The following is a 57671-nucleotide window of genomic DNA, read 5'->3' as shown; positions in this document are numbered from 1 at the left end:
CTGTATTTAAGAAATATCACGAAACTGGGATCTTTGATGAGAATGAAATTTATTCTTATGTAACTGAAGGAATTGGAGAAGACATTCTTCCAGAAAATGTAGATTTTTCACTGATAGATGGTTTTACAAAGGTAACAGATAAAGATGCTGCAATTTATACACGTAGACTTGCAAAGGAAGAAGGAATGTTTCTTGGCAATAGCGCTGGAGCGGCTGTAAAAGGTTTACTTCAGTTAAAAGAGCACTTTAAAAAGGACGATGTAGTGGTAGTGTTATTCCATGATCATGGAAGTAGATATGTAGGTAAAATGTTTAATGATGAATGGATGAAAAAAATGGGCTATATAGATTAGACCAGTTTTCACATATTATAAAAGAGCCTGAAAAATTTAAACTTTTCAGGCTCTTTTATTTTTGTTGTTATTCTGCTCCCCACGGAGCTCCAGGAGTTTTAATTGGTTTTTTGAGATCAAAGGTAACGGTGAATTGAGGTCTTTCGCTTCCTAGCCTTTTTAGATTATAAGAAAAGCTGTTTTCATTTAATGTGATCCACCAAACATTAGAAGCTGCCGCAGGAATGAGGCTGGCGGTTTCCTCGTCTGCAGGGAAAAACTGAAGATTATCCAGACCAGAATTCGTGCTTTCGCCACCATACTGTGTAATAGCATCTTCACTTCCATCTTCATGTCTATGATCATGCTTTAATTTTATATGATCGTCTTCAAGTGTTAGAACCCAAGTACGTGATTTATCTGCTCCTACGTAGAAAGGGATCTTAATGGTTTTATCATCACAATCCCAGATATACATTATTAGTTCCTTACCAGAAAAACTATCATTTTCCACCGATTCAGCTAGTTTACCTTCAAATGCTTTGCCGCAGTGTTCCTTTAAATTTTCCCAAAATACTTGGGTAGGAGTTTTATCCTGCGCAATACTGTTTTCAGTAAAAATAATAAGCAATAGAAAGAAAACGTATTTCATAATTTAAATTTTCATAAATATAATAATTTGAACTCTTATAAGTTTATTAAAATGGATTGCTTGCATTCAGAATTAAATTACTTTTCAATTATAAATTAGTAGCTAATGAGATCAGTTTTAATTGTTTTAGGCTTGCTCATATTTATGATGAGTTGTAGTAGCTCTTCGGAAGCTTTGAAGCCTGAAGAAAGTGAGGTCCCAGATAGTCCAGATAACTTGAGTTACTTGGCACTTGGCGATTCTTATACCATTGGAGAAAGCGTTTCTGAAGATGTGAGATGGCCTGTTCAGCTTGTTAAAAAACTGCGGGAGAAAGATTTAAAAATAAATTCTCCTAAGATAATTGCGAAAACTGGTTGGACCACAGATAATTTACTTAATGCAATGGATGCCAATCTTGGTAACGAGAAATATGATCTCGTTTCTGTTTTAATTGGAGTGAATAATCAATATCAAAATAAGTCTATTGTAGATTATGAAGGAGATCTTAATACTATTTTTACGGAAGCAATAGAACAGTCTAAAAATGGAAAGGAGGGTGTTTTTATAGTTAGTATTCCAGATTATGGAGCTACTCCATTTGGTGCATCGAATGCTGAAGAAATAGGACGGGAAATAGCGGAATTTAATGCTATTCTAAAAAAAGTATCTGCTCAGTTTGATCTTAAGTATTATAATATTACGCCAATTTCTAAAATGGCAAAGTCAGATAGATCTTTAGTGGCAAATGACGGTCTTCATCCAAGCGGCAAAATGTATTCACTTTGGGTAGATCTGTTTGTGGAGGACATTTTTAAAAAGCTATAAAAATTATATTTTAACGTATTAAGCTTCAATAAGATAAATGTAAAAGCTTTACATTTATTTTATGCAAGAAGACTTTCTACATTATCTCTGGAAATTCAAAAAATTCGATTTTAGAAAAGCTAAAACTTCTAATAATTCGGATTTATCCATATTAGATGTTGGTATTCACAATCATAACTCCGGTCCAGATTTTTTCAACGCAAAAATTAAAATTAACGATCAGCTTTGGGCGGGAAATGTGGAGATTCATTTAAGATCTTCAGACTGGTATCTACATCGGCATGAAATTGACTCAAATTATGATAATGTTGTTTTGCATGTAGTATGGGAAGATGATGTGGAGGTTTTTAGAAAGGACAATTCTGCAATCCCAACCTTAGAGTTAAAAGACCTAGTGCATCCAGAGTCTCTAGATAGATATAAATCTTTGTTGCTAAATGGAACAAAAAAATGGATAAACTGTGAAAAGGATTTTCATCTTTTTGATGATTTCACACTTGATAATTGGTTAGAGCGGGTTTATTTTGAAAGATTAGAAAAGAAGTCCGTTAAGATCCTCGAAATGCTGAAGTCTACAGAGAATAACTGGGAAGAAGTCCTTTTTAAATTGCTCTTTCGGAATTTTGGATTAAAAGTTAATGCCGATTCTTTTGAGAGTATCGCAAATAATATAGATTTTAAAGTGATCCAAAAACTTGGGCAATCTGCGTTTACAATGGAAGCTTTATTTTTGGGGCAAGCTGGTTTACTTAATGAAAATGTAGAGAATTCCTATTTCGCTTCCTTAAAATTAGAACATCAATTTTTACAACAAAAATTCAAACTAGATACTTATTCTGTTTTAAAACCTCACTATTTTAGATTGCGCCCAGATAATTTTCCTACTATCCGTTTGTCGCAATTAGCACAACTTTATAGTAAAATTCCACATTTATTTTCAGAAGTGATTAATTGTAACAGTAAGGAAGATATTTATGAGCTTTTTAATGCTTGCACCTCAGAATTCTGGGAAACTCATTATACATTCAAAAAAGATCATAAAGTAAGAAAGAAGAAACTCACGAATAATTTTATTGATCTTTTAATAATAAATACCATCGTTCCCTTCAAGTATTGTTATCAAAAGGAAACTGGAGATAAAGATGTCACTGCAAGTCTTCAAATTATAGAACAGATCTTGCCTGAAAAGAATGGGATAGTAGATAATTTTAATACGTTAAGATCTAAAACCGCTACTAATTCTTATCGTTCACAAGCTTTAATTCAGTTAAAGAATGAATACTGCGATAAAAATGCATGTTTACAATGCGGGCTTGGTGTAAAACTTATTCAAGGAATGGTCTAGAATAATGATTATATTTGAATTGTGTTAAAACTTGTATATTCCATAAGACATTACTTTGAGCGAAACGGTTTTTATGTTTCCTCAAGATTAGCAGATAAGCTTGGTATACGCGCAAAAACCATCAGGCTTTTTTTTATTTATCTTTCATTTGCAACCCTAGGACTGGGTTTTGCTTTTTATCTCACCTTTGCTTTTTGGCTTAAATTGAAAGACTTGGTTTATACTAAACGCACTTCAGTATTCGATTTATGAGATTTCTAATAAGTTCTAAAATTTACGGTGCGATAATTCTTGTATTTATAGTCTTTCTTACCGGAGTACTTGGCTTTAGATTTCTTTCAGAGTATACTTGGATAGACGCAATATACATGACCGTTATTACAGTTGCTACAGTGGGTTATGGTGAGGTTAGACCATTAGACCCTGCTGAAAAAATGTTTACATCTGCACTTATCTTATCAAGTGTTTTTATTTTGGGATATGCGTTTTCGGTTATCACAGAACATGTTTTTAGCAAAAATAATATTGGTAACTTAAGGGAGAAACGAGTTCAGAAAAAAGTAAAGACAATGAAAAATCATGTTGTAGTTTGTGGTTACGGAAGAAATGGAAAACAAGCTGTTCAAAAATTAATGGCCTACAAACAGCCTTTTGTAATTATAGAACTTAACGAAGAAATTGTTGATAGATATTCTGAAGACCATTTGTTATTCATTCATGGAAATGCAAGTGAAGATGAGGTTCTTATAAGAGCAGGAATTAGAAATGCAAGCACATTAATTTGTGCCTTACCGAGTGATGCCGATAATCTTTTTATAGTGCTTTCTGCTAGACAAATAAATCCGAAACTTAAAATTATTAGTCGGGCTACCGAAGAATCTAGTTATCAGAAACTGAAACTAGCAGGGGCAGACAATGTGATTATGCCAGATAAAATAGGAGGAGACCATATGGCGTCTTTAGTCGTGGTTCCAGATTTAGTAGAATTTTTAGATAATTTATCGGTATCAGGAGAGCATGACAGTATAAATGTTGAGCAGGTGCCTTTCGAGAAAATTTGTACCGATGGAGTTGAGTTAGCTATTATGGACTTAGATCTTAGGAAAAAAACGGGATGTTCCATTATTGGTTATAAATCTGCAGATGGAGAATATATAGTTAATCCAGAACCCTCAATGGTGCTAAAAAAAGATTCTAAATTAATATTGATAGGAAGACCGAATCAGATAGATAAGTTGAAGCAACTGTATCACGTTTAGTAATTATTTAACATTTTAACGAGTAAAAATTTGAAATACTGAAATTTTTATTCATCTTGCCATCTCAATTTTTTTAACCTTTTAACTTAATAAACTCTAAGTAATAATGAAGAAAATTTTATTTTCCTTATTTGCAATAATTACTCCATTACTAACATTCGCACAGGAACAAACCACTTCAGAAGTAATAGACGAGACTTTTCGCGCATATACAAGCTGGTTTGTAGATCTAATTTTTTACGAAATTCCTTTTTCGGAAACCTTTCAAATTCCGTGGGTGCTTATAGTATTGGTTGGTGGTGCATTGTATCTTACTGTTTATTTTAAATTCATTAATGTCACCGGATTTATCACTGCATTTAGAGTTGTTAAGGGTCAATATGAAGACATAGAAAAACATGGTGCAAGTACCTTATACGGTGATGCTACACCAAATGAAGGTGAAAATATTATTGAAACAATAAGGGATGATGGTGCAGATGGAGAGGTTTCTCACTTTCAGGCATTAACTGCTGCTTTATCTGCAACAGTTGGATTAGGTAACATTGCAGGGGTTGCCGTAGCTCTTTCTATTGGAGGACCAGGAGCAACTTTCTGGATGATCTTAGCTGGATTTTTAGGAATGGCTTCAAAATTTGCGGAGTGTACTCTTGGTGTTAAATATAGAGATGTTGGAGAAGATGGTACTGTATATGGAGGACCAATGTACTACCTAAGTAAAGGACTTAAAGAAAAAGGATTTGGAAAAATAGGAAAAGTTTTAGCCGTTGTATTCGCTGTTTTTGTTATTGGTGGATCATTTGGTGGTGGAAATATGTTTCAGGCCAATCCAGCTGCTGCACAATTTGTTCAGCTTTTTGAATTGACTGGTGGAAATGCAGGCTTTTATTTTGGTTTAGTGATGGCAGGTTTAGTAGCTGTGGTTATTATAGGGGGAATTAAAAGAATTGCTAGTGTTACAGAGAAAGTAGTTCCTTTTATGGCTGGGATATACGTTCTAGCTTCTCTTATAATTTTAGGGGCTAACTGGCATTTAATAGATAATGCTTTTGCATTAATATATGAAGGTGCGTTTTCTGGATTAGGAATAGCAGGTGGATTAGTAGGTGTTATGATACAAGGAATTCGTCGTGGAGCTTTCTCTAACGAAGCAGGTGTTGGATCTGCTGCAATTGCTCACTCGGCAGTTCGAACTAAATATCCGGCAAGTGAAGGGATTGTTGCGTTACTAGAACCATTTGTGGATACCGTAATTATATGTACAATGACTGCTTTGGTAATTATTATTACGAACCTAGAAGGTGGATTCATGACTTACGGAGTGCCAATTACAGAAGGGGTAGAGCTAACTGCAATTGCATTTGATAGTGTAATTCCACATTTCTCTATTATACTTACTATAGCAGTAATCTTATTTGCTTTTTCTACTATGATCTCTTGGTCTTATTATGGAATGCAAGGTTGGGTATATCTTTTTGGTAAAGGAAAAGTTACAGATCTAGTTTATAAAGCATTGTTCCTAGTATTTGTTGTTATAGGAGCTTCTATAAGTCTAGGTGCGGTAATTGATTTTTCTGATGCAATGATCTTTGCGATGGTTGTACCAAATATTATTGGAGTCTTGTTTTTAACTCCGGTGATAAAGAAAGAACTTACAAAGTATCTAAAAGCTATAAGTATTAAAGAAGAGGCTATAGAAGATGGAGCAGATGATCTTCAAAAGAAAATGTAAATAAGTAAAGATTAATATATAAATCCCACATTACCTCTATTGGTAATGTGGGATTTTTCGTTTCCATTATTCAATTCGTTGATAGTTCAAAAAAATGACTTAATTTAATACTAGATTTAATTCCGAAGTATTAATTATGAGCAATTTAGGATCGCATTTTATCTTCAGTAAGAGTCAGCAAAACGGGATCTTTTTATTGGTGTTGATCATTATTATTTTTCAGCTAGTTTATTTCTTCGTGGATTTTAATTCTGAAATGGATATTAATAAAGAAGATACTGCAAGAATTGCCCAGTATCAAATACAGATAGATTCTTTAAAGCAAGTTGCGCTGGCAGATTCAGAAGTAAAGATATATCCTTTTAATCCTAATTTAATTACAGATTATAAAGGCTATACTCTGGGAATGTCTGTAGATGAAATAGATAGATTACTTCTTTTTAGAAAATCTAATAAGTGGGTGAATTCCTCCGAAGAATTTCAAAAAGTCACTTTGGTTTCAGATAGTCTTTTAAATAAAATTTCTCCTTATTTTAAATTTCCAGATTGGGTTAAAAAATCTAAACAAGGAGAGAATAAAACACTTTTTTCCATAGCTAGTTCTGCTAAAAGTGCCGGACTAGATCTAAATTCAGCAACTTTGGAAGAACTAATTAGTGTAAAGGGAATTGGTGAGGTGTTAGCAACAAGAATTATAAAGTATAGATTAAAAATTGGAGGGTTTATTTCAGATCTTCAGTTAAAAGATATTTATGGATTAAACTTTGAAACAAGAAATGAACTACTAAATAATTTCTCAGTATTTAAACCGACAGATTTGGTTATTTACAGTATTAATAAGGCTTCTGTGCTAGAAATCGCCTCCGTTCCCTATCTGGATTACGAGTTGGCTAGAGAGATCATCAATTATAGAATACTCCATGAAAGAATAAGCTCGTTTGAAGAATTGGCAAAAATTAAGGGGTTTCCTTCAGAAAAAATAGATAGAATAGCGTTATATTTGACCTTAGAATAGGAATTCGGAATTAGGTAAGAACTTAATTTGTGTAAATTCTGTTTTCCTATGAATTTGTTGAGATATATTTCCAAAGAAAAATACTAGTATTACCTGATCTTTAGTTTTATATCTACCCTAATATTATAGAATTATACTTTATGAATAGCATGTATTTTACCGAGGAACACGAACTTTTTAGAAAGAGTTTTCAAGAATTTTTAAAAAAAGAAGTTGTTCCACATATAGAGAAATGGGAGAAAACTGGAACCATAGAGCGTTTTATCTGGGAGAAGTTTGGAGAGATGGGATATTTTGGGTTAACATACCCTGAAAAATATGGTGGCTTAGAATTAGACTTGTTCTATACGGTGATCTTCTTAGAAGAGCTTCAGAAAATTAATTCTGGAGGTTTTGCTGCTGCAATGTGGGCGCATTCTTATTTAGCAATGACGCATTTAAACGTTGAAGGTAGTGAGGAAATTAAAAAGAATTATTTGGCTCCGAGTATTGCAGGGGAAAAAATAGGATGTTTGTGTATTACAGAACCTTTTGGAGGATCTGATGTGGCAGCAATGAGAACTACTGCAGTTAAAAAAGGAGATAAATATGTAATTAATGGTTCAAAAACCTTTATTACGAACGGTGTTTACTCAGACTATTTAGTTGTTGCAGCCAAAACCAGCCCAGATAAGGGTGGAAAAGGAATGAGCATCTTTCTTATGGATAGAGATACTCCTGGAATATCATCTACTAAGTTAGATAAGCTAGGATGGAGAGCTTCAGATACAGCAGAAATTGCTTTTGATAATGTAGAGATTCCGGCATCAAACTTAATGGGAGATGAAGACAAAGGTTTTAACTACATAATGCAGCATTTTGCTTTTGAAAGGTTGATCATGGGAGTGAACGCTCATGCAAGAGCAGAATTTGCTCTAGATTACGCTATCAATTACATGGGTGAACGTATGGCATTTGGAAAAACCATAGATAAATTTCAGGCATTAAGACATAATGTTGCGGAAATGGCAAGTGAAGTTGAAATGTGTAAGGAGTTTAATTATTCTATCGTTAAGAGAATGATAGATGGTGTGTATGTGGTTAAAGAAGCAAGTATGTCTAAATTGCTTTCAACAAAAATGGCGGACAAGGTTATTTATGACTGTTTGCAATTATTAGGAGGTTATGGCTATATGGAAGAATATCCTATGGCAAGATTGCTTAGAGATAGTAGGTTAGGACCAATTGGAGGTGGAACTTCAGAGATCCTAAGAGAGATTATCGCTAAAATGGTGATAGATAAAAAAGAGTATAAGCCAGCTGCTCACTAGGTTTAGCAATTAGATACTATATAAAATAAAATTATTTAAATAAAGGTTGCGAGGTTAATGAAATCAATTATCTTTGCGCTTTAATTTCTAACGAAAGGAGGTGATACTATGTTAATTATACCAGTTAAAGACGGAGAGAATATCGATAGAGCGCTAAAGCGTTTCAAACGTAAATTTGATAGAACAGGAACTATGCGTCAGCTAAGAAGCAGACAAGCATTTTCGAAGCCTTCTGTTGTGAATAGAGCCCAGTTACAAAAAGCTCAATACATTCAGAACTTAAGAGATAAGGAAGAGATCTAGAGATTTGATTTAGGGGTAACCCTGTTAAAATCTAGTTTCGATAAGTCTTCTTTCTATTGAATAGAAAACTAAATCGAACCCGTTAAAGGGTATCCAAGATAAACTACTGTTGGTGAGTCAAAGTTTTATAACTTTGTTTACCAACAGTTTTTTTTATGCCCATATCTCACTTTTTAGAATATCTTCAATTAGAGAAAAAATACTCAGCGCATACGGTAAAAGCGTATAAGGCCGATCTGGACTCATTTAGAGATTTTATATATAAAGAGTTCGATCAAGAAGACTTGATCCTTGTAAATTACCCTCAAATTAGAAACTGGATAGTAAGTTTAGTTAATTCTGGTATTGCTAATAGTAGTGTGAACCGTAAAGTAGCTTCTTTAAAGGCTTATTATAAATATTTGGTAAGAACGAACCAGTTATTTGCAACTCCTTTAGCCAGCCATAAATCACTTAAAACAAAAAAGAGCGTGCAGATTCCTTTTTCTGAAAAGGAAATTGAAGATGTAGTTTCTTCTATTGTTCCAAATTCTTTTAAAACCTCCCGAGATCTTACTATAGTTACCATGTTTTATGCTACAGGCATTCGGCGTTCGGAGCTTGTAGGTGTAAAACTGCAAGATCTTGATCTTCAGAATAGATTGATCAAAGTACTGGGGAAAAGAAATAAGGAGCGATATATCCCTTTATTACCAGAGCTTTGTAAACAGCTTCAATTTTATTTGGGTTTCCGAGATAAAATAACTTCTGAAAATAATACTGAATTATTTCTAACGGAAAAGGGCGATAAAATATATGAAACTCTTGTTTATAGGATTATAAATAATTACTTTAGTGAAGCATCTAACAAGCTAAAAAAGAGTCCTCATATTTTAAGGCACTCCTTTGCAACACACTTGTTAAATCATGGAGCAAATTTAAACTCTGTTAAAGAGTTATTAGGTCATTCCAGTTTAGCGTCAACACAGGTCTATACCCACAGCAACATTGCAGAACTAAGCAAAGTGTATAGGAAATCCCATCCTCGTGAAAACAAGGATTGATAGTAAAATTATTGTTTAATTAAATTTTATAGGAGATGAAAGTAAATGTGCAATCAGTAAATTTTAACGCAGATCAGAAATTGATCGATTTCATTCAAAACAGATTAGATAAATTAGAACACTTCTATGATAAGATTATTTATGCCGATGTGTTTTTAAAAGTTCAGAAGACGAGCGAAAAAGAAAATAAGATTACAGAAATATTATTAAGTATTCCAGGTGGAGATGTAATTGTGAAAAAGAAGTGTAAGAAGTTTGAAGAGTGTGTAGATGAATCGATTAGCGCATTACAACGTCAATTATTAAAAAAGAAAGAAAAAATGAGCGCTCATGTTTAGTAAATTATTTCCCAAATAATTTTTGTGAAATAAATAAAATGTATACATTTGCAGTCCGTTAGAAATAGCGGACTTTTTTATGCTGAAAAAGTATAAAAATGCCGATGTAGCTCAGCTGGCTAGAGCAGCTGATTTGTAATCAGCAGGTCGTGGGTTCGAGTCCCTCCATCGGCTCTTTGAAAAATTGAAATCGCATTAAAAAAATAAAGATTTACAGTGTAGTGAATGTTTATTTTTTAGGATAAATAATTTATTCTGAGACGAGTAGGGCGCAAGTTTTATTTTATTTCAGAAAATCTTGAAAAATGTTTTGATTTAAGGAGTAAATTTCATTAAATTTGCACCTTCAAAAAAAGCAGACCATTTAAGTGTAGATTTCAATGGTTCTATGAAATTTTGAAAAGGTAATATTGGGGAGATACTCAAGCGGCCAACGAGGGCAGACTGTAAATCTGCTGACTACGTCTTCGCAGGTTCGAATCCTGCTCTCCCCACAAATCACTTATAAGTGATGTATCCAACAGAAATATCTTTTTAGATGTTTCTATCTTGCGAAAGTAGCTCAGTTGGTAGAGCGTCAGCCTTCCAAGCTGAATGTCGCCGGTTCGAACCCGGTCTTTCGCTCTAAGAAAAAGCGATCTTGCAGTTGCGTGATCTCTAGCTCTAAGGACAACAACGGTTTTAAATAACTGTTCTTTATCTCCAACAGGTGTAAGCTTGTGGGGGATAGCCTTTTTTGCCGACGTAGCTCAGGGGTAGAGCGTTTCCTTGGTAAGGAAGAGGTCACGAGTTCAATTCTCGTCGTTGGCTCTTAATTTTGTTTAAAATTGAACACTAATATATAACTAAGAATAAATAATCATTAATTATGGCAAAGGAAACTTTTGATCGTTCCAAACCGCACTTAAACATAGGTACGATAGGACACGTAGATCACGGAAAAACTACCTTAACTGCAGCGATTACTAAAGTAATGGCTGACGCTGGATATTCAGCAGCTATGTCTTTTGATCAGATTGACAACGCTCCAGAAGAAAAAGAAAGAGGTATTACAATTAACTCTTCACACGTAGAATACTCTACTAAAGAGCGTCACTACGCACACGTAGATTGTCCTGGTCACGCCGATTACGTGAAGAACATGGTTACTGGTGCTGCTCAAATGGACGGTGCTATCTTGGTAGTTGCGGCTACTGATGGGCCAATGCCACAAACTCGTGAGCACATCCTTTTAGGACGCCAGGTTGGTATTCCTAGAATCGTTGTATTCATGAACAAAGTGGATATGGTTGATGATGAAGAATTATTAGAATTAGTTGAAATGGAAGTAAGAGATTTACTTTCTTTCTACGAATATGATGGAGATAATGGACCTGTAATCGCTGGATCTGCTTTAGGAGCACTTAACGGTGAAGAAAAATGGGTAAATACAGTTCTAGAATTAATGGAAGCTGTGGATTCTTGGATCGAACTTCCAGTTCGTGATGTTGAGAAGCCTTTCTTAATGCCTATTGAAGATGTATTCTCTATTACTGGTCGTGGTACTGTTGCAACTGGTAGAATTGAAACTGGAATAGCAAATACAGGAGATCCTGTTGAGATTATTGGTATGGGTGCTCAGAAATTGACATCTACTATTACTGGTATTGAAATGTTCCGTCAAATCCTTAACAGAGGTGAAGCTGGAGATAACGCAGGTATTCTTTTAAGAGGTATTGAGAAGTCAATGATCTCAAGAGGAATGGTAATCGTTAAGCCAGGATCTGTAACTCCTCACGCTAAGTTTAAAGCAGAGGTTTATATCTTGAAAAAAGAAGAAGGTGGACGTCACACTCCATTCCATAATAACTACCGTCCTCAGTTTTACGTACGTACTACTGATGTTACAGGAACTATCAACTTGCCAGAAGGTGTTGAAATGGTTATGCCTGGAGATAACTTAACTATACATGTTGAGTTGCTACAAACTATCGCGATGAACGTAGGTTTACGTTTTGCAATTCGTGAAGGTGGTAGAACTGTAGGTGCTGGTCAAGTTACTGAAATTTTAGACTAAGAATTATACATAAGTTTATAGGTATCCTGCTTTTAAGTAGGATACCTAAACTTATATTTACGGGTTTAGCTCAGTTGGTAGAGCACTGGTCTCCAAAACCAGGTGTCGTGAGTTCGAGTCTCTCAACCCGTGCTTGATAATTAAGATTCCTAAATAGGAAGCTTTTTTTTAAGAATATATAATCACAGGATTGTAATTTAAGTTCTTTCTTTTTGAATTTTCTCTGAAGAGAGTATTATTAGAATTTGTGTAAATAGATAAAACCATGGCAGGAATCGTCAATTATATTTCAGAGTCTTATAACGAATTGAGAAATCACGTTACATGGCCAAGTTGGGCAGAAGCTCAAAAATTAACAGTAGTTGTAGCTGTTTTTTCAATCATTTTTTCATTAGCTATTTGGGGCGTAGATACCGTATTTAGTTCGGCTATTGAACAATATTTTGAATGGATTAAATCTTAAATTTTAAGGCTATGGCAGAGGTTAAGGATAAGAAATGGTACGTGGTTCGCGCCGTAAGTGGTCAAGAAAATAAGGTTAAGGAATATATTGAGAGAGAAATTTCGCATCATGGTTTAGAAGATTTTATTGGTGAAGTGCTTGTTCCTACAGAGAAAGTTATTCAAATTAGAAATGGTAAGAAAGTTTCTAAAGAACGTGTTTACTTTCCTGGATATATTATGGTATTAGCAAACTTAGGAGGAGAGATTCCTCACATTATTAAAACTATTAACGGTGTTATTGGTTTTCTTGGTGAGACAAAAGGAGGAGATCCTGTGCCATTAAGAAGATCTGAAGTAAATAGAATGTTAGGTAAAGTGGATGAGTTATCGGTTAAAGCAGATAATGTCGCAATACCATTTACTATTGGAGAAACTATAAAAGTAATTGATGGTCCATTCAATGGTTTCAACGGAACTGTAGAAAAGATCAACGAAGAGAAGCGTAAACTTGAAGTAATGGTTAAAATTTTCGGAAGAAAAACACCATTAGAATTAAGTTATATGCAAGTAGAAAAGGTATAAAGAATTACTGTTACATATATTTTTGATAGTTTTTAAAGCTTCCACTCTAAAACTATCATCTAAAAACAATAATAATGGCAAAAGAAATAAGTAAAGTTGTTAAGCTACAAGTTCGCGGAGGTGCTGCTAACCCATCACCACCAGTTGGACCTGCTTTAGGTGCTGCCGGAGTTAATATCATGGAGTTTTGTAAGCAGTTTAATGCTAGAACTCAAGATAAGCCAGGTAAAGTATTACCTGTTGTAATTACAGTATTCAAAGATAAGTCTTTTGATTTTGTAATTAAAACTCCACCAGCTGCTGTGCAGATATTAGAAGCGGCAAAATCAAAAAAAGGATCGGGTGAGCCTAATCGTAAAAAAATTGCTAGTGTATCTTGGGATCAAGTAAGAGCAATTGCTGAAGATAAAATGCAAGATTTAAATGCATTTAACATCAATTCAGCTATGAAAATGATAGCAGGAACTGCTCGTTCTATGGGTGTAACTGTAAAAGGGCAAGCGCCGTTTTAATCCAAAATAGATATTAAAAATGGCAAAAGTAACTAAAAAGCAAAAAGAAGCTCAATCTAAAATCGAAAACGGGAAACAGTATTCGGTAGCAGAAGCTTCAGCTTTGATAAAAGAAATTACCAACGCAAATTTTGATCCTTCTGTAGATTTAGCTATTCGTTTGAATGTAGATCCACGTAAAGCAAATCAAATGGTGAGAGGAGTTGTAACTCTTCCTCATGGTACAGGTAAAGACGTAAAGGTTTTAGCATTAGTAACTCCAGATAAGGAAGCTGAAGCTAAAGAAGCCGGTGCAGATTTCGTAGGTTTAGATGAATACCTAGAAAAGATCAAAGGTGGTTGGACAGATGTTGATGTAATTATCACCATGCCAAGTGTTATGGGGAAATTAGGACCTTTAGGTAGAGTTTTAGGACCAAGAGGATTGATGCCTAACCCAAAAACTGGTACAGTAACAATGGATGTTGCGAAAGCGATCTCTGAAGTTAAAGCTGGTAAAATTGACTTTAAAGTTGATAAAACTGGAATTGTACATGCAGGTATTGGAAAAGCATCTTTTGATGCTGATAAGATTGCTGGAAACGCAAGAGAATTATTAACTACGTTGGTTAAATTGAAACCGGTGGCTTCTAAGGGTGTATATATAAAGAGTATATATATGTCTTCTACAATGAGCCCAAGTGTTGAAGTTGATACTAAAAGGTTCACTGAGCAATAATATTATAGATTATGACAAGAGAAGAAAAATCATTAGTAATTGAAGATTTAACTGCGCAGTTAACAAATAATTCTATTATTTACCTTGCAGATATCTCAGGTTTAAACGCCTTGAGTACTACAAATTTACGTAGAGCTTGTTACAAAGCGAACGTACAACTTGCAGTAGTTAAAAATACGTTACTTGCTAAAGCTATGGAAGCTTCCGATAAAGACTTCGGTGATCTTCCTACAGTTTTAAAAGGTAACACCTCAATAATGCTTTCGGAAACTGGAAATGCTCCAGCGAAAGTAATAAAAGAATTCAGAAAGAAAACTCAAACACCTTTACTTAAAGGAGCTTTTATAGCAGAAGCTATTTATGTTGGTGATGACTACTTAGAGACATTGGTTAATATCAAGTCTAAAGAAGAAGTTATTGGGGATATTATCGGATTGTTACAATCACCTGCTAAGAATGTTATTTCAGCATTAAAGTCAAGTGGTGGTAAATTAGCCGGAATTCTTAAAACTCTTTCTGAGAAGGAAGATTAAGCACGTACGCACTTTTTAACAATTATAAATTAAAGAACATTTTAAAACGATAGAAAATGGCAGATTTAAAAGATTTCGCAGAACAATTGGTTAACCTTACTGTAAAAGAAGTAAATGAGTTGGCTACTATATTAAAAGATGAGTATGGTATCGAGCCTGCAGCTGCTGCTGTAGCTATGGCTGGTCCAGCTGGTGGTGGTGATGATGCTGCCGATGAGCAAACAGAATTCGACGTAATTCTTAAAGCTGCAGGTGGGTCTAAATTAGCAGTAGTTAAATTAGTAAAAGAACTTACTGGATTAGGTCTTAAAGATGCTAAGGAATTAGTTGATGGAGCACCAAAAGCAGTAAAAGAAGCGGTTTCTAAAGATGAAGCTGAAGCATTAAAAGCGCAATTAGAAGAAGCAGGAGCCGAGGTTGAGCTTAAATAAGCTTACCACAAGCAATATATTTAGGTTTAGACCTCGGGACTAGCTCCCGAAGGTCTAAACCCTTTTGCGTATATGAAGCTTATGCCTTATAACGCACACATATTTTATATAAATTATAATTCCGTCCATTGATGTTAGCAACGCAAACTGAAAGATTGAATTTCTCTTCTGTAAAGAACAAGCCTGATTATCCAGACTTTTTGGATGTCCAAATTAAGTCGTTTCAGGACTTCTTTCAATTAGAAACAAAATCAGAAGAAAGAGGAGATGAAGGTCTCTATAACACTTTCCTGGAAAACTTTCCTATTACAGATACCCGCAATCAATTCGTATTAGAATTCCTGGATTATTTTGTGGATCCACCAAGATATTCCATTCAGGAATGTATAGAGCGTGGTTTGACTTATAGCGTGCCGTTAAAAGCTCGTTTAAAATTATATTGTACAGATCCAGAACACGAAGATTTCGAAACTATTGTACAGGATGTATATTTAGGGACTATCCCTTATATGACTCCTAGTGGGACATTTTGTATTAATGGAGCAGAGCGAGTGGTTGTTTCTCAATTGCACCGTTCACCTGGTGTTTTCTTTGGACAGTCTTTCCATGCGAATGGAACAAAATTATATTCTGCGCGAGTTATTCCTTTTAAAGGATCTTGGATAGAATTTGCTACCGATATTAATAACGTGATGTACGCGTATATCGATAGAAAGAAAAAATTACCTGTTACTACACTTTTCCGTGCAATTGGTTTTGAAAGAGATAAGGATATCCTTGAGATCTTTGACCTTGCAGAAGAAGTAAAAGTTTCTAAAACAGGATTAAAAAAATATCTTGGTCGTAAGTTAGCGGCAAGAGTGTTAAATACATGGTATGAAGATTTCGTAGATGAAGATACTGGTGAGGTTGTATCTATTGAGCGAAATGAGATCGTTTTAGATCGTGATACAGAATTAGATAAAGACCATATTGAGGAGATCCTTGAAACTGGTAATAAAACTATTTTGCTTCATAAGGAAGATAACTCAACTGGAGATTACGCAATTATTCATAATACATTGCAAAAAGATCCAACAAACTCTGAAAAAGAAGCTGTTGAGCATATCTACCGTCAATTACGTAATGCAGAACCGCCAGATGAGGAAACTGCACGTGGTATTATAGATAAATTGTTCTTCTCAGACCAACGTTACTCTTTAGGGGAAGTAGGTCGTTATAGAATGAATAAGAAATTACAGTTGGATATCGGAATGGATAAGCAAGTGCTTACTAAAGAAGATATTATTACCATTGTAAAATATTTAATAGAGTTAATTAACTCTAAAGCAGAGATAGATGATATCGATCACTTATCTAACCGTCGTGTTAGAACAGTAGGAGAGCAACTTTCTCAGCAATTTGGTGTTGGTCTAGCACGTATGGCACGTACTATTCGTGAGCGTATGAACGTTCGTGATAATGAAGTGTTTACGCCTATAGATTTAATTAATGCAAAGACATTGTCTTCTGTAATTAATTCCTTCTTTGGAACTAACCAATTATCTCAATTCATGGATCAAACAAATCCATTGGCAGAGATCACCCACAAACGTAGATTATCTGCATTAGGACCAGGTGGACTCTCAAGAGAAAGAGCAGGATTTGAGGTACGTGATGTTCACTATACACACTACGGAAGACTTTGTCCTATTGAAACTCCAGAGGGACCAAACATTGGACTTATTTCTTCACTTTCTGTATTTGCAAAAGTGAATGGAATGGGATTCATTGAAACTCCTTACCGAAAAGTTGATAATGCTAAGATCGATTTTTCTGAAGACCCTATTTATTTAAGTGCTGAAGAAGAAGAGAACAAAAAGATAGCACAGGCCAACATTCCTTTAACAGATGATGGTACTATAAATACAGATAAGGTTATTGCACGTATGGAAGGTGACTTCCCGGTAGTAGATCCTAAAGAGATTCACTATATAGATGTTGCACCAAACCAAATTTCTTCGATCTCGGCTTCATTAATTCCATTTTTGGAACATGATGATGCCAACAGAGCATTGATGGGATCTAACATGATGCGTCAGGCGGTTCCTTTATTAAGAGCTGAATCTCCTATTGTTGGTACTGGTCTGGAAAGACAAGTAGCTACAGATTCTCGTGTATTGATTAATGCTGAAGGACCAGGTGAAGTTGAGTATGTAGATGCTGAAAAAATTACCATTAAATACGACCGATCAGAGGAAGAAAGAATGGTGAGTTTTGAAAGTGATTCTAAAACTTACAACCTTATCAAGTTTAGAAAAACAAACCAAGGTACTTCTATTAACTTAAGACCAATCGTAAGTGTTGGGGATAGAGTTTCTAAAGGTCAAGTACTTTGTCAAGGTTATGCTACAGAAGCAGGAGAACTTGCTTTAGGTAGAAATATGAAGGTTGCCTTCATGCCTTGGAAAGGATATAACTTTGAGGATGCAATTGTAATTTCTGAAAGAGTTGTTAGAGAAGATGTATTTACCTCTATTCATATAGATGAATATTCATTAGAAGTTAGAGATACCAAATTAGGTAACGAAGAATTAACTAATGATATTCCAAACGTTTCTGAAGAAGCCACTAAGGACTTGGATGAAAATGGTATGATTAGAATTGGAGCTGAAGTAAAGCCTGGTGATATTCTTATTGGTAAGATCACTCCTAAAGGAGAAAGTGATCCTACTCCAGAAGAAAAATTATTACGTGCTATCTTCGGGGATAAAGCAGGAGATGTAAAAGATGCTTCGTTAAAAGCACACCCATCTTTAAGAGGGGTTGTAATTAACAAGAAACTTTTTGCTAGAGCTGTAAAAGATAAACGTAAAAGAGTTCAGGATAAGGAAGATGTTTCTGCATTAGAGAAAAACTATGATGCAAAATTCAATGTTCTTAAAGCTGAATTAATAGACAAGTTGTTTACAATTGTTGGAGGTAAAACTGCACAAGGAGTAATGAACGACTTAGGGGAAGAAGTAATGCCAAAAGGTAAGAAATATACCCTTAAGATGTTAAATTCTGTAGATGATTATACTCACCTTACTCAAGGAACTTGGACTACAGATGATAACTTGAACAAACTAGTTGCAGATTTAATTCACAACTACAAGATCAAGGAGAACGATTTACAAGGTAACTTAAGAAGAGAGAAATTTACAGTATCTGTTGGAGATGAATTGCCTGCAGGAATTATCAAATTAGCAAAAATTTATGTTGCTAAGAAGAGAAAACTGAAGGTTGGTGATAAAATGGCGGGTCGCCACGGTAACAAAGGTATTGTTGCACGTATCGTTCGTCAGGAAGATATGCCTTTCTTAGAGGATGGAACACCTGTAGATATCGTATTGAACCCACTTGGGGTACCTTCTCGTATGAACATTGGTCAAATTTATGAGACTGTGTTAGGATGGGCTGGACAAAAATTAGGTAGAAAATATGCTACTCCAATTTTTGATGGTGCAACTTTAGATCAGATCAATGAATTAACAGATGAAGCCGGTGTGCCAAGATTTGGACATACACATCTTTACGATGGTGGAACTGGAGATAGATTTGATCAACCTGCAACTGTTGGAATTATTTATATGTTGAAATTAGGACATATGATTGATGATAAGATGCATGCACGTTCTATAGGACCATACTCTCTTATTACGCAACAACCATTAGGTGGTAAAGCGCAATTTGGAGGTCAACGTTTTGGTGAGATGGAAGTATGGGCATTAGAGGCTTATGGAGCTTCTGCAACCTTGCGTGAGATCTTAACCGTAAAATCGGATGATGTAATTGGTAGAGCTAAAACTTACGAGGCAATCGTGAAAGGAGAGCCTATGCCAGAGCCAGGACTTCCTGAATCTTTCAACGTGTTAATGCACGAATTGAAAGGATTAGGATTGGACATTAGATTAGAAGAATAATATACTGTTCTTATAGGTTGAGTACGAAAGTGCTCAACCTTAAAACAGGATTTTCACAATAATTAGATAGCATTGATTATGGCTAGAAATAATGAAAAGAGTACAGAACAGAGGTTTGATAAAATCTCTATAGGTTTAGCTTCCCCGGAATCCATTTTAGCGGCGTCCAGAGGAGAAGTTCTAAAGCCTGAAACTATCAACTATCGTACGCACAAGCCTGAGCGTGACGGGTTATTCTGTGAGCGAATTTTTGGTCCTGTTAAGGATTATGAATGTGCCTGTGGAAAATATAAAAGAATCCGATATAAAGGGATTGTATGTGATAGATGTGGGGTAGAGGTTACAGAGAAAAAAGTACGTCGTGACCGTGTGGGTCACATCAACTTGGTTGTACCTGTAGCACATATCTGGTATTTCCGTTCTTTACCAAACAAAATAGGATACTTATTGGGTCTTCCATCTAAGAAATTAGATATGATCATTTACTACGAACGTTATGTAGTGATCCAAGCAGGTATTGCAAAGAATGCTGAAGGGGAACCAGTAAAAAAGATGGACTTCTTAACAGAAGAAGAATATCTTGATATATTAGACAGCCTTCCGCAAGAAAATCTTTATTTGGACGATACAGATCCAAATAAATTTATTGCAAAAATGGGAGCTGAATGTTTGATAGATCTTTTAAAAAGAATAGATCTAGATGAGCTTTCTTATGATTTAAGACATAAAGCGAACAATGAAACTTCTAAGCAACGTAAAACGGAGGCTTTAAAAAGACTTCAAGTTGTAGAAGCTTTTAGAGATGCAAATAAGAATAGAGAGAACCGTCCAGAATGGATGATCATGAAGGTTGTGCCAATTACTCCTCCAGAACTTAGACCTTTAGTGCCTTTGGATGGTGGACGTTTTGCAACTTCAGATTTAAATGATCTTTATCGTAGAGTAATTATACGTAACAATCGTTTAAAACGATTGATGGAGATTAAAGCTCCAGAAGTAATTCTTCGTAACGAAAAACGTATGCTACAGGAATCTGTAGATTCGTTATTTGATAATACAAGAAAGTCTTCAGCAGTAAAAACAGATTCTAACAGACCATTGAAATCCCTTTCAGATTCCTTAAAAGGAAAACAAGGGCGTTTCCGTCAGAACTTACTTGGTAAGCGTGTGGATTATTCTGCTCGTTCTGTAATTGTTGTAGGACCAGAATTAAAAATGTTTGAATGTGGTATTCCTAAGGATATGGCTGCAGAACTTTACAAGCCTTTCGTGATCAGAAAACTGATTGAAAGAGGAATTGTAAAAACTGTGAAGTCTGCTAAGAAGATCATAGACAAGAAAGAACCAGTTGTTTGGGATATTTTAGAGAATGTACTTAAAGGTCATCCTGTATTATTGAACAGGGCTCCTACGCTTCACCGTTTAGGGATCCAGGCATTCCAACCAAAACTTATTGAAGGAAAAGCAATCCAACTTCACCCATTAGCGACTACGGCATTCAACGCCGATTTTGATGGGGATCAAATGGCAGTTCACTTGCCACTTGGACCAGAAGCTATCTTGGAAGCTCAACTTTTAATGTTAGGTTCTCACAACATCTTAAACCCTGCAAATGGATCGCCAATTACGGTTCCATCTCAGGATATGGTACTTGGTCTTTATTACATGACCAAACTAAGAGTATCTACAGATGAAGTGAAGATTAAAGGAGAAGGACTTACTTTTTATTCAGCAGAAGAGGTTATTATCGCTTTCAACGAGAAAATGGTAGATCTTAATGCTTCTATAAAAATTAGAACTTTAGATTTAAATGAAGAAGGAGAATTAGTTAAGAAAATCATTGAAACCACTACTGGTAGAGTATTGTTTAATGAAACGGTACCTGCTAAGGCTGGATACATTAATGAAGTATTAACTAAGAAATCTTTGCGTGATATTATTGGAAAGGTATTGAAGCTAACAAGTGTTGCTGAGACTGCTGAATTCCTTGATAACATTAAAAACTTAGGGTATAAATTTGCCTACACAGGTGGTTTGTCATTTAGTTTAGGTGATATTATTATCCCAGAAGAGAAGCAATCAATGATCGATGAAGCCAACGAACAGGTGGAAGGAATTATTGGTAACTACAACATGGGTCTTATTACCAACAACGAACGTTACAACCAGGTAATTGATATTTGGACTGCTACCAATGCTGGACTTACAGAATTGGCTATGAAGCGTATTCGTGAGGATAACCAAGGATTCAACTCTGTGTATATGATGCTTGATTCTGGTGCGCGTGGATCTAAAGAACAGATTCGTCAGTTAACCGGAATGCGTGGATTGATGGCTAAGCCTAAGAAATCTAACTCTGGTGGAGGAGAAATTATTGAAAACCCGATTTTATCTAACTTTAAGGAAGGTCTTTCAATCCTTGAATACTTTATCTCAACTCACGGTGCTCGTAAAGGTCTTGCCGATACTGCACTTAAAACTGCCGATGCGGGTTACTTAACTCGTAGATTGGTAGATGTTTCACAAGATGTAATTGTAAATGAAGAAGACTGTGGAACGTTAAGAGGAGTAGAAGTTACACCACTTAAGAAAAATGATGAAATAGTAGAATCTTTAGGAGAACGAATTGTAGGAAGAATTTCCTTAAATGATGTTTATAATCCTTTGACTCAGGAACTTTTAGTTTCTACAGGAGAAGAGATCTCTGAAGAAGCTGTTAAAAAAATAAACGAAGCTCCTATTGCAAGCGTTGAAGTAAGATCTGCTCTTACTTGTGAGGCTAAAAAAGGAATTTGTGTGAAATGTTACGGTAGAAACCTTGCAACCAATAAATTGGTGCAACGTGGAGAAGCTGTAGGAGTTGTTGCTGCTCAATCTATTGGAGAGCCAGGAACGCAACTTACACTACGTACCTTCCACGTGGGTGGTATTGCAGGAAACATTTCAGAAGAAAACAAACTTCTTGTTAAGTTTGGTGGTATTGCAGAAATTGAAGATCTAAAGGTTGTTAAAGGTGAAGGTCCAGATGGAACTATTACTGATATCGTGATCTCTAGAACTTCAGAACTTAAAGTGAAAGATAAGAAAACTGGAGTTGTGTTAAGTACTAATAACATTCCTTATGGTTCTCAAATCTTTATTAAGAGTGGCGATGCTGTTAAACCTAATGATATTGTTTGCCAATGGGATCCTTATAACGGGGTGATCATTTCAGAATTTGCTGGTAAGATCAAGTACGAGAATATCGAACAAGGATATACCTACCAGGTTGAAATAGATGAGCAAACCGGATTCCAAGAAAAAGTAATTTCAGATTCTAAGAACAAGAAAATGATTCCGACCTTACTTATTTTAGGTAAGAAAGATGAAGTTATTCGTTCTTATAACCTACCAGTAGGGGCTCACCTTATGGTAGATAAAGATGAGAAAATCAAGGTTGGTAAAATTTTGGTTAAAATACCAAGAAAATCTTCTAAAGCTGGGGATATTACAGGAGGTCTTCCACGTGTAACAGAATTATTTGAAGCACGTAATCCTTCTAACCCTGCAGTTGTTAGTGAGATTGATGGTGTAATTTCTTTTGGTAAGATCAAAAGAGGTAACCGTGAGATCATCGTTGAGTCTAAATTAGGAGAAGTTAAAAAGTATTTAGTTAAACTTTCTAACCAGATCTTAGTTCAAGAGAACGATTATGTTCGTGCGGGAATGCCATTATCTGATGGATCTATTACTCCAGAGGATATCTTAAGTATTAAAGGACCAAACGCTGTTCAGCAATACTTGGTGAATGAAGTACAAGAAGTATATCGTTTACAAGGGGTGAAGATTAACGACAAGCATTTTGAGGTTGTTGTTAGACAAATGATGCGTAAAGTAAGAATCGTAGATTCTGGGGATACTATTTTCTTAGAGAACCAATTGATTCACAAGTCAGATTTCATTGAAGAGAATGATAACTTATTTGGATTGAAGGTAATTGAAAATCCAGGAGAGTCTACTAAACTTAAAGCGGGTCAACTTGTAAGTGTTCGTGAACTAAGAGATGAGAATTCATCTTTAAGAAGAGAGGACAAAGAACTTGCTACAGCTAGAGATGCGGTTAATGCTACAGCTACACCAATTCTACAGGGTATAACAAGAGCTTCCCTACAAACTAAATCATTCATCTCTGCAGCTTCCTTCCAGGAAACTACTAAGGTATTGAATGAGGCAGCGGTAGCCGGTAAGATAGATTACCTAGAAGGACTTAAGGAGAACGTTATCGTTGGACATAAGATCCCTGCAGGTACTGGAATGCGTGCTTACGATAACATAATTGTTGGTTCTAAAGAAGAGCTTAATGATATGATGGAGAAAAAGCAGGAAGTAAACTATAATTAATTAAATTCATTTCCTGTTTTGCTGAAGAGTAAGACAGGAGATAAATCATAAGAAATCTGCATTTTTTGACGCTTCGGCCGATTGAATGCAGATTTTCTTATTTTAGACAAAACTATAGAAATTATGAGTGATGATAAAAATGCAAAACAAGGGCAAATCAATATAGAATTGGATGAAAAAATAGCCGAAGGAATCTATTCCAACTTAGCTATTATCAACCATTCGGTATCAGAATTTGTGGTGGATTTTGTAAGTATAATGCCTGGAACACCAAAGAGTAAGGTGAAATCTAGAATTATATTAACTCCACAACATGCTAAGAGATTATTGAAAGCGTTGGGAGATAATGTAAAGCGATTTGAAAAAGCACATGGAGAAATAAAAGATTACGAGCAGCCACCAATCCCACTGAATTTTGGACCAACTGGGCAGGCTTAATCTGTCACCTAGAACGTATAGATAGCTATCGGTATGTCGAAGTTTAAGAGAAGAGAATATAACCCATATTTCGACAGGCTCAATATGACACTCAAATCATAAAACAAAAAACCCCGAAGAAATCTCTTCGGGGTTTTTATATATTTTAAAAAAGCTTTTAAAATTCCGATACTAAATGGAATTTTATGCTTGGATATTTAGATTGAGTCATTTGTAAAGAGAACTGTGAATCTGCAAAGAATACCAGTTGACCTCTTTTATCGTGAGCTAAGAATTTTGCTTTCACTCTTTTAAAGTCTTTAAATTCTTCGCTTTTTGGATCTTTTACTTCTACCCAAGTAGCTTTATATACATTTACGTTCTCATAGGTACATTTAGCACCATACTCATGTTCTAATCTATATTGAATCACTTCAAATTGTAAAGCTCCTACAGTTCCTATCACTTTTCTATTATTCATTTCTAAGGTGAATAATTGCGCAACCCCTTCATCCATTAACTGATCTATTCCTTTCTCCAATTGCTTGGATTTCATAGGATCTGCATTGTTAATATATCTAAAGTGTTCCGGGGAGAAACTTGGAATACCTCTATAATGAAGTACTTCTCCTTCAGTTAATGTATCTCCAATTTTAAAGTTTCCAGTATCATGTAATCCAACGATATCTCCCGGGTAAGAGATATCTACAATTTCTTTCTTTTCAGCAAAAAAGGCATTCGGACTTGAGAATTTTAGATTTTTCCCATGTCTTACGTGTAGATAGGGTTTGTTTCTTTCAAAAATTCCGGAGACAATCTTTATAAAAGCCAAACGATCACGATGCTTTGGGTCCATGTTGGCGTGGATCTTAAATACAAATCCGGTAAACTGTTTTTCGTTTGGCTCTACGACTCTTTCTTCACTTGCTTTTGCACGTGGAGTAGGAGCTATACTTACAAAACAATCCAGTAATTCTCTTACTCCAAAATTATTAAGCGCCGAACCAAAAAAGACGGGTTGTAAATTTCCATCTAAATAAGATTTATTATCAAATTTCGGATAGACTCCATCTATTAATTCAATCTCCTCTCTTAAAGTGTCTGCAGCTTTAGAGCCTAATAGCTCATCTAATTTTTCGGACTTTAGGTCGGATATTTCGATTGTATCTTCAATGTCTTTTCTAGGATCTCCTGTAAATAGATTAATATTCTTTTCCCAGATATTATATATTCCTTTAAAGTCGTAACCCATTCCAATAGGAAAACTCAAAGGAGTAACTTTTAAGCTTAATTTTTGTTCTATTTCATCTAACAATTCAAAAGCATCCTTTCCTTCACGATCCATTTTATTTATAAAAACGATCATTGGAATATTTCGCATTCTACATACTTCTACCAGCTTTTCTGTTTGTTCCTCTACACCTTTTGCAACATCTATCACCACAATCACGCTATCTACAGCTGTCAAGGTTCTAAAGGTATCTTCAGCAAAATCCTTATGCCCAGGAGTATCAAGAATATTTATTTTAATACCGTCGTATTCAAAAGCCAAAACCGAGGTTGCTACAGAGATACCACGTTGACGCTCGATTTCCATAAAATCACTTGTAGCTCCTTTTTTGATCTTATTAGATTTTACCGCCCCGGCCTCCTGTATAGCACCACCAAAAAGTAAAAGCTTTTCAGTTAAAGTGGTTTTCCCGGCATCTGGGTGAGAAATAATGCCAAATGTTCTTCTTCTTTTTATTTCGTCGGTAAATTTCATATGCTTCTTTAAGGCTGCAAAGATAAAATTTTTGATCTAGAAAAAGGAATTGTTCTTGGATTTGGATTTTATTATTTAAAAATGAATTTAGCGTCCTTAGCTCCTAATTTTCCTATGATTTGGTAAGGCTATTTTGTATTTTTGACATTCAATTTTAGCTATGACAGAAGAAAAAGTGATCTTGGTAAATCAAAAGGACGAACCTATTGGTTTAATGCCGAAGATGGAAGCCCACGAAAAAGGACTGTTACACCGTGCATTTTCAGTATTTATATTTAATGAAAAGAATGAATTGATGCTTCAGCAAAGAGCATTGTCTAAATATCATTCGCCAGGATTATGGACCAACACATGTTGTAGCCATCAAAGAGAAGGTGAAACTAATATTGAAGCTGGTAAAAGACGTCTTCAGGAAGAAATGGGTTTTACAGCAGACTTAGAAGATACGATATCCTTCATTTATAAAGCTCCATTTGACAACGGTCTAACAGAACATGAATTTGATCATATATTGGTTGGAAATTTTAACGAGGAACCAATGCTAAATCCTGAAGAGGCTGAAGCATGGAAATGGATGGGATTAGAAGAAGTTTCAGAAGACATGGAGAATAACCCTGGAGTGTATACCGAGTGGTTTAAGATCATATTCGATAAGTATTATCAATCTATAAAACGATGAAAGTAACTGTACATAGGAAGGCACATTTTAATGCTGCACATAGGTTATATCGGAAGGATTGGGATGCTCAGAAAAACCAAGACATCTTTGGGAAATGTAGCAACCCAAACTTTCATGGTCACAACTATGAATTAATTGTGTCTGTTAAAGGAGATATAGACCAAGAAACAGGCTTTGTAGTAGATATGAAGGTTTTAAAAGAGCTTATTGCCTCAGAAATAGAAGAATATTTAGATCACAAGAATTTAAATATTGAAGTTGAGGAATTTAAGCAACTTAACCCCACTGCAGAGAACATTGCAGTAGTGATTTGGAATAAATTAAGACTTAAAATTAAAGAAAACTTAGAACTTAGCGTAACTTTATACGAAACCCCTAGAAATTTTGTAACCTATAAGGGAGAATAAATAGGTTTAAATGTAGGAGATTCAATTTTTGACATCTGTATTCCCGATGAAAACGGTGAATTTTTCAAGTTGAATAAATTTACGGGAAAACGAGCATTGATTGTTTATTTTTATCCCAACAACTTTACACTAGGTTGGGTTAAGGAAGCAAGTGATTTCCAAGATAAGTATGAAGATTTCATAGCGCAAAATGCTAAAGTTTTCGGGATAAGTTCCAATTTTGAATTTTCACATAAAAATTAAAATCCAAATATCAATTAGCCTTTACATTTTTATTAGGCAAAGTTAGAAAAGCAAGTTCAGCTGTTAACGTAAAAGCTTCACTCCTAGGATTTCTTCTAGGTCTAGAAATTTTTTTGTTTTATGTTAGAGGAATGTTCAACATGGAATACAACGAGCTAAATGCAGCTTTTTATAATAAAAAAAGCATTTAATAAATTAAGATTTTAGCGAATGAATAATGAATTATATCTTTTGAAATTTGATCCTATACTCAAGGAAAAGATATGGGGTGGGAGTAAGTTAAATTCTTTATTTAATAAAAAAACTAAATCTAATAAAACAGGAGAAAGTTGGGAGATATCAGATCATGAAGATGATATTTCTATAGTTTCTAACGGACCATTAAAAGGTAAATCTCTTCAATATTTATTGAAGGAATACAAGGAAGAATTGGTAGGGAAGGAAGTGTTTAAGAACTTCGGAATTAAATTCCCCTTGCTAATTAAATATATAGATGCCGCTGAAAATTTATCTATACAACTTCATCCAAACGATAAGATCGCAAAGGAAAAGCATAATTCATTCGGGAAGACTGAAATGTGGTATATCATGCAAGCAGATAAAGATGCAGAACTTATTTTAGGATTTAAGGAGCCTATTTCCAAAGCAAAATATGTAGAACTAGTAGAGCAGAACAAGCTTCCAGATTCTTTAAATAAGGTAAAGGTAAAAGTAGGAGATGCTTTTATAATTCCTCCGGGTTTAGTTCATGCTATTGGGAAAGGAGTGGTGTTGGCTGAAATTCAGCAGACTTCAGATGTCACATATCGAATATATGATTGGGACAGAAAATCTGAAACAGGTGAAAAAAGGGAGTTGCATACTGCATTAGCATTAGAAGCCATAGATCTTTCCAGTGAAGATGGACATAAAATAGATTACACTATTCAATCCAATACGACTTCAAAAATAATTGCTACAAATTATTTTAAAACGAATATTATTGCTGTGGATGGGGAAATAAATGAAGATTATAGTGAAAAAGACTGTTTTATTATACTCATGGGAATAGAAGGGGAATCAATTATTAGTCTTGAGAATGGAAATTCTGAAATTTTAAAACCGGGAGAAACCCTATTAATACCCGCTTCAAAGCCAAATATCAAAATAAATAGTTCAGGAGCAAAAATTTTAGAGGTAAGTGTGTAGTATTATTGGAAAATAGATTAAATTCGCAACTTAAAATTTAGAAAATATGGCAAGTAAGAGATTGTTAAAAAGGGATGTGAATTATGTGATGGGAGATATTATTGAAGCTGCATATATCCACCAATTAGCAGATCCTAAGCAAGACCCTAAACAAACTGAGGCGATTGTTGATGAAGCTATCGTTGCTTTTGATGGTTTGATCGCTAAGATCAATCAGAAAAATGTTGAAGACAAGAAAAAACATTTTAAAGGTATAGAGAAAGAACTTGAAACTAAAGCTAATGCTTTGGTAGAAAAGATCAATAAATTATAATATTTATTAGACGCCGATGTAGCTCAGCTGGCTAGAGCAGCTGATTTGTAATCAGCAGGTCGTGGGTTCGAGTCCCTCCATCGGCTCTAAATAAAAAACCTTTCTGAAAAGAAAGGTTTTTTTGTTTTTTAATATTTCCGAAGATCTTAGTGGTCTACATCTAATTCTAATAATTTGGAACACTTTTTCTGAACTTTTTTAAATTCAATTTCATGTTCAATAATGTCTTTGTTCCAAAAAGGGATCATTTTAGATAGTTTTCCTTGCGCTTCTACCGATTCTATTTTTTCTGGAAAGGCATGTTGAATTACTTCCAACATGATATTTACCGCAGTGGAGGCTCCAGGGGAAGCACCTAATAGAGCTGTGATAGATCCATCTTTGCTGTGAACTACATCTGTTCCAAATTCTAATACACCGCCTTCTTCCTCATCCTCTTTAATTATTTGTACTCGTTGTCCGGCAACTTTTAACTCCCAATCGTCAGATTTGGCATCTTTTAAGAATACTCTTAACTCGTTCATTCTATCTTCATGAGTCATGCTTACCTGCTGAATAAGGTATTTAGTTAATGGTAAGTTGTGCCAGAAAACGCCCCACATTGATGGCAGATTGTCAAAATTAAGAGATTTAAAAAGATCTAAATAAGAACCTTGCTTTAAAAATTTTGTGCTGAAACCTGCGAAGGGTCCAAAAAGTAATTCTTGGTTACCTTTAATATGTCTGGTGTCTAAATGTGGTGTAGACATTGGAGGTGCATCTGGACCGGCTTTGCTATAAACCTTTGCATGATGTTTTTTAATAACTTCACTATTTTTGCAATACAACCATTCTCCACTTACAGGAAAACCTCCATACCCATCTTTCTCATCTATTTCTACCTTCTGCAGGAGGGGTAGGGCACCACCTCCAGCTCCAATGAACACGTGTTTTGCATTATAATGTACATGTTCATTGGTATTAAGGTTTCTAACCTTTGCCAGCCACTCTACTTGAACGTTAGGATCTATATCTACAACTTCATGGTTAGTTGTCACCGGGGTATCAAAATGCTCCTCAAGAATCTTAAAATAGGTTTTGGTAAGGGTTTCAAAATCCAAGCCTGTGCCCAATTCCATTCTGGTGGCAGCCATAACTTCACTAGGGTCTCTATTTTGCATTATTAGAGGAAACCATTGCTTTAATTTCTCTTGATCCTCAGAAAATTTCATGTTTTCAAACATAAAATGGCTACTCATTTCTTGGTAGCGTTTCTTTAGAAAGGCTACATCTTCCTTTCCTCTAACCCAACTATGATGTGTTACAGATTGAATAAAGGATTTTGGATCTTTTAAGAGTTTTTGTTCTATAAGGTAGGACCAGAATTCTTTTGATTGTTCAAATTGAGTGAAAATTGAAACAGCTTTTGAAACATCTATTTCTCCATTTTCTTTTTTTGGAGTATAATTTAATTCGCATAATGCAGAATGACCTGTTCCAGCATTGTTCCAAGCGGCAGTGCTTTCTTGTGCCACTTTATCCAATCTTTCCAATATAAGAATCTTGGAACTTGGATCTATCAGTTTTATCATCAATGCTAGTGTAGCGCTCATGATGCCTCCGCCAACACAAATAAGATCATAGGAAGAAACTGAAGGCGTATTTTCTTTCATAAAGGATTTTTCCTAAAGTTAAGAAACTCATTTTTTACAAATGTTAAGCAAAAAATAAAAGATGCTTTCATTATAAATGAAAGCATCTTTTAAAATAAAATTTAAAAAACAGAATAGTTATTGGTCTTCTACCTTTTGTTCTAATTTCTCGTTTTTCCGACGTTCCTTCAAAAAGGATTTTAGATCTTTTCCGTATTTAGATTTTTTAACTTCTGGGGTAAGAGAAGAATAAATAGTGTCTAAATATTTGATATTTGCATCAAATACTTCAGATAATGCTAAATATGGTGCGATCTCTAAATCTTTGTTATTCACAGCATAATTAACTGTAAATAAATAGCGTCTTTTAAGTAATCTATCAAAATCTTGATTTGTAGAAAGGATTAATTCTTCATTTTCATCTCGCTGCGCCTCAAAATTCTTCTGAATTAATTCTAAATTCTTATCATTAAAGCGTCCCATCATCTTTTTATAATCCATCAGTTTTTCCTGATTTGTTGAACCTACCACCTTTGCATCAACTTCAAAATTCTTTAAGGTTGTATTTATGGTAACTTCCCCAGCTTCTGCAAAAAAATCGATACGATCATTATAAACAGTATTATCTACTTTATCTAGAAAAAGATACATAATTTGAGGGCTTTCAATATAATCGCCTAATTCAAAATTTGCATCTCCATCTATCATCACAGAATCTACATTTACCAATAAGGTATCTTCAATTTTCTGTAAATAAATGGTTCCTTTTTTTAATCCTTTAATATGACCCTTTATAAATAAGTTGTTTTCCTTATCGGAACATGCAGTAATACTCATGATTATGAGCAATAAGAAGCTAATTTTTTTCATCAATTCTAGTTGGAAGGTTTGAGGGCAAATATCTTATTAATTTTCATTTTATACTAACTCGCAGCGGCCATTTGCATAAGAATTGTGCACAAAATTGCACCATAAGTTCCTACCACATATCCAAAGACAGCTAATAGTACTCCAACAGTTGCCAATGAGGGGTGAAATGCTGCAGCGACTACCGGTGCGCTAGCTGCGCCACCAACATTAGCCTGACTTCCTACTGCAAGAAAGAAGTACGGAGCTTTAATTAATTTTGCAACTAAGATTAGAAGGGCTGCATGAATTGTCATCCATACTAATCCAATAGCAATAAGTCCAGGATTTTCAAAAACCATGGTTAGGTCCATTTTCATTCCTATCGTAGCTACCAACATATATATAAATACACTTCCTATTTTACTTGCACCCGCGCCTTCATAAGACTTGAATTTAGTAAAAGAAAGTATAATTCCAATTGCAGTTGCAATAGAGATCATCCAGAAAAAAGAGGAAGAGAAAGATGACAATGCGCTTTTACTATCTGTGAAAACTTCAAAGTTATTGGTAAGAAATGCTGAAATCCCATCTGCTCCCCAATGTGCAATTCCTACGGCACCAAATGCTAATGCTAAAAGGATCATTATATCTGCAAGAGAAGGATTTCTTGTAACGCTCTCTGCATAAGAGGCAACTTTATTTTTAAGATTCACAATAGCCGAATCATCTGCGCCAAGCCATTTATCAATTCGTTCATTTCTACCTATACCAAATAAGATAAGAGCCATCCAAAGATTCGCTACTACAATATCCACAAGTACCATCCCACCATATAGATCTGGATTATATTCATAGATCTCTAACATAGCAGCTTGATTTGCGCCACCACCAATCCAGCTTCCGGCTAAGGTGGATAAGCCTCTCCAAACAGCATCTGGTCCAATTCCTCCTACAGTTTCTGGGGAGAAAAATGAGATAAGTAGAATTGCTATAGGTCCACCTATAATAATACCCACGGTCCCTGTAAAAAACATGATAAGTGCCTTTGGGCCTAAATTAAAAATGGCTTTTAAATCTATACTCAAGGTCATTAAAACTAAAGAGGCTGGCAATAGATATCTACTGGCTATAAAATACAGCTCGGAAGTTTCATCTGATATTATATTTAAGGAATTAAATATTGCTGGAATCAAATAGCACATTAATAGTGCAGGAACTATAGAATAGAATTTTTTCCAAAAACCTTCTTCTTGAGAAGAGGTTAAAAATACAAACCCTAATGAAACCATTAAAATTCCTAATACAATGGCATCGTTAGTGAATAGGGGAGCGTTTTCCATGAATTATTTTGTTTGCCCGGCAAAATACAATTTTTATTAATTTAAAGCAGAAAAGACAACAAGGTTTACCAATTTTCCAATGGGATTAATTTCTGTAAACTTTTTGCAACTCCATCTTCAATGCTTAAGGCTGTGATATGGTTGGCTACGAGTTTAGCTTCCTCTCTTGCATTTCCCACAGCGACTCCAAAACCTACATGATTTAACATCTCCACATCGTTATAATTATCTCCATAAGCAATTACATCATTCAAAGTGAAATTAAAATGTTGCTCCAATAGATATTTAATCGCTGTAAGTTTAGAAATACTTTTAGGCGAAATTTCTAGATATGTAGATTTAGATCTATACAGATGAAGATCTTTGGGATATTCTTTGCTAAGAAATGCTACAATTTGATCTATTTGATCTACCTCGCCCATAGCCATAATCTTATGGGCACCTTTACTTTCAGTTTTCCATTTAGCTATAACATCTTCCCCTATTTTTACATTTGGGGAGATTTTAGTATTATTCTCTTCTCTCTTAGCCCAATAGTCCATTGAAGGAACATACCATTCGTCATTATGATATAAACTTAAATGACAATTTAAATTAGTGTTCCATTTGTTTAAATGCTCTATAATGTTAACAGGGATCTCGGTAGTACTTACGGTTACATTATTTACAATAATTAAACCTCCATTATAACTTATTATTGGAAGCTCTTCTATTTCTAATTCCTTCTGAAGATGCCTCATTGCTGCTGGCATTCTAGCTGAAATAAGAATGAATGGGATTTTATTCTTTAATTTCTTTATTTCTGAAATGGTCGAAACAGATAACTGTCGTTCCTTATTTAATAAGGTTCCATCTATGTCTGAAAAAATTATTTTGTATTTCATTTAATTTTCCTCTTTCTTTTTGGGTTGCCTTTTGGCTTCCTTCAATGCTTTAGAAAGCATATATTCTATCTGTCCATTGGTACTTCGGAAATCATCCGATGCCCATTTCTCGATAGCTTTAAGCATATCTTCATTTAACCTTAAGGCAAATGCTTTCTTTTTACTCATTTTATTTAACTGACTTTATAAAATCTACCAGGCTTGGAATTAATTCTGGGTGCAATGGCCTATTGGGTTCATTATAAGATTTGGTGTTCTCCAAGTTATCTCCATCGATCTTCCTAAAAACATGATTCATTTTATCTAATATTACAAGTTTTGAATTTGGATTCGCTACAGCTAATAAATTAGCCTCAGTAGTGTCTACTTGAATGTCAAAACTTCCATTAACAATAAGAATAGGCATTTCTAGTTTTGCAATTTCTTCTGTAGGTTTATATTTTATCCATGATCTCATGAAGGGCTGAACGCTCGGCCTAAATACAGATTGTAATAATGGATTATAATTTGAGGTTTTTCCTTTTTCTTCTATTTCTAAAAAGGCGATTTTAGCGTTTTCAGCTAAGCCTTCAGATTGTTTCGATAACTGGTCTACAATGATCTTATCTATACTTCTACCAGCCCCTGCAATAGAAATAAATGCATCTGCTTTCTCTATAGCAGCAAGCATTCCTATAAGTGAACCTTCACTATGCCCTGCAATGATTATTTTTCCATATGTTTGCTTGGCTTTAAAGTGATCTAAAATATCACTTACGTCCTTTACGAAATCTTCTATACTAAGCTCTTCTTCACGGATCTTAAATTTATTCATTTTAAAGATTCGCTTGTCAAATCTATAAGTTGCAATTCCGTTTTCGGCTAGTTGTTTTGCAATGAGTTTAGAACCATCATTTTTCATCATAAAGCCATTTCCATTCCTATCTGTAGGACCAGAACCTTGAATTAAGATTACAAGATCGGGATGCTTTACAGCTGCCGGAAGGGTTAAAGTACCATCAATAAATTTATTGATAGATTCTTCACTTTCAATTATAGAGTCGTTTTGCGAGAACCCAAGATTGAAAATAAATAAGGTTAAAATAACTAGGTGCTTTTTCATGATTTTTAAGGAGAATTTAATGTTTTAATTTTTCAGTATATTTTTTCAAAATTCGTTCTGCATCGTGAGGTTGTTGAGTTCCTATTAAGAAATGCTTCTTTTCCTTGGTTACAATTTGGATGCCATAGTTTCCAGACACATTATAGGCTTTAGCTTCTCCTAATCCCTTAACTCCCCATCCTCCGTATTCTGATAAGGGCGCATATTTTCTAACATAAACCTTCTCTATTTCCGACCACTTATATTTTTTTTTGAAAAAAGCAATAGGATGAAAACTAGCAGTTATACCCGAGGCGTCGATTTTAGTTCTTAATTCTAACATTATAAAACCAGCTATAACAATTGCAACGATAATTGTGGAGAAAACTAAGGAAGAATCTACTTCGTTAATTGTAAAACCATTGGTGTGGGAATATAGACTCACTAATAACCCTGCTACAGTTGCTCCTAATATTACTATTAACCACCATTGCCTGAATTGCTGCTTTTCTACAAAAACCCGCATCTTAATGATTTAAAGTACCCGCGTTAACGATGGGAGAGGCATCTTTATCTCCACAAAGTATAACCATTAGATTGCTTACCATTGCGGCTCTGCGCTCGTCGTCTAAATGGACAATGTTTTTCTTGCTTAATTCATTTAATGCCATTTCTACCATACTTACGGCACCTTCAACAATTTTGTGTCTAGCTGCAACTATTGCAGTAGCTTGTTGTCGTTTTAACATTGCACTTGCAATCTCATTAGCATAAGCTAGGTAACCTATTCGCGCTTCTAGAACTTCAATTCCCGCGATATCTAACCTTTCTTCTAATTCTTTTTCCAAAGCTTCACTTACCTCATTTACGCTGGATCTTAAAGTAATATCTTCTTCTAAACCTTCATCTGCAAAATTATCATAAGGATACATGCTGGCAAGTTTTCTAACTGCTGCATCGGTTTGTACTACTACAAAATTTTCAAAATTATCTACATCAAAAGAAGCTTTAAATGTATCCTTTACCCTCCACACAAGAATGGTGCTTATCATTATTGGGTTTCCCAATTTGTCATTTACTTTTAATCGTTCACTGTCAAAATTTCTAGCTCTTAAGGAGATTTTGGTTTTCGTGAAGAAAGGATTTACCCAAAATAGTCCATTGTTTTTTACAGTTCCTTTGTATTTACCAAAAAGCAACAATACTCTAGATTCATTAGGGTTTACTAAGATTAATCCAGGAACAAGTGCAAGAGTGGCTAAGATTAAAATAAGGAACAAGGGCATCTTCATGGTTATAAGTCCAGCTGCACCTATTATTAATAAAAGTACAATTAGAGAGAGCATGACATAACCATTGGAAGGAGTTGTTGTTTTTTCGTTGGAATCCATAATAGAATTATTAGAAGTGATATTAATATGATATCATAAATATATTGTTTTAAACTTAAATATGCAAATCAAAAATTAACAATGAAATTATATTAGGTTATATATATTTGTAAAAAATGATCTATGAAACAATTAATATTATCAGTCTGTTTTTTATTTAGTATTTCTGTTGGATTTGCAGGAGATAATGACTGGGGACAAACAGGGCACAGAGCTACTGCAGAGATTGCCCAATCTTATCTTAGTAAAGATGCTAAAAAGGAGATCGCAAAATTATTGAATGGTAAAAGCCTTGCTTTTGTTTCCACATTTGGAGATGAGATAAAAAGTGATTCTGAATACAGAAAATATGGCCCATGGCATTATGTGAATTTACCTGAAAATGCTACCAAATATATAGTAGATGATGCAAATCCTGATGGAGATTTGTTAATGGGAATTAGAAAATGTGTTGAGGTATTAAAAGATAAAAGTTCCTCTAAAGAAGAGAAAGAATTTTATTTAAAAATGTTAGTTCATTTTATTGGAGATCTTCATCAACCTCTTCATACAGGTAGAGGAGAAGATAAAGGAGGGAACGATATTCAAGTGAGATGGTTTGGTGATGGATCTAATCTTCATAGAGTTTGGGATAGTGAAATGATAGATTCTTATGATATGAGCTATACTGAAATGGCAAGAAATACTAAAGTTCTTTCAAAAGCACAAACAAAAAGTATTGCCTCTGGAACTTTTGAAGACTGGATGTATGAATCCAAGAAATTAAGCGAACGCGTATATGCTTCAGCAGAAGTTGGTGAAAAATTAAGCTATAGGTATATGTACGATTGGTTTCCTGTTGTTGGAGAGCAACTCCAAAAAGGTGGAATCCGGCTTGCTCAAGTATTAAACGAGATTTTTGATTAGTAAGATCTTTTTGGAATCTTTTATAGAAAGTAAAGAATTAGATCGGCCGCAATAATATGCGGCCGATCTAATTTTATTTTTAGCAAAAACCGTTAATAGTCTAATTCGATCTAATAGGAATAGTTTAACTTATTAATTAATATATTGTTCTAAATGTCAGGTTAATCCGTGGTTTAAAAGATTTCTTTGTTTTAGGTAGTTGATGTTTCCAAAATTCCTGAGTGCCTCCTTTCATAATAAGTAAGCTTCCATGTTCTAAAGGGATCTCATATTTTAAATTAGGCTTAGACTTATGTTTAAGTTGAAATTTCCTTACTGCGCCTATGCTTACAGATGCAATTATTGGATTCTTGCCTAATTCTTTCTCATCATCTGCATGCCAACCCATACTATCGTTTCCGTCTCTATATAGGTTTGCCAAACAATGAGTAAACGTATATCCCGTAAGTTTAACTATTTCAGCATATAAAGTATGGAGTTCGTTAGAGAAGGGCAGAGGGTCTAATTTTAGTCCTGAATATGAGTAGGGCTGAGAGTTTAAAGCATATAAAGTAGTTAATCTTGGTTGTGGAATTGTTTTACCAAAAATTTTAATTGAATATTGTTCCCATTGTAGGCTATTCAAGAGGGATTCCAGATAGAAATCCGCCAATTCATCATTTAAAAAGTTTGGAAAATACTCGAGATTGGCATCTGTAAGGGTTATTTCGGAATGTTTATGATTAGAATTCATTTTAAATGGAAAAATAAGCCCACCAAATTAATACAAATTGTAATGGAAGACGAAGAATTAATGCCCAAACTGGAATCCCTGCACCTGCCTTTTTAGAGCTGAGCATATAAAAATGAACCAGTAAAAATATTAATAACATTAAGATTATTCCATAAATGGCGAGAATTTTAGTTTCTTCAAAAAGTAAAGCAATTGCCAAAATGATCTCTGCAGCCCCACTTAGATAGACTAAAAGTTTATGCTGAGGTAAATATCTAGGCATAATTCGTAAATATGCTTTTGGTTTGACAAAATGAAATATTCCTGCTAGAAGATACATACTAGCCATTAAAAGAAAGTGCCAAGGGTAATTCATGAGCATTAATTGATGGTTGAAAGTATGCTCAAATTAATTAAAATGTTTGCACAAATCTCTCTTAATTAAGGAATACATTCTTAATTCTAAAAAAAAAATATTTTTTTTGCCTAATTAATTAGAATAGAGTAACTTCCCGCACCCATTCTATTTAACTTAACCATTGATTTATTTGAAAAAAAATTACTTTTTTCTACTTTTTATCGCCTTTTTCTCTGGGAATTTATTTTCTCAGGAGGAGTCTTATGAAGATAAATATCTAGACTCTCTTTTTGTAATTTCTTCTGCATTTCTAGACAATTTCAACCATAAGGAAGCTATAGAGCATTCTATGGAATTAGAGAAAGATGCTAAAAAAAGGAAAAATGATCTATACAGTTATAGAGCTCATACCATATTAGGATATAGTTACAATGATCTTAACGATACAATACGCGCATTAAAGCATTATAATTATGTTTTAGATTATGCTAAGAAATTAGATGATCCCACATATTTAATGAGCGCATATAATAATCTTGGGAATATTTTTTCTGAAAATGAAAAAACTATTCAAAAAGGGATAGATTATTATCATCTTAATTTAGATCTCGCTAAAGAAAAAAATATTCCTGAGCAAATTCTTATTGCGAGGGTAAATATTGCATGGACTTATATAGATAATGAAGATTACGATAATGCTTGGATATATTTAAGTAAGGGCTTGGAGATGGAGCAAAGCTTTGATGATGCAATTCGTTTTTCACATCTCAACTTTCTTGCTGGAAGATATTACATGGCGAAGAATGATCTTAATAAAGCAAAAGAATATTTCGAAAAATCGGCTGCTGTTGTAAGTCAAGAAAGCTTGGTACTAATAGGCGGAGTTGTTTATAATGAATATTCGAAACTTTTATTTAAAGATGGACAGTATAAAGAGGCTTATGAAGCATTAGAAAAATCTAAAGAATATAATGATAGAATATATCAGACTGAAAAGTTAGAACAAATCCAGATTGCCAGTGCAAAATTTGATGTTGGAGAATATCAACGGGATCTAGAAATTGCAAGAAAGGAGCAATTATACAAGGATGGATTAATAGAGAAGTCTCAAGAACGAATGTATGTCTTAATAATCGCGTCCATAATTCTAATAGTTATCATAATTCTTGTTTATAGAATTAATCTTTCTAGGAGAACATTGATCCAAGAATTAAGTGAAAAAAATGAAGAATTAATAGCGGCAAAAGAAGAAGCAGAGCGTCTTACCAGACAAAAGACAAAGTTCTTTTCTACTATTAGTCATGAGTTGCGAACTCCACTTTATGGTGTAATAGGGCTTACATCTATACTTATGGATGACGAATCTCTTCATAAACATGAAGAAGATCTTAGATCTTTAAAATTCTCAGCAGATTATTTATTGGCTTTGATAAATGATGTACTTCAAATGAATAAAATGGAATCTAATCTATTAGATTTAGAGCCAATGCCTTTCAATTTGAATGAACTAATGAGAAGTATTGTGAAATCCTTTGAATTTACCCGACTTCAAAATAAGAACACCATTCATTTAGAGCTTTGTCAGGAAGCAAAATCTAATTTAATTGGAGATAAGGTTAGACTTTCCCAAATCTTGATGAATCTTGTTGGGAATGCAATGAAGTTTACAGAGCGAGGAGATATTTGGATCAAGACTAAACTCACAAAAAGTTCAGAAAAAACCTCCAAAATTTATTTTGAAATTAAGGATAATGGTTCAGGGATTTCTAAACATAACCAAGAACTTATCTTCGAAGAATTTTCTCAATTACAATCTTCTAATTATAATTATCAAGGAACAGGTTTAGGTTTACCAATAGTCAAGAAGCTGTTGGTTTTATTTGATTCTGAAATTAATCTTATAAGTGAAGAGGGAATAGGATCTACTTTTAGTTTCACAATTGAATTTGAAAACGGGGAGGCAACTAATGATCTTGATCAGAACTTAGAGAAACATGTCTCGAGTATAGATTCTATTATATCTTCAGGAGAAAAGAGAATTCTAGTAGTGGACGATAACAGAATAAATCAGGTAGTGACTAAAAGAATACTTGAGCAGCAACAATTTGTTGTAGATATTTGTGATAATGGAGTTGATGCTGTTGAGCGAGTAAGGAATCATGGTTTTGAGATGGTGCTCATGGATGTAAATATGCCGGGTATCTCAGGACTAGAAGCAACCAAAAGAATTAGAGAATTCAATAAACATATTCCTGTTATTGCTCTAACTGCAATGGAAATAGATGAAATTAGAGAGGAGATCTATGAGTCTGGCTTAAACGATATCATCGTTAAGCCATATGATACTGCTAGATTTTATCAGGTTATCTTCAAAAATCTCCCATCTAAAATTTTAAGTTAATTCTATTTTTCTATAAGTTTAGAATCTTCTGGTTTTTCGAAAAGTTTGTCTTCAGCATTAAAAAACACAATGTTGCTAAGAGTAGCTTCTCCTATTTTTTCTCCAAAACCATCTTTTAAGTTCCAGTTATGGAAAGACCATTTAGTTGCAACTGGGATCCCATTGATCACTTCGTAATCTGAATATACAATACCATGTGGATTTTCTTCAGCTTTTGCTTGATCTCCACTTCCAAAAGTTACAATATATCCAGCACCATGCAATAAGCCGGTTTCTCTTTCCTGGTAGATCACATACCAATCGTCTGGAGCATCTCCAATATTTTCGCCAAATGTGAGCCTTCCAACATCAAAGTTATTTCCACTCATTTTTACAGATTCTAAGGATTCCCAATTAGTTCCCGGATCAGTCAATTTAAATGGGATAGAAAAGAAATATTGCCAAGTGAACATATCGAATCTTGCACCTTTTTCATCAGCATCTGCAGGGCATAAATACACTTGATTCCCATCGAAGATCAATTGAGTGTTATTGTTTTTATCTACTCTTATTTTAGATGAATTTGTAAGACTGGTAATTTTTCCATTCAACCTTTCTTGGCCATCAAAAGTAAGAGAAATATCAAAAGATACGGCTCTGTTTTTGCTCCAATCTGCTTTATTATGTGCGTTTTCTATACCTTGGGCAAAAGCAACGGCAGGAGAAACAGCGCCATCTCCAATTCCACCATCAGGCTCGGTCATTATAACCTCCTCGGCAGGAGTTTCTTTATTTTGTTCGTCTTTACAGCTTATTAGTAACAGCACAGTAAATAGAAGAATTAAATTTTTCATAGTTTATTTTTTGTTTAGGTCTTTAAAATTACGAAAGCTTTCATGAATGCTTATAAAAAAACCGTTTAGTTGCTTTTACACAAACTAAACGGTTAAATAGATATTGTTTAAATATGATTATTTCACCATATCGAAACTCCTCTTAATAAAAGCAGTTAACTCTTCACCTTTTAATAGGTTCTGAGATAATCTTGCTAAATCTAAAGATTGTTTAATTAAACGCTCCTGTTTCTTTTCAGTTTTAGAGTTTAGAATTTCAGAAATTAATTCATGGTTAGTATTCACAACCAAATTATACATTTCTGGCATATTGCCCATTCCAAACATTCCACCACCACCGGTTTGTTGCATCTCCTTCATTCTTCTCATGAATTCTGGTTGCGTGATAATAAGTGGAGAAGCATTACTATCCATAGCTTCTAATTGAACAGTATATTTTCCTGCTGGAATCACTTTTTCGAAATCTGCTTTTAATTTCTCTTTTTCTTCTTCAGAAAGTTTAGAGATTTTCTCTTCTTCTTTTTTGATAAGATTATCAATATTGTCTCCATCCACACGTACAAAAGAGATCTTTTCTTTACTTGATTCTAATTTCTGAATTAAGTGAGAAACAATTGGAGAGTCCATCAATAGAACTTGATATCCTTTATCCTTTGCAGCTTCAATATAGCTGTGCTGTGCATCTGTATTAGACGCATATAATACTATTAGATTCCCATCTTTATCTGTTTGGTTATCTTTTATTTTCTCTTGAAGTTCTTCAAAAGTAAAGTAGGTATTATCTACAGTAGGATACAATGCAAACTTATCTGCTTTTTCAAAGAATTTATCTTCTGAAAGCATTCCGTATTCTATAACGATCTTAATATCGTTCCATTTCTTTTCGAAATCTTCTCTGTTATTGGTGAAAAGTGCTTTCAGCTTATCTGCAACTTTTCTAGTAATATAACTAGAGATCTTTTTCACAGCACCATCTGCCTGAAGGTAAGATCTAGAAACATTTAATGGAATATCTGGAGAATCTATAACTCCACGTAACATAGTTAAAAACTCTGGCACGATCCCTTCTACATTATCTGTTACATATACTTGGTTCTGGTACAATTGGATCTTATCCTTCTGCATGTTCATATCCTGACCCATTTTTGGGAAATATAAGATACCGGTAAGGTTAAAAGGATAATCTACATTTAAGTGGATGTGGAATAAAGGATCCTCAAATTGCATAGGATACAACTCTCTGTAAAATCCTTTATAATCTTCATCTTCCAGATCTGCTGGTTGCTTTGTCCAGGCTGGAGTTGGATTGTTAATGATGTTATCTACTTCTACAGTTTCTGGTTTTGCATCTTTTTCTGCATCCTCAGGAAGTGGTAATTCTTCTTCTTTAGTTCCGAATTTAATTGGCACTGGCATAAACTTGTTATACTTAACAAGTAATTCACTTATTCTCCCTTCTTCAAGAAACTGGCTATCTTCTTCATTAATATGAAGAATGATCTCTGTACCCCTTTCAGTTCTATCAGATTCTTCCAAACTAAAATCTGTAGTTCCTTCACATACCCAATGAGCAGCAGGTTCGTCTTTATAAGACTTAGTAAAGATCTCTACTTTATTAGCAACCATAAAGGCAGAATAGAATCCAAGACCAAAATGTCCTATTATTCCACTATCCTTAGCAGAATCTTTATACTTTTCTAGAAATTCTTCAGCTCCAGAAAATGCAACTTCATTAATATATTTTTCAACCTCATCCTTGGTCATCCCAACTCCTTGGTCTATCACGTGAAGGGTTTTATTTTCCTTATCTATTTTAACTTCGATCTTAGGATTTCCATAAGCCACATCTATCTCACCAATACTAGTAAGGTGCTTTAATTTTAAGGTAGCATCTGTTCCATTAGAAATTAACTCTCTTAAAAAGATCTCATGATCACTGTATAAAAACTTTTTTATTAAAGGGAAAATGTTTTCTACAGATACATTAATTTTTCCTGTTGCCATATATCAAAAATTTTATTGAATTATTACTTTCCATACTACTGTCAAAAAAAATACCAAGACCTGCTCGCTGACAAACTGACACTTGTAATGTAAATATTCCCTTTGCGTCTAATAATTAATGGCAATTAGATGACATTAAAGATTTAACAAATATTTCTGTTTAATGTTTATCTATAAAGATTAAACAATATGTATCTTTGAAAAAGAAAGAAAGAATTATGGCAACGAAAAAGCAACCGATAGAAAAAAAGTTCAGTAAGGAGATCTTGATTGAATTTTATATGGATTATGTTCTAGAGCATGAGCAAATGCCTAAAAGTGTTTATAAGTTCACGAAAGAGCATAAAATTACAGAAGATCAATTTTATGAATATTTCGGAAGTTTTGAAGGACTTAGAAAAGGGATTTGGAGTCAGTTTTATATGAATACTATGGAAGTAATGCATCAAAGCATTGAATTTGAAACTTTTACTCCCAGAGAAAAACTGCTCACTTTTTATTATACTTTCTTCGAATTGTTAACTGCTAATAGAAGTTATGTACTCCTAACTCTTAATGAAAATCCAAATAAGCTTAAAAATTTAGAACAACTAAAGGAGCTTAGAAAAGACATAAAAGTTTTCGCTAAAGAGTTGATCTCTGAAGGAAATGAAAATAAAAATAATCAAATTTTAAAGCAATCTGAGGTTGTGTTTTCAGAAGCTAGCTGGATTCAGTTTTTATTTATCCTAAAATTTTGGTTAGATGATAATTCAGCAAAATTTGAAAGTACAGATATAGTAATTGAGAAGTCCGTAAATACTGTTTTCGATCTTTTTGATAATACACCACTAGAGCGAGTGATAGATTTAGGTAAATTCCTGTGGAAAGAAAAAATGAATTAAATAGGTTTTAAAACCACTCGGGTATAGTGCCCTACAATTTTATTTCCCTACAAGTAAATTCTATACCTGTGTGGTTTTCAACAATAACCTTAAACTATGAAGACAATAGATAGCATACCAACTGGAAAACTAGGAAGAACTAGTAAAATGGTGCAAACCGGTGTAAAAGTTGGTGGTAATTATATTAAATATTATAGTAAAAAAGCCTTTGATAAGAGCTTAACTCGTGATGAGTTAAACGAGGAAAATGCTTCAGATATTTATGATGGATTAAAGAGTTTAAAGGGGAGTGCCCTTAAAGTGGCTCAAATGCTTTCTATGGAAAAAAGCCTTATGCCTAGTGCTTATGTAGAGAAATTCTCCTTAGCGCAATTTAGTGTGCCGCCATTATCGGCTCCTTTAGTTAGAAAAACTTTTAAAAAATATAATGGAAGCTACCCCGAGCAACTTTATGATACGTTTGCAACGCAGTCGGTAAATGCAGCCAGCATTGGACAAGTGCATTTGGCTACAAAGAATGGGAAAAAACTTGCTGTGAAAATCCAATATCCGGGCGTTGCAGATAGTATCAGTTCAGATCTGGCAATGGTAAAACCTATTGCAACCAGAATGTTCAATTTACAAGGGAAAGATTCAGAAAAGTACTTTAAAGAGGTAGAGGGGAAGCTGCTGGAAGAGACAGATTATATTTTGGAAGTAGAGCAAAGCAAGGAGATCTCTATGGCTTGCTCTCATATTCCTAATCTAAAATTCCCTAAGTATTATGAGGATCTTTCTAGTGAGCGCATTATTACTATGGATTGGATGGAAGGGGAGCATTTGAGCGAATTTTCTACAAGAAATTCAAATCAAATACTTTCAAATAAAATAGGTCAGGCATTATGGGATTTCTACATGTATCAGATGCACGGTTTAAAAGCTGTACATGCCGATCCGCATCCTGGTAATTTTTTGGTGGATGCTGATTCAAATTTAATTGCGATAGATTTTGGTTGCGTTAAAAGAATTCCTGAAGATTTTTATACGCCATATTTTGAATTAGCCGAAAGGAAAAATTTGGACAATAAAGATTTCTTCAACAAGAAATTATTTGAACTTGAGATCTTACGTGAAAGTGATTCTAAAAAAGAAAGAGATTTCTTTTCAGAAATGTTTTACGAAATGTTCAATATGTTCTCTACTCCATTTCAATCTGAGGCTTTTGATTTTACAGATGAGGCTTTTTGGAATAATCTTACAGAATTAAGTGAGAGATATAGTAAGGATCCAGAACTTCGAAAAATGAATGGTTCCCGTGGGAGTCAGCATTTTTTATATATGAGTAGAACATTTTTTGGACTTTATAACTTGCTTCATGATCTAAAAGCAACTATACAAGTAAATAATTATAAGAAAATGATATAAGGATTAATATTGGTTAGGTTGAATAGAAAAGCATCACTATTGCGAGTGATGCTTTTCTTATTTTTATAATAAAAGAGACAATTCTTAATTTTGCATGATCTCTTCTTTTTTGCTTATTTCAGTCTTTACTCTATTCTTTACATAGGTTTCTAACCATTGGTCTTGCTCCCATAACACATGTAAAACAGATTCTTTTGCACTGTATCCATGACTTTCTTTTGGTAAGATCACCAATCTTGCCGTGGCTCCAAGTCCTTTTAAAGCATTAAAATATCGTTCACTTTGCATAGGGTATGTTCCAGAATTATTATCTGCTTCTCCATGTATAAGTAACAAAGGAGTTTTCATTTTATCTGCATGCATAAAAGGAGACATGTTGTTATAAACTTCTGGGGCTTCCCAATAGCTTCGCTCTTCACTTTGAAATCCAAAAGGAGTTAAGGTTCTATTGTAGGCACCACTTCTAGCAATTCCAGCTGCAAAAAGATTAGAATGAGATAATAAGTTCGCCGTCATAAAAGCTCCATAGCTATGACCACCAACAGCAACTCTATTTCTGTCTATATAACCCATTTCATCTACAGCATCTATTGCAGCTTTTCCGTTAGCCACCAATTGTTTTCTAAAACTATCATTTGGCTGCTCATCCCCTTCGCCAATAATAGGAAAGGAAGCATCATCTAAAACAACATATCCTCTGTTTACCCAGTAAATTGGAGAACCATAATAAGGATAAGTGAAATCATTTGCATTAGAAGTGTTTTGGGAAGCCGAACTTTTATCCTTGAATTCTCTCGGATAAGCCCAAAGGATCATTGGTAATTTCTCTTTAGAATCTTGATTATAGTTAGCAGGTAAATATAAAGTTCCGTTTAATTCTAGTCCGTCCTCTCTTTTATAGGTGATCACTTCTTTATGAACGTCTTGCAAGCTTTTAAAAGGATTCTCAAAATTTGTTATTTGAGTTATGGCATCTTTTTTATTAATATCTCTTAAATAGTAATTAGGATATTCTGTAGAAGACTCAATTCTTACTAAAATTTCACCTTTGTTAATGTCTATGGCTTCTACTAAGGTTTCCTTTTTTTCATTATAATTAGAACGGTACATATTTGTGGTTTCTGCACTTTTAAGATCTATCTTATCTACAAAAGGGAACTGACCTTTTTCCGTAAAACCTCTTCCCATTAAGAAAGCTTGATTATCCTTTAGTGCCAGTATATTTGTTCCATACTGATTCTTCTGTGTAACAAAGTTTCCTGGATCGCTATATTGATCTTGATAGTTTCTATTGAATAATACTTTTGGAGCTTTTTTGTTATTGGAAGGGTCAAAAACATAAGTTCTAGTGTTTCTGTTGTTCCACCAGTAATCATAAGCGATTGCGGTATTTTTATTTCCCCAGGTGATACCGGAAAACCTGTCTTTTGTTTTCAAGATAGATCTTCCTTCTCCTTTAAAAGGAGCAACTAGTGTAAATACCTCATCTCGGTATTCAACTTCAACTTCTGGGTCTCCACCATCTAATACTTTTGCATAAACTAAGGTGGCTGGAGCATCACTTCTCCAATTTAGATCTCTTCTACCTTCTCTTTCCGCCATAAATCCAATTGGCAATACTTCAGAAAGAGGGACATCATTCACTTTACTTATTTCTTTACCTGTTTTATCATAGATCACTGTTTCAAAAGGAAATCTATAATAAGGTACTATATAAGAAAATGGTTTTTTAATACTAGATACCATTACGAAGTTTCCATCGGGAGAAAAGGAGATCTCATTATACATTTTAGAATCCATCCACGCTGTAGCGTTTCCGTTAAGATCTACTTTTACTAGACTTGCATGTGCTAATTGTTCAAAATTAAATTCATCATTTGGAGTTTGTAGTAAATCTTGATAGGTGCGATTTTGTGCTTTTTGTCCATCACTGGTAGAAATAGTTGGACCAGTAGGTACAGCTGTATTGGTATTAATTAACTCTTTTCTATTTTCAGGAAGCATTTTAACCAGCACGGCAGAACCATCCTTAAACCAGTTAATGACATCTCTCATATTTGCATTCAAAGTTGCATCGGTTAATTTTTTAGCTGAAGCTGCTGCAATATCTAACACCCATAATTCTACACCAGTTTCTGTGGTATGTGTCATAGCAATTTTAGACTCGTCTGGAGACCAAGAGAAATTTGCTAAACGTGGATTTTCTGGTAATCCTACAATAGATTTTGGAGCATCAGATTTTAAAGATTTTACCTCCACGTTATTATAATAGGTTGTTCTACTATTAATATTGGTTTTAGGATTAATCCTTAATCCCCCTAATCTTAATTCCTGTTCACTTAATTCTGAAATAGATTTGTATTGATCTCTATATAAAAATACCATCATTTCTCCTTTACTATCTACTAGAGTAGCTGGAGCTAAGGGAACATCTACAAGATCCATGATCTCCTTAGGTGGTTTTTGATAGGTTAAATTTTCCTGAGCTTGAAGATTCGCGAATAAAAAACACGCTAAAAAGCATAATAGAATTTTTTTCATAGATTAATTTTTAAATATTTAAGATACCACCGCAAATAACCGGGTTTAAAAAAATTAATGTTTCTTATATTGCGGGGCAAAAATTTATTAATTGCTTAAATTTAGTAAGAATAAATATTAATACCATAATTATACACGTATGTATCAATCAAAAATAGCCGGATTGGGAAGTTATGTTCCTGAAAATGTGGTAACCAATGACGATCTTTCCAAATTGATGGATACCAACGATGCTTGGATCCAAGAGAGAACAGGGATCAAAGAACGCAGACACATTAAAAAAGGAGATGGAAATTCTACCGCGATCATGGGCGTAAAGGCGGCTAAAATCGCTTTAGAACGTGCAAAGATCTCGAAAGATGATATAGAACTAATAGTTTTTGCAACTTTAAGTCCAGATTACTATTTCCCTGGGTGTGGAGTGCAAGTACAAGAAATGTTAGATATTCATACCTGCCCTGCTATTGATGTACGTAACCAATGTAGCGGATTTATTTATGCGCTTTCTGTCGCAGATCAATTTATAAAGACCGGGATGTACAAAAATGTGCTGGTTATAGGTAGTGAAAATCATAGTGGAGGTTTAGATTTTACAACCCGCGGAAGATCTGTTTCAGTGATTTTTGGGGATGGAGCTGGAGCAGCTGTTTTAACTAGAAGCAACCATATTGGACAAGGAATTCTTTCTACTCATTTACATTCGGAAGGGAAGAATGCTATGGAACTTTCTCTAAAAGGACCAAGTACAATGCATTGGGTGCCAGAGATAATTGCTGAAAATCCTCAGGGAGATGATATTCCTTATTACCCTTATATGAATGGGCAATTCGTGTTTAAAAATGCGATCACGCGTTTTTCTGAAGTGATCCATGAGGGCCTTAAAGCCAACGGATTGGAAGTGGAAGATATAGATATGCTTATCCCGCATCAGGCAAATTTAAGGATCTCTCAATTTATTCAGAAGAAATTAAAACTAAGCGACGATCAGGTTTTCAATAATATTCAGAAATACGGGAATACTACTGCGGCATCTATTCCTATTGCTCTTACTGAAGCTTGGGAGCAAGGTAAAATAAAAGACGGAGACGTGGTTGTATTAGCTGCTTTTGGAAGTGGCTTTACTTGGGGTAGTGCTATTATTGAATGGTAAAATATTTTAGTTGTTAATCAAGAAAGCCCGTATAGTAATATCTATACGGGCTTTCTTTTCGACTAACTAACTAATTAAATGATTATTTAAAATAATCCACCACCATCTTTCTCGTTATCATCTCGATTTTTACGTCTTAATGCTTTGTTTTTTCCTCCACCAAATCTGTATGAAAATCCTATAAATACAGTTTGACTTTCTGGATTAAGTGTTCCTTCTTGTTTATAAGGTTCGTCTGCAGTAAATTTTAATTTCTGAGTATTAAAAATATCTGTAAAATTTAAGCTAAGTGTCGCCTTATCATCTAAAAAACTATATCGCGCACCCGTATTCACAAAATAAAAGGCTTTAGCTTTAAATTGTAAATCTTGGCCTGGTGCTCTGTAATATCCAAACAATTGGAAGGTTAGATCTTCTGTAGCTTTAAAGCTGTTATTTATTCTGAAGTTAAAGCTTGTATTTTCGTTTTCTACAAATTTTTCTCCAATTATACCACGGTTATTCTGATTGTAAATTTCAAAACTTGAATTAATACTCCACCACTTATTAGGTTTATAGCTTCCGGAAAGTTCCAATCCAAAAGCATTATTGTCCTCTCCATTAATATACGTTAAAAGTAATTTTGCAGGATCTTCCGGATCTATTGAAAATGTCTGATTGATCTCATTTTGAATAAATCTATAAAATACTCCTCCTGTGAAATTCCCTTTGTCTAAATTTTGAGTATAGTTAAACTCTACTGAACTGGTAAATTGTGGGTCTAATTCTGGATTTCCAACCCCAGTAATTCTGGGAGTGCTAAATTCTCTTACCGGGTTTACCTGGCTTAAACTAGGTCTATCTACACGTCTTCCGTAGTTTAACTGAAGGGTTTTCTTATCAGATAAAGTATAAGTTACATACGCTGTAGGATATACAGTTAAATAATCATCTTCGAAGATCTTTGTGCCATCTAAAACAGCTTCCACATCATATTGTTCTAACCTTGCGCCTAATTGATAAGACCACTTTTCGAAGGTTTGTCCATAAGTAGTATAGAAAGAGTAAATATTGTTATCGTAGTTATAATTGGCATTATTTAAATTGGAATTGGTTGTGATGTAGGTATTATTAGTCTCTCGCATTCTGGCTTCGGCTCCTAATTCTAATTTAGATTTCTCGCTTAAAGGATTTACATAATCTAAATTTATCGTGGTGTTGGAGTTATCATTAGCAACATCGTCTCTGTAAGAGAGAAAATTATTTTCACCTCCTTCAAATTCAAAATCGGCAATTTCTGTATCGTCACCTTCATTATAGTTTAATTCTAGTTCTATATTGTGACCCTCTTTTTCGAATTCTCTTTTATAATCAAAATTATAGGAGCTGGATAATCCTTCGCTATCCATAAAAAAATTCTGAGTAAGATTTAAGCTTAGATCATTAAAGTTTTCAATTTTAATAATACCAATAGGTTCTCCTTGAGATTTATTTTGGTTGGTGTAGAAAGAAAAGGTATTCTTATCATTTAAATAAAAATCTACACCTATTTTATATAAATATGAGTTGTTATCATTCTGAACAAAGATGTTATCTTGAGAATTAGACTCTTCTCTAAAAATCCTTCCGTTAAAATCTTTCTTACCGAAGTTTCCACCAATATTTGTATAGAAGTTGAATTTTCCTGTTCGGTAGTTCATATCTAAGGAACCATTTGCTCTAGTGTGTTTCCCGAATGTTACACCAGTACTTACATTCGCATTAAAACCTAAGTTTGAATTTTTATGTAGTATTATATTGATAATTCCACTCATTCCTTCGGGATTGTATTTAGCTGAAGGATTCGTGATTAATTCTACACTTTTAATAGAAGTACTAGGAATTTGCTTTAATAATTGAGCTGCGGGAACATTTGTGGGTTTACCATCCACTAGGATTCTCACATTGTCATTACCGCGCATAGCGATATTCCCATCCTGATCTACTGTTAGAGTAGGCAGGTTTCCCATGATATCGGAGGCAGATGCACCGGTAGTTGTTAGATCCTTTCCTATGTTAATTACCTTTCTATCTATTTTTTGTTCTATAGTAGAACGTTCAGCAACTATAGTAACATCATCTAGACTGGCAATATCTGCTTCTAATTGAATAGACCCAATATTTATCAATTTATTACCAGAACTAATTTCTATGGATTTAGAATAGGTTTTATAACCAATAAATTGCACTTGCAAAGTATAAGTGCCCTCTGGGATATCTTTGATGATAAAACTTCCATCATCTTGAGAACTATTTCCAGAAACTAATTTACCTTCAGCATTATTAATTAAAACTGTAGCATAAGGAATGGGATCCCCGAGATCCTTGTCTACGACCATTCCTGAAATTTGACCTAATACACTTCCTTTGGATGCTTGAAAGGCATTTGCTTGTAGGAGACTGAACAAGCTTAAAATTAAGATTAACTGTTTCATTTTTGATTGATGTTGATGTTGATGATTGATGTTAAAAAACTATATATTAAGCAAGGTAGCTTGCAATGCATAATAAACTGAACTAAAAAAAGGCCTTCCGGCATTTCACTCTATCTAATAGACGACTCAATTTGAAGATTGTTACATAATTTTATAAAAAAACCCATCTTCCCTGCGAAGATGGGTTTAAAATCGTAAACTTATAAAACACTACCATCAAAGTGTTTCGTTTACAGATGTCCTTATATAATAGACGGTTGCAATTTTAATTTGTTACACTCTCAGGTAAATATTAACTTTGAATTCTATGAAAAAGAAAACTTTAGTACTTGGAGCTTCTCTAAATCCAACTCGTTATTCCAATTTGGCTATAGAGCGTCTTGTACGGAAAAATATAATAACAGAGGCAGTAGGTTTAAGAGAAGGAACTGTAAATGGGGTGACCATTAATACAGAAATGGTAGATTTTGAGAATATAGATACCATAACCCTATATCTAAACGCAAAAAGGCAGGAAGCTTATTACGATTATATCATCGATTTACAGCCAAATAGGGTGATTTTTAATCCGGGGACAGAGAACCCTGAGTTATATAAGCTACTTACTAAAAATAATATTGAATTCCAGAATGCATGTACGCTAGTCATGCTTTCTACGAATCAATATTAATCCTAAAAAGGTTAGTGCTCCGTTTAGAATAAGCACAAAAAAGCCAAATTCAAATCCAAACCAAGCTTCACTGTTCATGCTAATGAGGTAGCAAACAATTGGAGATAAAATTGCTATTATTGGAACCAATTTATCCTTCACCAACCATTTAGTGAAAAGACCAAAGCTATAAAGACCTAATAATGGCCCATAAGTATAACCAGCAAATACAAAGAGTTTAGCAATTACGCTTTCATCTTTAATTATATATTTAAAACTTACAATTACAAGTATTAGTACAATAGAAACCGTAACATGAATTCGCTTTCTAACAATTTCCTGTTTTGCAAGTTCATATCTTTTTTCAATATCTAAAATGTCTATACTAAAGGAAGTGGTAAGTGAGGTTAGTGCACTATCTGCGCTACTGTAAGCTGCTGCAATGAGTCCGAGTATAAAGAAAGTGGCAATTCCTATTCCTAATCCACTTTGAGTTGCGATCACTGGAAATAGATCATCTTTAAAAGCATCTATGCCATTTAATCTGGCATATTCTGTTAGTAACATCCCCAATGCCAAAAACAGCAAATTCACAAAAGTCAGTACGATGGTAAACCAGAACATGTTCTTTTGTGCATCTTTTAGATTTCTACAAGTAAGATTTTTTTGCATCATATCTTGATCTAAACCTGTCATCACGATCGCAATAAAAGCTCCGGAAATAAATTGTTTCCAGAAATAGTCAGCACTTTTAAAATCATCAAAAAAGAACATTTTAGAAAAATCACTATCGGCAATATGCCCAATTAAATTGCTTCCTTGAATGCCTAAACTATCTGAAACATAATATATACTTACTCCCACAGCAATTAGCATGCATAGCGTTTGTAATGTATCTGTATAAACAATGGTTTTTATACCAGATTTAAAAGTGTAAAGCCAAATTAAGGCGATGGTCATAACAACGGTGGCCCAAAAAGGAATTCCCAAGGTGTCAAAGAGAATTATTTGCAACACATTGGCTACTAGAAAGAGTCTAAAACTAGCACCTACAATTCGGGATAAAAGGAAGAAGGATGCCCCTGTTTTATAAGAGTATCTACCAAACCTACTTTCCAAATAAGTATAAATGGAGGTCAGGTTCATTTTATAATATAGTGGGAGTAAAACCAGTCCAATTACTGCATATCCTACTATATATCCTAAAACCACCTGCATATAGCTAAACTGGCTGGCTTCTACCCATCCAGGAACAGATATAAAAGTAACTCCACTAAGAGATGCTCCAATCATTCCAAAAGCAACAACATACCAGGGAGATTGTCTATTTGCTTTGAAAAAGGCATCGTTGTTAGAATTTTTGCCGGTAAAGTAAGAGATTATTAATAGGGCTCCAAAATAAGAAGCTATTAACAGTAGGATGTAAGCTGGTTGCATAGAATTTTAATTTCGGGGCCAAATTACAAATTAATGCTATAAGTTCTTAATTAGGTTAGCCATCTAATATTTAGAAGTATCCTATAAAAAATGTAATTTTGAACCATGGATTTTTCTTCAAAACTATTGGAACAAGCAGTGGCAGAAATGTCACAGTTACCTGGTATTGGTAAACGTACCGCATTGAGATTGGTATTACATTTACTTAAGCAACCCGCAACTCAAACTCAGCAACTCGCAGAAGCCTTATTAGATTTAAAAGCGAATATTAAATTATGCAAGAATTGTCATAATATTAGCGATACCGAGATTTGCGAGATTTGCGCGAATCCTAATAGAACCAGAGAATTAGTTTGTGTGGTAGAAGACATAAGGGACGTAATGGCTATAGAGAATACAGGTCAATATCGCGGATTATATCATGTGTTGGGAGGTAAAATAAGTCCTATGGACGGGATTGGACCATCGCAGTTAACCATAAAATCTTTAATAGATAAGGTGAAAGAAGGAGAGGTTAAAGAGATTATTTTTGCTCTTAGCAGTACTTTAGAAGGCGATACCACCAATTTTTATATTTTTAGGCAACTGGAAGGAATAGAGATTAAGACTTCTACTATTGCAAGAGGGATTTCTGTGGGAGACGAATTAGAATATGCAGATGAGGTTACTTTAGGGAGAAGTATTACCAATAGAATTCCTTTTGAAAGTTCTTTAAAAAGCTAAATGCTATGGTAGATTTAATTTAAATGAGTCTTATCCCTTTACTTTAAAGGATCATAATTGTAAATTTACCAGCATCAGAATGTGTTATTTTAAGGTTGAATTCAACTCAAAAAATAATTTTATTACATATTTAATACTTCTGAAGTGTTAAATTGAGTAATTTCGCAATCAGAATTATAAAAAACATCGTTGAGATAATAATATGGCAAAGTTTGAACTTAAGTTACCCAAAATGGGGGAAAGCGTCGCAGAAGCAACAATCACTAGCTGGTTAAAAGAAGTTGGAGATACTATTGAAGCAGATGAGGCAGTATTGGAGATAGCAACAGATAAAGTTGACAGTGAAGTTCCAAGTGAGGTGGATGGTGTGCTTATTGAAAAACTTTTTGGGCCAGATGATGTTGTGCAAGTTGGGCAAACTATTGCAATAATCGAAACAGAAGGTGGAGACGATACTAAGGCGCCAGCAGCTGAAACTAAAAAACCGGAAGGTGCATTGGTAGAGGAAGCAGAAGAATTGGTGACTTCAGCTAAAAGCGCTTCAGAAACTTCTACAGAAGATTTCTCTGATTCGACAAAATTCTATTCCCCTTTAGTTAAGAATATAGCAAAGAAAGAAGGTGTTTCTTTACAGGAATTAGAAAAACTGAAGGGTACTGGGAAAGACGAAAGAGTTACAAAAAATGATATTTTAGGATATTTAGAAGAAAGATCTTCTCAACCAAAATCTACGGCGGGAGTTTCTGCTCCAGCTCCAGCTCCATCTGCACCGGTAGCTAAGAAGCCATCTGCACCTGTAAGTGTTAACGGTGGCGATGAGATCATTGAAATGAGTAGAATGGGTAAAATGATCGCTCACCATATGGTGGAGAGTGTTCAAACCTCTGCGCATGTACAATCTTTCATAGAAGTAGATGTAACCAATATTTGGAATTGGAGAAGCAAAAATAAGACAGCTTTTGAGAAGAGAGAAGGAGAGAAACTTACTTTCACTCCAATCTTTATGGAAGCTGTTGCAAAGGCGATCAAGGATTTCCCAATGATAAATATCGCTCTAGATGGTGATAAGATCATTAAAAGAAAAAATATAAATCTTGGAATGGCTGCTGCTCTTGGAAATGGAGATTTAATCGTACCGGTTATTAAAAATGCCGATAGATTGAATCTTGTGGGAATGGCAAAAGCTGTGAATGATCTTGCAAATAGAGCTCGTGAGAATAAATTAAAGCCAGATGATATTCAGGGAGGAACTTATACTGTAACGAATGTTGGTACGTTTGGAAGCATCATGGGAACTCCAATTATAAATCAGCCACAAGTAGCTATTTTAGCTCTTGGAGCTATTAGAAAGGTGCCAGCAGTTATTGAAACTCCTGAAGGGGATTTTATAGGTATTCGTTATAAAATGTTCTTATCACATAGTTATGACCACCGTGTTGTAAATGGAGCATTAGGAGGACAATTTGTGCAACGTGTTGCGCAGTATCTGGAAGCTTTTGATAAAAATAGAGAAGTTTAAAGCCTAATAAGAAGTTCGTAAAGGGGTTCTTATTAGTAAATATATATAAGCTTAAAAAGCCACGAATACTTCATGAATCTTGAAGTATTCGTGGCTTTTAATTTTCCTGAAGATCAGATTAGGGATCAATTGAAATAGAAGATGACTTTGAATTTTTAGAACATTCAAAATATAGTACCTTTACAAAAATCATCTAATTTTATGGAGTTAAAACTCACAAAACCAATTTGCTTTTTCGATCTTGAGACTACTGGAACAAATGTAGCTAAGGATAGAATTGTTGAAATTTCTATTTTAAAAGTATTTCCTAATGGGAATAAAGAAAGTAAAACCTGGTTGGTAAATCCTGAAATGGATATTCCGGCTGAGGTAATTGCTATACACGGGATTTCTAATGAAAAAGTAGCAAATGAACCAACCTTTAAAGTCTTGGCTCCAAAAATCTACGAAATGATTAAAGGTTGCGATTTAGGGGGTTATAATTCTAACAGGTTTGATATTCCATTGCTTGCTGAAGAATTATTGCGAGCAGATGTAGATTTCGACATGAAAAATCAAGCTTCGGTAGATGTACAAACCATCTTCCATAAAATGGAACAAAGAACATTATCTGCGGCATATAAATTCTACTGTGATAAGGATCTTGAAGGAGCTCATGGAGCAGAAGCAGATACAAATGCAACCTACGAGGTTTTAAAATCTCAGTTAGACAAATATGAAGATTTAGAGAACGATATGTCTTGGCTTTCTAAATACAGTGAAAGAAGAAAATTTGCAGACTTTGCAGGTTTTATTGCTTTCGATAAAAAAGGGGAAGAGGTATTTGCTTTTGGGAAATACAAAGGGAAACATGTCTCCAAAGTATTAGATGAGGAGCCTGGCTATTTCGGATGGATCCAAAATGCTGACTTTCCATTATATACTAAGAAGATCCTCACTGGGATTAAATTAAGAAAACTGAATACAAAAGTGAAATAGCGGGCTTATATGAAAATTATTTGCATTGGGAGAAACTATAGTGCCCACATTTCAGAACTAAAAAATGAAAAGCCAGAAGAGCCGGTTATATTTTTAAAGCCAGATACTTCAATTCTTTTAAAAAAGCAGCCATTTTTTATACCAGACTTCAGTAATGATGTTCACTATGAAGTGGAAATATTGGTAAAAATAAATAGGGTTGGGAAGTATATTGAAGAGCAATATGCCCACAAATATTACAATGAGATTGGGTTAGGTATAGATTTTACCGCTAGGGACCTTCAGCAAAAATTAAAAGATAAAGGTTTGCCATGGGAAAAGGCCAAAGGTTTTGATGGTGCAGCTGTGATTGGAGAAAAATGGATAGATAAAAATTCCTTTTCCCACCTAAATAATATTAACTTTAGCTTGCTTAAAAATAATGAACCGGTGCAAACGGGTAATACCAGTGATATGTTGTGGAAAATAGATGAGATTATTTCTTATGTCTCGAAATATTTCACTTTAAAAATTGGTGATATTATTTTTACAGGAACTCCAGAAGGAGTTGGTAAGGTTGAGGTTAACGATGTCTTAACTGGACGAATAGAAGAAGATCAACTATTTTCAATACAGGTAAAATAAATGAAGAACTACAACTTAGACGACGTAATAGAGATGGCCGGTGGAGATGATGATTTTGTGAAGATCATTGTTCAAACTTTTTTAGAAGAGATCCCACCAGATGTGGCGTCAATGTCAGAAGCTATTTCTAGTAGTAATCCCGCATTAGCGTATCAATTTGCCCATAAGATG

53 protein-coding genes, 6 tRNA genes and 1 pseudogene (2 of these 60 cut by a window edge) are annotated in these 57671 nt (G+C 34.3%); 43 read left to right on the top strand and 17 right to left on the bottom strand.

Annotation, left to right across the window (positions count from 1 at the left end):
• Window positions 1–350, top strand: a pseudogene (locus BC962_RS10520) (PLP-dependent cysteine synthase family protein) (its annotated part extends 628 nt beyond the left edge of the window); the annotation flags it as partial.
• Window positions 351–420: 70 nt separating this feature from the next.
• Here BC962_RS10520 and BC962_RS10515 read toward each other — a convergent pair.
• Entirely contained in the window at window positions 421–984 is a 564-nt protein-coding gene (locus BC962_RS10515; RefSeq protein ID WP_121345945.1) for a hypothetical protein, read from the bottom strand.
• Window positions 985–1089: 105 nt separating this feature from the next.
• Between BC962_RS10515 and BC962_RS10510 the strand changes: the two genes are divergently transcribed.
• The 25 genes from BC962_RS10510 (at window position 1090) to BC962_RS10390 (ending at window position 24174) form a co-directional block, all read left to right on the top strand.
• A complete protein-coding gene (locus tag BC962_RS10510) occupies window positions 1090–1791 on the top strand; it encodes an SGNH/GDSL hydrolase family protein (protein ID WP_121345944.1) in 702 nt (233 codons plus the stop codon).
• Window positions 1792–1852: 61 nt separating this feature from the next.
• Window positions 1853–3136, top strand: coding sequence for a DUF2851 family protein (locus tag BC962_RS10505; protein WP_121345943.1), 1284 nt, complete (start codon window positions 1853–1855; stop codon window positions 3134–3136).
• Between the two features lie 21 nt (window positions 3137–3157).
• Window positions 3158–3388, top strand: coding sequence for a PspC family transcriptional regulator (locus BC962_RS16500; protein ID WP_034921396.1), 231 nt, complete (start codon window positions 3158–3160; stop codon window positions 3386–3388).
• The gene (locus tag BC962_RS10495; protein WP_121345942.1) at window positions 3385–4395 is read left to right on the top strand and encodes a potassium channel family protein; all 1011 of its coding nucleotides are present in this window, start codon (window positions 3385–3387) and stop codon (window positions 4393–4395) included. Before BC962_RS16500 ends, BC962_RS10495 begins: the two co-directional genes overlap by 4 nt.
• A 106-nt stretch (window positions 4396–4501) precedes the next feature.
• Window positions 4502–6127: an alanine/glycine:cation symporter family protein gene (locus BC962_RS10490; protein ID WP_121345941.1), complete on the top strand. Its 1626-nt coding sequence runs from the start codon at window positions 4502–4504 to the stop codon at window positions 6125–6127.
• 136 nt (window positions 6128–6263) lie between these two features.
• Window positions 6264–7142: a ComEA family DNA-binding protein gene (locus BC962_RS10485; protein ID WP_121345940.1), complete on the top strand. Its 879-nt coding sequence runs from the start codon at window positions 6264–6266 to the stop codon at window positions 7140–7142.
• 140 nt (window positions 7143–7282) lie between these two features.
• Window positions 7283–8452 (top strand): acyl-CoA dehydrogenase family protein, encoded by a 1170-nt coding sequence (locus tag BC962_RS10480; protein WP_121345939.1) that lies wholly within the window; start codon window positions 7283–7285, stop codon window positions 8450–8452.
• Between the two features lie 108 nt (window positions 8453–8560).
• Complete coding sequence (rpsU, locus tag BC962_RS10475) at window positions 8561–8755, top strand: 30S ribosomal protein S21 (RefSeq protein ID WP_010229578.1); 195 nt, start codon at window positions 8561–8563, stop codon at window positions 8753–8755.
• Window positions 8756–8910: 155 nt separating this feature from the next.
• Window positions 8911–9798 (top strand): tyrosine-type recombinase/integrase, encoded by an 888-nt coding sequence (locus BC962_RS10470; protein WP_121345938.1) that lies wholly within the window; start codon window positions 8911–8913, stop codon window positions 9796–9798.
• Window positions 9799–9833: 35 nt separating this feature from the next.
• A complete protein-coding gene (gene hpf, locus BC962_RS10465; RefSeq protein ID WP_121345937.1) occupies window positions 9834–10136 on the top strand; it encodes a ribosome hibernation-promoting factor, HPF/YfiA family in 303 nt (100 codons plus the stop codon).
• A gap of 100 nt (window positions 10137–10236) precedes the next feature.
• Window positions 10237–10310: transfer RNA gene (locus BC962_RS10460), tRNA-Thr, on the top strand.
• Between the two features lie 238 nt (window positions 10311–10548).
• Window positions 10549–10630: transfer RNA gene (locus BC962_RS10455), tRNA-Tyr, on the top strand.
• Between the two features lie 57 nt (window positions 10631–10687).
• Window positions 10688–10760: transfer RNA gene (locus tag BC962_RS10450), tRNA-Gly, on the top strand.
• Window positions 10761–10874: 114 nt separating this feature from the next.
• A tRNA-Thr gene (locus BC962_RS10445) sits at window positions 10875–10946 on the top strand.
• A gap of 58 nt (window positions 10947–11004) precedes the next feature.
• The gene (tuf, locus tag BC962_RS10440) at window positions 11005–12192 is read left to right on the top strand and encodes an elongation factor Tu (protein ID WP_121345936.1); all 1188 of its coding nucleotides are present in this window, start codon (window positions 11005–11007) and stop codon (window positions 12190–12192) included.
• Between the two features lie 59 nt (window positions 12193–12251).
• Window positions 12252–12324 (top strand) — tRNA-Trp (locus tag BC962_RS10435).
• A gap of 133 nt (window positions 12325–12457) precedes the next feature.
• Window positions 12458–12655, top strand: coding sequence for a preprotein translocase subunit SecE (secE, locus tag BC962_RS10430; protein ID WP_026839340.1), 198 nt, complete (start codon window positions 12458–12460; stop codon window positions 12653–12655).
• Between the two features lie 11 nt (window positions 12656–12666).
• A complete protein-coding gene (gene nusG / locus BC962_RS10425; RefSeq protein WP_121345935.1) occupies window positions 12667–13218 on the top strand; it encodes a transcription termination/antitermination protein NusG in 552 nt (183 codons plus the stop codon).
• A gap of 74 nt (window positions 13219–13292) precedes the next feature.
• A complete protein-coding gene (rplK, locus tag BC962_RS10420; protein ID WP_121345934.1) occupies window positions 13293–13730 on the top strand; it encodes a 50S ribosomal protein L11 in 438 nt (145 codons plus the stop codon).
• A gap of 19 nt (window positions 13731–13749) precedes the next feature.
• Window positions 13750–14448, top strand: coding sequence for a 50S ribosomal protein L1 (gene rplA, locus BC962_RS10415; RefSeq protein ID WP_121345933.1), 699 nt, complete (start codon window positions 13750–13752; stop codon window positions 14446–14448).
• Between the two features lie 11 nt (window positions 14449–14459).
• Window positions 14460–14981, top strand: a complete 522-nt coding sequence (rplJ, locus tag BC962_RS10410) for a 50S ribosomal protein L10 (RefSeq protein WP_121345932.1) — start codon at window positions 14460–14462, stop codon at window positions 14979–14981.
• 56 nt (window positions 14982–15037) lie between these two features.
• Entirely contained in the window at window positions 15038–15412 is a 375-nt protein-coding gene (rplL, locus tag BC962_RS10405) for a 50S ribosomal protein L7/L12 (protein ID WP_121345931.1), read from the top strand.
• 131 nt (window positions 15413–15543) lie between these two features.
• Window positions 15544–19356, top strand: coding sequence for a DNA-directed RNA polymerase subunit beta (rpoB, locus tag BC962_RS10400; RefSeq protein ID WP_121345930.1), 3813 nt, complete (start codon window positions 15544–15546; stop codon window positions 19354–19356).
• 78 nt (window positions 19357–19434) lie between these two features.
• Window positions 19435–23736 carry a DNA-directed RNA polymerase subunit beta' gene (gene rpoC, locus BC962_RS10395; RefSeq protein WP_121345929.1) on the top strand — a complete coding sequence of 1434 codons (4302 nt, stop codon included), beginning with the start codon at window positions 19435–19437 and terminating at the stop codon, window positions 23734–23736.
• A gap of 123 nt (window positions 23737–23859) precedes the next feature.
• Window positions 23860–24174 (top strand): DUF3467 domain-containing protein, encoded by a 315-nt coding sequence (locus tag BC962_RS10390; protein ID WP_121346064.1) that lies wholly within the window; start codon window positions 23860–23862, stop codon window positions 24172–24174.
• 157 nt (window positions 24175–24331) lie between these two features.
• Here BC962_RS10390 and BC962_RS10385 read toward each other — a convergent pair whose 3' ends face one another.
• The gene (locus tag BC962_RS10385) at window positions 24332–25918 is read right to left on the bottom strand and encodes a peptide chain release factor 3 (protein ID WP_121345928.1); all 1587 of its coding nucleotides are present in this window, start codon (window positions 25916–25918) and stop codon (window positions 24332–24334) included.
• Window positions 25919–26078: 160 nt separating this feature from the next.
• Between BC962_RS10385 and idi the strand changes: the two genes are divergently transcribed.
• The 6 genes from idi (at window position 26079) to BC962_RS10355 (ending at window position 28834) form a co-directional block, all read left to right on the top strand.
• Window positions 26079–26597, top strand: coding sequence for an isopentenyl-diphosphate Delta-isomerase (gene idi / locus BC962_RS10380; protein ID WP_121345927.1), 519 nt, complete (start codon window positions 26079–26081; stop codon window positions 26595–26597).
• The gene (locus tag BC962_RS10375; protein ID WP_121345926.1) at window positions 26594–27004 is read left to right on the top strand and encodes a 6-pyruvoyl trahydropterin synthase family protein; all 411 of its coding nucleotides are present in this window, start codon (window positions 26594–26596) and stop codon (window positions 27002–27004) included. Before idi ends, BC962_RS10375 begins: the two co-directional genes overlap by 4 nt.
• A gap of 69 nt (window positions 27005–27073) precedes the next feature.
• Window positions 27074–27247, top strand: a complete 174-nt coding sequence (locus BC962_RS16645; protein WP_394337511.1) for a redoxin domain-containing protein — start codon at window positions 27074–27076, stop codon at window positions 27245–27247.
• Between the two features lie 210 nt (window positions 27248–27457).
• On the top strand, window positions 27458–28435 hold the full coding sequence (locus BC962_RS10365) for a type I phosphomannose isomerase catalytic subunit (protein WP_121345924.1): 978 nt from the start codon (window positions 27458–27460) through the stop codon (window positions 28433–28435).
• A 46-nt stretch (window positions 28436–28481) separates the two neighbouring features.
• Entirely contained in the window at window positions 28482–28748 is a 267-nt protein-coding gene (locus BC962_RS10360; protein ID WP_121345923.1) for a hypothetical protein, read from the top strand.
• Between the two features lie 12 nt (window positions 28749–28760).
• Window positions 28761–28834: transfer RNA gene (locus BC962_RS10355), tRNA-Thr, on the top strand.
• 60 nt (window positions 28835–28894) lie between these two features.
• Here the strand turns inward: BC962_RS10355 and mqo are convergent.
• The 8 genes from mqo to BC962_RS10315 form a co-directional block, all read right to left on the bottom strand.
• Window positions 28895–30400, bottom strand: coding sequence for a malate dehydrogenase (quinone) (gene mqo / locus BC962_RS10350; RefSeq protein WP_121345922.1), 1506 nt, complete (start codon window positions 30398–30400; stop codon window positions 28895–28897).
• Window positions 30401–30517: 117 nt separating this feature from the next.
• Entirely contained in the window at window positions 30518–31249 is a 732-nt protein-coding gene (locus BC962_RS10345; RefSeq protein WP_121345921.1) for a DUF4369 domain-containing protein, read from the bottom strand.
• 53 nt (window positions 31250–31302) lie between these two features.
• Window positions 31303–32568 (bottom strand): DUF819 family protein, encoded by a 1266-nt coding sequence (locus BC962_RS10340; RefSeq protein ID WP_121345920.1) that lies wholly within the window; start codon window positions 32566–32568, stop codon window positions 31303–31305.
• Window positions 32569–32633: 65 nt separating this feature from the next.
• Window positions 32634–33452: an HAD family hydrolase gene (locus BC962_RS10335; protein ID WP_121345919.1), complete on the bottom strand. Its 819-nt coding sequence runs from the start codon at window positions 33450–33452 to the stop codon at window positions 32634–32636.
• Entirely contained in the window at window positions 33453–33620 is a 168-nt protein-coding gene (locus BC962_RS10330) for an Arc family DNA-binding protein (RefSeq protein WP_121345918.1), read from the bottom strand.
• A 1-nt stretch (window position 33621) separates the two neighbouring features.
• Window positions 33622–34554 carry an alpha/beta hydrolase gene (locus BC962_RS10325; protein WP_121345917.1) on the bottom strand — a complete coding sequence of 311 codons (933 nt, stop codon included), beginning with the start codon at window positions 34552–34554 and terminating at the stop codon, window positions 33622–33624.
• 16 nt (window positions 34555–34570) lie between these two features.
• Complete coding sequence (locus BC962_RS10320) at window positions 34571–35059, bottom strand: hypothetical protein (protein WP_121345916.1); 489 nt, start codon at window positions 35057–35059, stop codon at window positions 34571–34573.
• 1 nt (window position 35060) lies between these two features.
• Window positions 35061–35924: an SPFH domain-containing protein gene (locus tag BC962_RS10315; RefSeq protein ID WP_121345915.1), complete on the bottom strand. Its 864-nt coding sequence runs from the start codon at window positions 35922–35924 to the stop codon at window positions 35061–35063.
• A gap of 123 nt (window positions 35925–36047) precedes the next feature.
• Here BC962_RS10315 and BC962_RS10310 point away from each other — a divergent pair, with 123 nt between their 5' ends.
• The gene (locus BC962_RS10310; RefSeq protein WP_121345914.1) at window positions 36048–36830 is read left to right on the top strand and encodes a S1/P1 nuclease; all 783 of its coding nucleotides are present in this window, start codon (window positions 36048–36050) and stop codon (window positions 36828–36830) included.
• Window positions 36831–36966: 136 nt separating this feature from the next.
• Here BC962_RS10310 and BC962_RS10305 read toward each other — a convergent pair whose 3' ends face one another.
• A complete protein-coding gene (locus tag BC962_RS10305) occupies window positions 36967–37563 on the bottom strand; it encodes an alpha-ketoglutarate-dependent dioxygenase AlkB family protein (RefSeq protein WP_121345913.1) in 597 nt (198 codons plus the stop codon).
• Window position 37564: 1 nt separating this feature from the next.
• Window positions 37565–37918 (bottom strand): DoxX family protein, encoded by a 354-nt coding sequence (locus BC962_RS10300; protein ID WP_121345912.1) that lies wholly within the window; start codon window positions 37916–37918, stop codon window positions 37565–37567.
• 172 nt (window positions 37919–38090) lie between these two features.
• On the opposite strand from BC962_RS10300, the gene BC962_RS10295 reads away from it, so the two are divergent.
• Window positions 38091–40301: a tetratricopeptide repeat-containing hybrid sensor histidine kinase/response regulator gene (locus tag BC962_RS10295; RefSeq protein ID WP_245984138.1), complete on the top strand. Its 2211-nt coding sequence runs from the start codon at window positions 38091–38093 to the stop codon at window positions 40299–40301.
• Window positions 40302–40303: 2 nt separating this feature from the next.
• On the opposite strand, the gene BC962_RS10290 is transcribed toward BC962_RS10295, so the two are convergent.
• Both BC962_RS10290 and htpG read right to left on the bottom strand, forming a co-directional pair.
• Window positions 40304–41134, bottom strand: a complete 831-nt coding sequence (locus BC962_RS10290) for a hypothetical protein (RefSeq protein WP_121345911.1) — start codon at window positions 41132–41134, stop codon at window positions 40304–40306.
• A 117-nt stretch (window positions 41135–41251) separates the two neighbouring features.
• Window positions 41252–43138: a molecular chaperone HtpG gene (gene htpG, locus BC962_RS10285; RefSeq protein WP_121345910.1), complete on the bottom strand. Its 1887-nt coding sequence runs from the start codon at window positions 43136–43138 to the stop codon at window positions 41252–41254.
• A gap of 218 nt (window positions 43139–43356) precedes the next feature.
• Here htpG and BC962_RS10280 point away from each other — a divergent pair, with 218 nt between their 5' ends.
• Both BC962_RS10280 and BC962_RS10275 read left to right on the top strand, forming a co-directional pair.
• Window positions 43357–44022 (top strand): TetR family transcriptional regulator C-terminal domain-containing protein, encoded by a 666-nt coding sequence (locus BC962_RS10280; protein WP_121345909.1) that lies wholly within the window; start codon window positions 43357–43359, stop codon window positions 44020–44022.
• Window positions 44023–44118: 96 nt separating this feature from the next.
• The gene (locus tag BC962_RS10275) at window positions 44119–45426 is read left to right on the top strand and encodes an ABC1 kinase family protein (protein ID WP_121345908.1); all 1308 of its coding nucleotides are present in this window, start codon (window positions 44119–44121) and stop codon (window positions 45424–45426) included.
• An 84-nt stretch (window positions 45427–45510) separates the two neighbouring features.
• Here BC962_RS10275 and BC962_RS10270 read toward each other — a convergent pair whose 3' ends face one another.
• Window positions 45511–47967, bottom strand: coding sequence for a S9 family peptidase (locus BC962_RS10270; RefSeq protein WP_121345907.1), 2457 nt, complete (start codon window positions 47965–47967; stop codon window positions 45511–45513).
• A gap of 139 nt (window positions 47968–48106) precedes the next feature.
• Here BC962_RS10270 and BC962_RS10265 point away from each other — a divergent pair, with 139 nt between their 5' ends.
• Window positions 48107–49117 (top strand): 3-oxoacyl-ACP synthase III family protein, encoded by a 1011-nt coding sequence (locus tag BC962_RS10265; RefSeq protein ID WP_121345906.1) that lies wholly within the window; start codon window positions 48107–48109, stop codon window positions 49115–49117.
• A gap of 86 nt (window positions 49118–49203) precedes the next feature.
• On the opposite strand, the gene BC962_RS10260 is transcribed toward BC962_RS10265, so the two are convergent.
• Complete coding sequence (locus BC962_RS10260; RefSeq protein WP_121345905.1) at window positions 49204–51570, bottom strand: TonB-dependent receptor domain-containing protein; 2367 nt, start codon at window positions 51568–51570, stop codon at window positions 49204–49206.
• Between the two features lie 307 nt (window positions 51571–51877).
• On the opposite strand from BC962_RS10260, the gene BC962_RS10255 reads away from it, so the two are divergent.
• Window positions 51878–52240, top strand: a complete 363-nt coding sequence (locus tag BC962_RS10255) for a CoA-binding protein (protein WP_121345904.1) — start codon at window positions 51878–51880, stop codon at window positions 52238–52240.
• Here BC962_RS10255 and BC962_RS10250 read toward each other — a convergent pair.
• Entirely contained in the window at window positions 52211–53656 is a 1446-nt protein-coding gene (locus BC962_RS10250) for a sodium:solute symporter (protein ID WP_121345903.1), read from the bottom strand. The two genes, BC962_RS10255 and BC962_RS10250, sit on opposite strands and share 30 nt — an antisense overlap.
• A gap of 105 nt (window positions 53657–53761) precedes the next feature.
• Here BC962_RS10250 and recR point away from each other — a divergent pair, with 105 nt between their 5' ends.
• From recR to BC962_RS10225, 5 genes are all read left to right on the top strand, one after another.
• Window positions 53762–54379 (top strand): recombination mediator RecR, encoded by a 618-nt coding sequence (recR, locus tag BC962_RS10245; RefSeq protein ID WP_121345902.1) that lies wholly within the window; start codon window positions 53762–53764, stop codon window positions 54377–54379.
• A 202-nt stretch (window positions 54380–54581) separates the two neighbouring features.
• Window positions 54582–55898 (top strand): dihydrolipoamide acetyltransferase family protein, encoded by a 1317-nt coding sequence (locus BC962_RS10240; RefSeq protein WP_121345901.1) that lies wholly within the window; start codon window positions 54582–54584, stop codon window positions 55896–55898.
• Between the two features lie 201 nt (window positions 55899–56099).
• Complete coding sequence (locus tag BC962_RS10235; protein ID WP_121345900.1) at window positions 56100–56876, top strand: 3'-5' exonuclease; 777 nt, start codon at window positions 56100–56102, stop codon at window positions 56874–56876.
• A gap of 9 nt (window positions 56877–56885) precedes the next feature.
• Complete coding sequence (locus BC962_RS10230) at window positions 56886–57500, top strand: fumarylacetoacetate hydrolase family protein (RefSeq protein WP_121345899.1); 615 nt, start codon at window positions 56886–56888, stop codon at window positions 57498–57500.
• Window positions 57501–57671 carry the 5' portion of an Hpt domain-containing protein gene (locus BC962_RS10225; RefSeq protein ID WP_121345898.1) on the top strand. Its footprint extends 168 nt past the window's final position, so 171 of the gene's 339 nt are visible here — the first part of the coding sequence; its start codon is at window positions 57501–57503; its stop codon lies beyond the right edge, outside the window. It abuts the gene before it with no gap.

Source organism: Gillisia mitskevichiae (genome assembly GCF_003634585.1).
Classification (GTDB): domain Bacteria; phylum Bacteroidota; class Bacteroidia; order Flavobacteriales; family Flavobacteriaceae; genus Gillisia; species Gillisia mitskevichiae.
This window is presented reverse-complemented; position numbering and strand designations above follow the sequence as displayed.

Bases quoted from the DNA above. Each gene is read 5' to 3' on its own strand.
- BC962_RS10515 (WP_121345945.1), bottom strand. From the start codon at position 984: ATGAAATACGTTTTCTTTCTATTGCTTATTATTTTTACTGAAAACAGT.
- BC962_RS10510 (WP_121345944.1), top strand. From the start codon at position 1,090: ATGAGATCAGTTTTAATTGTTTTAGGCTTGCTCATATTTATGATGAGT.
- BC962_RS10505 (WP_121345943.1), top strand. From the start codon at position 1,853: ATGCAAGAAGACTTTCTACATTATCTCTGGAAATTCAAAAAATTCGAT.
- BC962_RS10495 (WP_121345942.1), top strand. From the start codon at position 3,385: ATGAGATTTCTAATAAGTTCTAAAATTTACGGTGCGATAATTCTTGTA.
- BC962_RS10490 (WP_121345941.1), top strand. From the start codon at position 4,502: ATGAAGAAAATTTTATTTTCCTTATTTGCAATAATTACTCCATTACTA.
- BC962_RS10485 (WP_121345940.1), top strand. From the start codon at position 6,264: ATGAGCAATTTAGGATCGCATTTTATCTTCAGTAAGAGTCAGCAAAAC.
- BC962_RS10480 (WP_121345939.1), top strand. From the start codon at position 7,283: ATGAATAGCATGTATTTTACCGAGGAACACGAACTTTTTAGAAAGAGT.
- rpsU (WP_010229578.1), top strand. From the start codon at position 8,561: ATGTTAATTATACCAGTTAAAGACGGAGAGAATATCGATAGAGCGCTA.
- BC962_RS10470 (WP_121345938.1), top strand. From the start codon at position 8,911: ATGCCCATATCTCACTTTTTAGAATATCTTCAATTAGAGAAAAAATAC.
- hpf (WP_121345937.1), top strand. From the start codon at position 9,834: ATGAAAGTAAATGTGCAATCAGTAAATTTTAACGCAGATCAGAAATTG.
- tuf (WP_121345936.1), top strand. From the start codon at position 11,005: ATGGCAAAGGAAACTTTTGATCGTTCCAAACCGCACTTAAACATAGGT.
- secE (WP_026839340.1), top strand. From the start codon at position 12,458: ATGGCAGGAATCGTCAATTATATTTCAGAGTCTTATAACGAATTGAGA.
- nusG (WP_121345935.1), top strand. From the start codon at position 12,667: ATGGCAGAGGTTAAGGATAAGAAATGGTACGTGGTTCGCGCCGTAAGT.
- rplK (WP_121345934.1), top strand. From the start codon at position 13,293: ATGGCAAAAGAAATAAGTAAAGTTGTTAAGCTACAAGTTCGCGGAGGT.
- rplA (WP_121345933.1), top strand. From the start codon at position 13,750: ATGGCAAAAGTAACTAAAAAGCAAAAAGAAGCTCAATCTAAAATCGAA.
- rplJ (WP_121345932.1), top strand. From the start codon at position 14,460: ATGACAAGAGAAGAAAAATCATTAGTAATTGAAGATTTAACTGCGCAG.
- rplL (WP_121345931.1), top strand. From the start codon at position 15,038: ATGGCAGATTTAAAAGATTTCGCAGAACAATTGGTTAACCTTACTGTA.
- rpoB (WP_121345930.1), top strand. From the start codon at position 15,544: ATGTTAGCAACGCAAACTGAAAGATTGAATTTCTCTTCTGTAAAGAAC.
- rpoC (WP_121345929.1), top strand. From the start codon at position 19,435: ATGGCTAGAAATAATGAAAAGAGTACAGAACAGAGGTTTGATAAAATC.
- BC962_RS10390 (WP_121346064.1), top strand. From the start codon at position 23,860: ATGAGTGATGATAAAAATGCAAAACAAGGGCAAATCAATATAGAATTG.
- BC962_RS10385 (WP_121345928.1), bottom strand. From the start codon at position 25,918: ATGAAATTTACCGACGAAATAAAAAGAAGAAGAACATTTGGCATTATT.
- idi (WP_121345927.1), top strand. From the start codon at position 26,079: ATGACAGAAGAAAAAGTGATCTTGGTAAATCAAAAGGACGAACCTATT.
- BC962_RS10375 (WP_121345926.1), top strand. From the start codon at position 26,594: ATGAAAGTAACTGTACATAGGAAGGCACATTTTAATGCTGCACATAGG.
- BC962_RS10365 (WP_121345924.1), top strand. From the start codon at position 27,458: ATGAATAATGAATTATATCTTTTGAAATTTGATCCTATACTCAAGGAA.
- BC962_RS10360 (WP_121345923.1), top strand. From the start codon at position 28,482: ATGGCAAGTAAGAGATTGTTAAAAAGGGATGTGAATTATGTGATGGGA.
- mqo (WP_121345922.1), bottom strand. From the start codon at position 30,400: ATGAAAGAAAATACGCCTTCAGTTTCTTCCTATGATCTTATTTGTGTT.
- BC962_RS10345 (WP_121345921.1), bottom strand. From the start codon at position 31,249: ATGAAAAAAATTAGCTTCTTATTGCTCATAATCATGAGTATTACTGCA.
- BC962_RS10340 (WP_121345920.1), bottom strand. From the start codon at position 32,568: ATGGAAAACGCTCCCCTATTCACTAACGATGCCATTGTATTAGGAATT.
- BC962_RS10335 (WP_121345919.1), bottom strand. From the start codon at position 33,452: ATGAAATACAAAATAATTTTTTCAGACATAGATGGAACCTTATTAAAT.
- BC962_RS10330 (WP_121345918.1), bottom strand. From the start codon at position 33,620: ATGAGTAAAAAGAAAGCATTTGCCTTAAGGTTAAATGAAGATATGCTT.
- BC962_RS10325 (WP_121345917.1), bottom strand. From the start codon at position 34,554: ATGAAAAAGCACCTAGTTATTTTAACCTTATTTATTTTCAATCTTGGG.
- BC962_RS10320 (WP_121345916.1), bottom strand. From the start codon at position 35,059: ATGCGGGTTTTTGTAGAAAAGCAGCAATTCAGGCAATGGTGGTTAATA.
- BC962_RS10315 (WP_121345915.1), bottom strand. From the start codon at position 35,924: ATGGATTCCAACGAAAAAACAACAACTCCTTCCAATGGTTATGTCATG.
- BC962_RS10310 (WP_121345914.1), top strand. From the start codon at position 36,048: ATGAAACAATTAATATTATCAGTCTGTTTTTTATTTAGTATTTCTGTT.
- BC962_RS10305 (WP_121345913.1), bottom strand. From the start codon at position 37,563: ATGAATTCTAATCATAAACATTCCGAAATAACCCTTACAGATGCCAAT.
- BC962_RS10300 (WP_121345912.1), bottom strand. From the start codon at position 37,918: ATGAATTACCCTTGGCACTTTCTTTTAATGGCTAGTATGTATCTTCTA.
- BC962_RS10290 (WP_121345911.1), bottom strand. From the start codon at position 41,134: ATGAAAAATTTAATTCTTCTATTTACTGTGCTGTTACTAATAAGCTGT.
- htpG (WP_121345910.1), bottom strand. From the start codon at position 43,138: ATGGCAACAGGAAAAATTAATGTATCTGTAGAAAACATTTTCCCTTTA.
- BC962_RS10280 (WP_121345909.1), top strand. From the start codon at position 43,357: ATGGCAACGAAAAAGCAACCGATAGAAAAAAAGTTCAGTAAGGAGATC.
- BC962_RS10275 (WP_121345908.1), top strand. From the start codon at position 44,119: ATGAAGACAATAGATAGCATACCAACTGGAAAACTAGGAAGAACTAGT.
- BC962_RS10270 (WP_121345907.1), bottom strand. From the start codon at position 47,967: ATGAAAAAAATTCTATTATGCTTTTTAGCGTGTTTTTTATTCGCGAAT.
- BC962_RS10265 (WP_121345906.1), top strand. From the start codon at position 48,107: ATGTATCAATCAAAAATAGCCGGATTGGGAAGTTATGTTCCTGAAAAT.
- BC962_RS10260 (WP_121345905.1), bottom strand. From the start codon at position 51,570: ATGAAACAGTTAATCTTAATTTTAAGCTTGTTCAGTCTCCTACAAGCA.
- BC962_RS10255 (WP_121345904.1), top strand. From the start codon at position 51,878: ATGAAAAAGAAAACTTTAGTACTTGGAGCTTCTCTAAATCCAACTCGT.
- BC962_RS10250 (WP_121345903.1), bottom strand. From the start codon at position 53,656: ATGCAACCAGCTTACATCCTACTGTTAATAGCTTCTTATTTTGGAGCC.
- recR (WP_121345902.1), top strand. From the start codon at position 53,762: ATGGATTTTTCTTCAAAACTATTGGAACAAGCAGTGGCAGAAATGTCA.
- BC962_RS10240 (WP_121345901.1), top strand. From the start codon at position 54,582: ATGGCAAAGTTTGAACTTAAGTTACCCAAAATGGGGGAAAGCGTCGCA.
- BC962_RS10235 (WP_121345900.1), top strand. From the start codon at position 56,100: ATGGAGTTAAAACTCACAAAACCAATTTGCTTTTTCGATCTTGAGACT.
- BC962_RS10230 (WP_121345899.1), top strand. From the start codon at position 56,886: ATGAAAATTATTTGCATTGGGAGAAACTATAGTGCCCACATTTCAGAA.